Genomic DNA, 55,462 nt, shown 5'->3' with positions numbered 1-55,462 from the left:
TACGGCGGGAGGGCGGGTACGGATGCCGGGGACGGGGATCCGCCCGTGCGCGCGAAGCGCTTCTGGTCCGCGCGGCGGGTGCCGGCCGGGATCGTCGCCCTGGTCGTCTTCGCCGTCAGCGGGCTGTTGCTGTACGACGTGGCGGCCGTGCGCTCGGGTCGGCCCGCCATGCGATGGCGGGAATGGCTCGCCGATCAACTCGCCGCGCGGCCGCTGGACGACCCGTGGATCATGAGCGGGGCCGCGCTGCTGGCCGCGCTGGGGGTGTGGATGGTGGTCCTGGCGCTGACGCCGGGGCTGCGTGGGCTGCTGCCGATGCGTTCGCCGGGTGCGGGTGCGGGTGCGGAGAAGGACGTGGAGGATGCGGAGTCCGGGGTCGCCGTGCGGGCCGGGATCGACCGGACCTCGGCGGGGCTGGTGCTGCGGGACCGGGCGATGGAGGTGCCCGGTGTGCGGTCGGCCCGGGTCGACGTCGGCCGTCGGCGGATCAGGGCCCGCGCGCTGGCCCACTTCCGCGACCTCGACGAGGTACGGGCGGATCTGGACACCGTCCTCCACGAGGGCATCCACCAACTGGGCCTGGCCCGGCGGCCCGCCCTGTCCGTCCGTGTCCGCCGGTCGGCGAAGTCGAAGGGGTGAGCACGCCATGCTGAGCATCGTCAACCGGGTGCTGCTGGGGGTCGTGGGTCTGGTGCTGGCCGGGGTGGGCGCGGTGGTCCTGGCCGGGTGGTCGCCGTTCGACGGGCGGAACGATGTGCTGCTCAGTCGGGCGGACCGGACGCGGTGGCGGGACACCGGTTGGTGGTGGCCGGCCGTCATCGCGGCGCTGGCGGTGCTGTTCGTGCTGGCGCTGTGCTGGTTCCTGGCCCAGCTGCGGCGGCGCCGGTTGCAGGAAGTGCTGGTGGAGACCGGCGACGGCGAGGGCGCCCTGCTGCGGGGGCGCGCGCTGGAGTCGGCGCTCCTGGCGGACGCGGAGTCACTGGACGGTGTGGAGCGCGCCCACGTCCTTCTACGGGGCCGACGGACCACGCCGGAGGCGCGAATGGGGCTGGTGCTGGAACCGCGCGCGGAACCGACGCGGATGCTGGACGCTGTGCGGGCGGAAGCGCTGGAGCGGGCCCGGAGCTCGGCGGGCCTGGAGCGGCTGCCGGCGGAGGTGCGGCTGAGGGTGGCGCGACATGGGGCGGAGCGGGCGCGGTAGGTCTGCGGTTGCGGGTGCTTGGGTGTGCGGGTGCGGGTGCGGGGCCTCCGGGGCGGGGCCCTGGACCGTATATTTACGGCACCGATGAACGATGATCGTTGCGTTGGCCGGGAGTTGGCGCCACACATACGCCCCTGGCCTTCGGCATGGGGAACCCCGAGCGTCCAGGACCCCACCCCGCCGACCCCGCCCCCTCCCGTCTCGTCGGCGACCGCCCCCCGGCGGCACAACGCCTGTCCGGCCCGCGTTCGGCCGGGGGTGTCCTCCAGCCCCTCCGGCGTTTGAGGAGCGGGGTCCGGGGCGGAGCCCCGGCGGGGTGACGGGGCGGAGCCCCGTCTTTCGGGAAGGGGCGGGGTGGGGATTGCCCGCCGGAGGCGCCCATGCTCAGAGGTTGTGCAGCGCCCCGCCGTCCACCGGAAGCATCACGCCCGTGAGATACGACGCCGCCGGGGACAGCAAGAACGCCGCGGCCTTGCCGAATTCCTCGGGCGTCCCATACCGCCCCAGCGGAATCGCCGCCGCGTTCCGCTCCCGCGCGGCCTCCGCGTCGCCCGAGAGGCCGTCGAGCTCGCGGATGCGGTCGGTGTCGATGCGGGACGGGAGGAGGCCAACGACGCGGATGCCGCGGGGGCCGACCTCGAGGGAGAGGGATTTGGCGAAGCCGGCGAGGCCGGGCCGCAGGCCGTTGGAGATGGTGAGGCCGGGGATCGGCTCGCGGACGGAGCCGGAGAGGACGAAGCCGATCACGCCGCCGGAGGCGAGTTGGTCCGCGGCGGTGCGGGCGAGGCGGACGGCGCCGAGGAAGACGGAGTCGAAGGCGGCCTGCCACTGGGCGTCGGTGATGTCGGCGGTCAGCCCGGCCGGGGGGCCGCCGACGCTGATGAGGACGCCGTCGAAGCGGCCGAAGTGCTCGCGGGCGGTGGCGATGAGGCGGCCCGCGGCCTCGGGGTCGGCGTTGTCGGCGGCGGCGCCGACGGCGTTGGGCCCGAAGTCGGCGGCGACGGCGGCCGCCGTATCGGCGTCGCGGCCGGTGATGACGGCCTTCGCACCGTCGGCGATCAGCTCACGGGCGGTCGCGAGCCCGAGCCCGCGGGTGGCTCCGGTGACGATGTACACCCGGTCTTTGAGTCCAAGATCCATGGGTTCAGTCTGCCTTGGCCCCCTCCGCGAGGGTGAGGGCGGTCCCCACCAGCCCGATGTGGCTGAACGCCTGCGGGAAGTTGCCGAGCTGGCGGCCGGTCGCGGGGTCGTACTCCTCGGCGAGCAGCCCGACGTCGTTGCGGAGCGCGAGGAGGCGTTCGAAGAGCGCCGTGGCGTCCTTGTGGCGGCCGACCAGCTGGAGGGCGTCGGCGAGCCAGAAGGAGCAGGCGAGGAAGGCGCCCTCGGTGCCGGGGAAGCCGTCCACGTCGCCGTCGGCGGTGTAACGGCGGATCAGGCCGTCCTCGCTGAGCTCGCGGCGGACGGCGTCGATGGTGCCGATGACGCGCGGGTCGGTGGCGGGGAGGAAGCCGACGCGGGGGATGAGCAGGGTCGCGGCGTCCAGTTCGGCGGAGCCGTAGGACTGGGTGAAGGTGGACCGCACCGGGTCGTAGCCCTTCTCGCAGACCTCGCGGTGGACGGCGTCGCGCATGGCGCGCCAGCGGCTCGCGTCGCCGCCCAGCTCGGGGTGGGACTCGATGGCGCGGACGGCGCGGTCGGCGGCGACCCAGGCCATGATCTTGGAGTGGACGAAGTGGCGGCGGGGTCCGCGCACCTCCCACAGCCCCTCGTCGGGGTCGCGCCAGGCGGACTCCAGGAAGTCCATGAGCGCGGTCTGGATCTTCCAGACGTGGGGTTCGGTGGACAGTCCGGAGGAGCGGGCGACGTGGAGGGTGTCGAGCACCTCGCCGTAGACGTCGAGCTGGCGCTGGTCGACGGCGTCGTTGCCGACTCGGACGGGGGTGGAGCGCTCGTACCCCTCCAGCCAGGTCAGCTCGTGTTCATGGATCCGGCGCTCGCCCTGCAGGCCGTACATGATCTGGAGCTCGGCCGGGTCGCCGGCGATCGCGCGCAGCAGCCAGTCGCGCCAGTGGGCGGCCTCCTGGCGGTAGCCGGCGCGGAGCAGGGCGTTCAGGGTGAGGGTGGAGTCGCGCAGCCAGCAGTAGCGGTAGTCCCAGTTGCGGACGCCGCCGAGCCGCTCGGGCAGCGAGGTGGTGGGGGCCGCGACGATGCCGCCGCTCGGGGCGTAGGTGAGCGCCTTGAGGGTGATCAGGGAGCGTATGACGGCGTCCCGGTAGGGGCCCTCGTAGCGGCAGCGGGCGGCCCAGCCGCGCCAGTCCGCCAGGCTGGAGCGGAGGGAGTCGTACGGGTCGATGAGCCGGGGGCGGGGCTCGTGGGAGGGGTGCCAGGTGAGCACGAAGGCCACCCGGTCCCCGGCCGAGACGGTGAACTCGGAGCGGGTGCTGAAGTCCTCGCCGTAGGTGTGGACCTCGGGCTCCGAGCGCAGCCATACCGAGTCCGGCCCGGCGACCGCGATCCGGTGGCCGTCGGTGCGGCGCATCCAGGGGATGACCCGGCCGTAGTCGAAGCGGAGCCGGAGGACGCCGAGCATGTCGACGCGGCCGGAGACGCCCTCGACGATGCGGACGACATCGGGGGCGCGGTCGCGCTGCGGCATGAAGTCGATGACCTTGACCGTGCCCGTCTCCGTCTCCCAGACCGACTCCAGGACGAGGGAGTCGTCGAGGTAGCCGCGGCGGGTGCAGGCGCCCGCGCCCTTGGGGGCGAGCCGCCAGTGGCCGTTGTCGCGGTCGCCGAGGAGGGCGGCGAAACAGGCCGGTGAGTCGAAGCGGGGCAGACACAGCCAGTCGATGGAGCCACGGCGGCTGACCAGGGCCACCGTCTGGTGGTCACCGATGAGGGCGTAGTCGTCGATGTGCTGTGCCATATCCGGGCGCCTTCCCCGGGGAACGGCTTCCTACCCCCGCCGACCAGGCGACTAGTCGGCCCCGGCCGCGGCGGGGATCTTTTCGGGGGTGGCCGCCGCCTTCGCGGCCTCGGCGGCGCGGTCGCGGCGCTCGCGGCGGGCCAGCACGATCCAGCCGATGGGCACACCGGCGGAGAACAGCCACCACTGGACGGCGTAGGCCATATGCGGGCCGATGTCGCTGTGGTTGGGCGCGGCTACCGGCTGGGGCTGCTTGCCGCCCTTGGGGGAGGACGCGGTGAGCTCCACGTAGCCGCCGAGGACGGGGCGGGAGAGCGCCTTCGCCTGCTGCTCGCTGTTGATCAGCGAGACCTGGCGGGGCGGCAGCCCCTGCTTGTCCTTGATGCCGCTGTTGCCGGTGGTCTCGTCGGCCTTGAGCCGGCCGGTGACGGTGACCTTGCCGGAAGGGGCGGCGGGGACCTCGGGGAATTTGGTGAGGTCTGTGCCGGCCGGGATCCAGCCCCGGTTGACCAGGACCGCGCGCTCGTCCGGGAGCAGCAGCGGGGTGAGCACGAAATAGCCGATGGACTGCTCGTCGGAGCCGGTGCGCTGGCGGACGACGACCTCATGGGCGATGTCATAGGTGCCGGTGGCGGTCACCGTGCGCCAGGTATCGTCGCGGGGGACCGTACGGCCGGGGGCGGTGAGCTTCTCGACGGCCACGGCCGGTGCGCCGAGGTTGTCCCCGATCAGCTGGTTCTGGGCGACCCGGTGCTCATGGCGGTGCAGCTGCCAGAAACCCAGCCTGATCATCGTCGGGATCAGGGCCAGGGCCACGAGTGTGAGGATCACCCACTGCCGGGTCAACAGGAAGCGGTACACGTCCCTGACATTACTCGGCGTGGATTGTCCCTCGGCCGGTGGGGGCGTCCCAGGACAATCCACGCAGGTGGCCGGGTTCACACATGGTCGACGATGCCCACCTTCCCTTCCGCCCGCGCGCAGTGCGCACAGCAGTAGAACTGGCCGTCCGCCTCCACGCCCTGCCCGATGATCTGGGCGCGGCAGTGTTCGCAGATGGGCGCCATGCGGTGGATGGCGCACTGGAAGCAGTCGAAGACGTGCACATTGCCCTGCGCGTGCACCTCGAATGTCATCCGGTAGTCGTTTCCGCAGACCTCACAACGTGCCATGCGCCTCAGCGTGCGGGCCCGCGCGGTGGTGGGCGAGCGGCGGGCGGGCGCGTCGCGCCGACTTCACCTGTTTGTCGGCGGCGCGGGGGTGACGTCCAGGAGGAGCTGCATGAAGGCGGCCTCGTCGATGATGGGCGTGCCGAAGGAGCGGGCCTTGGTGGTCTTGGACGTGGGCGACTCGGGGTCATTGGTGACCAGCACGCTGGTGAGCCGGGAGACGCTGGAGGCCACATGCAGCCCGACCTCGATCGTCCGGTCCTCCAGCAGCTCGCGGTCGACGGAGGTGTCCCCGGAGAACGCCACCCGCATGCCCTGGACCAGCTGCCCGCCCGGCTCGTAGCGCCCGGGGTTGGGGTAGGGGCAGGCGGGGAGCTTGCGGCTGGGGCGCCAGCTCTGCCGGTACGACCGCTGGCGGCCGATCGCCGGGCCTTCGGACCACTCGGTGAGCGGCTGGCAGGCCAGCAGCGGCAGGCGCAGCCCGGTCTCGGCGGCCCGGTGGAGGCTGGGCCGGAAGGTCTCGGCGAGCACTCGGGCGTCGTCCAGGGCGTGGTGGGCGCGCCGCTGGACCACTCCGTAGTGCGCGGCGAGGGTCTCCAGCTTGTGGTTGGGCAGCGGCAGGCCCAGCTCCTTGGAGAGGGCGATGGTGCACAGCCGCTGCCGCACCGGCGCGGCGGTCCTGGTGCGGGCGTACTCGCGGGCGAGCATCGACCAGTCGAAGGCGGCGTTGTGCGCGACCAGGACGCGGTCGGCCAGCCGCTCGGAGAGCTCCCCGGCGATCTCGGCGAAGCGCGGGGCGCCCGCGAGCACCTCCTCGGTGAGGCCGTGGATCCACACCGGGCCCGGATCGCGCTGCGGATCGACCAGGGTGTACCAGTGGTCCTGCACCGTGCCCCGGGCGTCGAGCTGATAGACCGCCGCGGAGACGATCCGGTCGTCGCGGGCGAGGCCGGTGGTCTCCACGTCGACGACCGCGTACCCCTGCGGATAGGTGGCCGGCCAGGAGGACGGCGGTACGGGGTGCGGTGCGGTTGCCGTGGGGTCTTCGAGCATGGTCCATGAGGATACGGGCCGTCACCGACAGCTCTGACGGGTGGGCCGGTCGGGGCGGGCGCCGCTTCGGGGTTGACGGGGCGTCGGGTCCGTACGCGGGTCAGTCGGGCCAGTACGGCGGGTCAGAGGTCGGACAGTGCCAGCTGGAGATCGACGTCGCTGGTGAGGAGGCGGCCGGCGCGTTTGTCGCCCGCGCGGTCGGGCACCGTCACCTTCACCCCGGGCGAATCCCCGGTGAGAACCGTCACCTTGGCGCCGTCGTAGCGCGGGGCCCGCCGGTCGATGACTGATTTCAGACGGTCGGTGGCGCGCTCGGCGGTCCGTTTGCCGTCGGTGAGGGCGCAGATGACCCCTGATGTCTCGTTCGCGGACTTCGCGAGCTGTCCGGTGGCCGAAAGGCGCACGGAGTCCTTGGCGTTCTTCCCGCCGAAATCGGCGCGGTAGATATCGCCCAGGCAGTCGCCCAGCGCCCGGTAATCCGGGTCGTCCGCCACGGACTTGCCCTTGGCCGGGCGCACCGCCGACAGGTCCTTGCCGGAGTAGCCGAAGGAGATCTCGTCCTTGGCGACCTGGAGGGTCACCCCCTCCTTCGTCCAGACCGTCTCGCCGTGCCAGGTGTGCCGGGCGAATCCGCCCGCCTTGAGTTTGGCGGTGACGCGGCCGGCGTCGAAGGAGCCCTGCCAGTGCCCGGCGGTCCCATTGGTCACATCGGTGTCGATCATGGCCGGATCGAGTCCGTAGCCATGGGCGTTGAAGCGGTAGCCCGTCATCAGCGGACTGCCCGCCTGGCCCACGGTGCGGAACCGCTGGGAGCCGCCCTTCTCCAGGGAGCGCACCCGGGCGGCGTCGAGATAGGAGACCTGGGTCCCCTTCGCGCCCGCGATCGAGACGTGCCGCACCGTGGCCATCAGATCCGAGGGGGAGTCATCGCCGCCCGACCCGGAGGAGCACCCCGTGGTGAGCGCCGACAGCATGCAGACGAGGGCTATGCCGCCGGTTCGGAACCGTTCTCTGGCTCTGCGCACAGGCGGGGATCCTAATCGGCCGTGCGGCCGTGGGCGACCCCCGTTATTGACATGTCATCTACCATACTTGTTGGTAACTACCCCTGGCGGCGCCCTTATGGGCGGTTCTATGTTGCGGACATGCCGCACCTGCCGAATGCCGTGCTGTGGTCGATACCGGCCTTTGTCCTGCTCACCGTCGTGGAGATGGTGAGCTACCGCCTCCACCCGGACGAGGACAGCGAAGGGTACGCGGCGAAGGACGCCGCCACCAGCGTCACCATGGGACTCGGCAGTCTCGTCTTCGACCTGGTGTGGAAGATCCCGATTGTGGCGATCTACGCCGCCGTCTATGAACTCACCCCGCTACGGGTCCCGGTGGAGTGGTGGACGCTGCCGCTGATGCTGCTCGCCCAGGACTTCTTCTACTACTGGTCGCACCGCGGGCACCATGTCATCCGCATCCTGTGGGCGTGCCATGTGGTGCACCACTCCAGCAGGAAGTTCAACCTCACCACCGCGCTGCGGCAGCCGTGGACCACCTGGACCGTCTGGCCGTTCTACGTGCCGGTGATCGCGCTCGGGGTGCACCCGGCGGCGGTGGCGTTCTGCTCCTCGGTGAACCTCGTCTACCAGTTCTGGATCCACACCGAGCGGATCGGCACCCTGCCGCGCCCCGTCGAGTTCCTCTTCAACACCCCCTCGCACCACCGCGTCCACCACGCCTCCCAAGGCGGCTACCTGGACCGCAACTTCGGGGGCATCCTCATCGTCTGGGACCGGCTCTTCGGATCGTTCGTCCCCGAGACCGAGCGGCCCGTCTACGGACTGACGAAGAACATCGGCACCTACAACCCGCTGCGCGTGGCCACACACGAGTACGCGGCCATCGCCCGCGACCTCGCCGCGGCGCGGGACTGGCGCGAGCGGGCGGGCCGGGTCTTCATGGGGCCGGGCTGGCAGCCCGCGCCGCCCCCGGAGGCCGGGCGGCCGGAGCCGGTCGGCGAGAGCGTGCGGTGACGGCCGCCGCCGGGCGCGCGACGAGGGCCCTGGCCGCCCTCTTCGCGCTGCTGACCGCCGTCCAGCTGACCGCGCTGCTCGTGGACGCCACCACCGTCGTCCACCTCACCAAGCCCGCCCTGATGCCCGTCCTCGCCGGATGGGCCCTGGTGCGCGGCGGGCCGTGGCCGCTGCCCGCCGCGCTGCTGTGCGGGTGCGGGGGCGATGTGCTGCTCCAGATCGGCGGCGAGACCGCGTTCCTGGCCGGAATGGGGTGCTTCGCGGCCGGACACCTCTGCTATCTGGCCCTGTTCGCCCGCGCCGGGCGGGGCCGCGCGGCGGCCCGTGCGGAGCCCCGTACGGCGGCCTGGGTGGCCGCCGGGTACGGGGCCGCGTGGCTGGGCACGGTGGCGCTGCTGTGGCCCGGCCTCGCCGCGCATCTGCGGCTTCCCGTCGCGGGCTACAGCCTGCTGCTGACGGCCATGGCGCTGGCCGCGCTCGGGGCGGGCCCGTGGACCGGGCTCGGCGGGGCGCTGTTCATGCTCTCCGACACCCTGATCGCGGCCGGGCTCGCCGACTGGCCACGGCCGCCGCTGCCCCAGTTCTGGATCATGGCCACCTATGTCGCCGCCCAGTGGCTGCTGATGACGGGAGCGACGCTCGACGCGGCCCCGCGCCCCGGGCCGGAACGGGCGCTCGTCGGTCCGTGACGCCTGTAAGGCCGTCACGCGGTGGTGCCTGTATGGCCGTGGCACCCGTAAGGCTGTGACGCGGTGGTGCCTGTATGGCCGTGGTGCCCGTAAGGCTGTGACGCCGTGACGTTCGTATGGCCGTGGCACCCGTAAGGCTGTGACGCGGTGGTGCCCGTAAGGCCGTGGCGCCCGTAAGACCGTCACGCCCTGACGTCCGTAAGGCCGTGACCCCGTCAGGCCGCGACCGGCAGCCGCCGGAGCCGGACCATGCGCAGTGGGTCCGAGGGGTGGTCATGGCTCAGCTCCCAGCCCTGGGCGCGCGCCGCCTCGACGACATAGCCCGCGCCCACACCGCGGTACGCGCGCACGGGGATGTCGTGCGGGCCCGGCGGCGGGGCCTTCTTCGCCTTCTGGGCGGCCAGCTCCTTGCTGGTCCAGGAGGCGATGCGCTGGTCCACCCGGGCCCGGTAGAAGGCCGCGTCGCCCTCGTGCCGCAGCTCCGGGAGCGTCACGCACCAGGCGGGCCACACCGCCACGTTGTCGCCGAACTTGTCGATCAGGCTGAGGAAGCCCTTCTCGAAGCCGGGGATGATCGTAAAGATCTCGGCCACGAGCGCGAAGGCGATGAAGCAGAGGAAGAGCACCACGAGCAGCGCCCACCACAGCGGCAGGAGCAGCACGGTGAGCACGAACCGGATCAGCAGCGAGAAGGCCGGCCGTGGGGGCAGTGGCCCCCAGGAGTCGTCGTGATGCACGGGAACGTGGTCCTCTCGCGGCTTCATCAGGGGGCCTACGGGCCGCCGGGCGGCTGCTCCGCCCCGGCGGCCCGTGCATTGTGCCAGCCGGTCACTTCTCGACGGCGTCCAGGGCGTCCGCGAGCCCGGCGCCGTAGAAGCCGTTGTACCGCTTGCCGCCCTCGCACACCGCGTCGACCGTGCCGTCGCCGTCGATGTCGTACGGCGTCGGGCAGGCGATGTCATCGGCCTCGGCCTTCAGCAGCGCCTTCACCCGCCACGGGGAGGCGTGCGGATGGGTGCTCTTGATGAGCGCCGCGACACCGGCGACATGCGGCGAGGCCATCGAAGTGCCCGCCATGTAGCCGTACTGCCCGCCCGGCAGAGTGTTGTAGATCAGGCCGCTGGTGGCCGGGGGCTCCGGCTTCTGGTAGGCGGTGCTGTCGCCGCCGGGGGCCGCGATGTCGATGATCCCGAGGCCGTAGTTGGAGAACGAGGACTTGAGCCCCTTGGCGCCGGTCGAGGCGACCGTGACCACGCCCGGCAGCTGGGTCGGGATGTCCAGGCAGACGCTCGGGTCCACGTCCCGGTCGCCGGGGGTGGTGTCGTTGGGGCTGGAGGGGTCGGTGATGGTGTCCGAGGTCAGGTCGTAGTTCTCGTTGCCCGCCGCGGCCACATTGACCACGCCCTTGCGCTCCGCGTACGACGAGGCCCGGCGCACCGCCTCGACCAGCGCCTTCTGGTCCGGGTCGGTGGTGCAGTTGAAGTACCACGGGTCGGTGTAATAGCTGTTGTTGGTGACGTCCACGCCGTGTTCGGCGGCCCAGATGAAGCCGCAGACGACCGCCTCGGTGTAGAAGAACCCGGCGGTCGTGGACACCTTGATACCGGAGACCTTGACGCCCGGGGCCACACCGGTGACGCCGATGCCGTTCTTCGCGGCGGCGATCTCACCCGCGACATGCGTACCGTGCGGGGACTCCTCGGCGGTCGGCCGCCAGGCGCCGTCGGCGGTGTCCGGCTTGCCCGTCACACAGTTGACGGACGCCTTACGGTCGAAGTTCGGCGCCAGATCGGGGTGGGTGTCGTCCACTCCGGTGTCGATGACCCCGACGGTGACGTTCCGGCTGCCCAGGCTCTTCTCATGCGCCTTGTCCGCCTTGATCGCCGGCAGATCCCACTGGAGCGGCGCCAGCGGGTCCTGCCCGGCCCCGGCCTTGGCCGCCACCGCCTGCCGCTCCTTCTCGCTCAGCAGCTTCGGGGCGTCGACGTCGTCGGTGGACTGGGCGGGCAGCGGGGCGGTGCGGGTGTTCCCGGCGGAGGCCACGCCGCGGACCTTACGGACGGTCTCGGCGAAGTCCGGGTTGGCGGAGTGGGCCACGATGACGCCGATCCGGTCGTAGGACACGACGACCGTGCCGCCGGCCTGGGCGATGGCCTTGCGGATCCGGGACGCGTCCTGCCCCGGGCGGGTGTTGACGACATAGCTCAGGGACGGGCCGTCGGCCGTGGTGGCCGTGGCGGCGTGGCCGTCGTGTCCCAGAGCGGTGGCGGTGGTGGGCAGGAAAGCCAGCGCGGTGGTGAGCGCCATGGCGGCGGGTATCGCGGCGGTGCGCAGCGGCAGGGAGGTGCGGCGCGGCGTCATGGGTACTCCGGTTCTCTCGATGTGCTCGATGTGGGTGAGAAGGCTCTGGGCGGACGGCCGGGCTGGACCGACAGCGTTCCGGACCGGGGGCGCGGACGCGCGCTCAGCGCGCCACTCGGGGGACGCGGAGCCCCCGGGCGCGGGCGGCGGTCCGGCGGGCCGTGTCAACGGCCGTGGTCCGGCCGGGGTCATCCGCACAAGCGAATGCGCGCGCCCTCATGGCGCGGATCCCGCACGCCGCCTCGATGCCCCGGGACGCCGCGGGACCGGGACAGAGGCGGCGGGGAGTGGCGAAGGGGTGGTGCGAAGCCGACGGACCGTCAAAAGTCCGCCGTCCGGGTCTTGGAGGGGCCGATCTCAGATGAGCCATGGGATCTCCACTTCATCCGTACGGGCCGCCCGGACGCTTCCGCGTCTGGGCGGGTACATGACGAAGGAAGCTATCGCTGATCAAGGTCGAACATCAATGCATTCCGGAAGAAAACCCGCCACAGTACCCGGAGCCGATCCCTCCCCCGAATTCTTATCCGTCTTTCAATCAACCGGCCCCTGTCGTACAGGTCCACGTCGCCCTACCATGCGTGATCTGGATCACCCTCGCCGCCGTATTCATCCCCGTGACCCACTCACCAGGAGAGACCGTGGATACCGCACCGGCCAACGATCGCCCCGACGATCAACGGCAACTTGACCGTTCCTCCTACGCCGAGGTGCAAGCGAGCGCGGAGTTCGGCGAACTGCGCGGTGCCCACCGCTCGTTCGCCTTCCCGCTCACCATCGCGTTCGTCAGCTGGTACCTGCTCTATGTGCTGCTGTCCAACTACGCGGACGGCTTCATGGGCACCAAGGTCGTGGGCCACATCAACGTGGCCCTGGTGTTCGGTCTCGCCCAGTTCCTGACCACCTTCCTCATCGCCTGGTGGTACTCCCGGCACGCCGCCACCAAGCTGGACCCCCGTGCCCAGGCGATCAAGTCCCGTCTGGAGGAGCGTTCATGAGCCCCTCTCTGCTCGCGGCCGAGAGCGCATCGGACAACCGGCCGCTGATCGTCACGCTCTTCGCGGTCTTCGTCCTGGCCACCCTCGCCATCACCGTATGGGCGGGCCGGCAGACCAAGGACGCCACCGACTTCTACGCCGGCGGCCGCCAGTTCTCCGGCTTCCAGAACGGCCTCGCCATCTCCGGCGACTACATGTCCGCGGCGTCCTTCCTCGGCATCGCCGGCGCCATCGCGCTCTCCGGCTACGACGGCTTCCTGTACTCGATCGGCTTCCTCGTCGCCTGGCTGGTCGCCCTGCTGCTGGTCGCCGAGCCGCTGCGCAACTCCGGCCGCTACACGATGGGAGACGTCCTCGCCTACCGGATGCGCCAGCGCCCGGTGCGCACCGCCGCGGGCGTCTCCACCATCGTCGTCTCGATCTTCTATCTGCTGGCACAGATGGCGGGCGCGGGTGTGCTGGTCTCCCTGCTGCTGGGCATCACCAGCGAGGCCGGGAAGATCCTCATCGTCGTCCTGGTCGGCGTCGTGATGATTCTCTACGTCACCATCGGCGGTATGAAGGGCACCACCTGGGTGCAGATGGTCAAGGCCGTGCTGCTGATCGCGGGCACGCTGCTGATCACCTTCCTGGTGCTGCTGAAGTTCGACTTCAACATCTCCGACCTACTGGGCGAGGCGGCCAAGAACAGCGGCATGGGAGAGTCCTTCCTGGAGCCGGGGCTGAAGTACGGGATCAACTCCACCACCAAGCTGGACTTCATCTCGCTCGGTATCGCCCTGGTCCTGGGCACCGCGGGACTGCCGCACATCCTCATCCGCTTCTACACCGTGCCCACCGCCCGGGCCGCCCGTAACTCGGTCAACTGGGCCATCGGCATCATCGGCCTCTTCTACCTGATGACCATCGCGCTGGGCTTCGGAGCCGCCGCGCTGCTGGGGCACGACGACATCATCGCCTCCAACAAATCGGGCAACACCGCGGCCCCGCTGCTCGCCGAGGAGATCGGCGGCGGACCGGACTCCACCGGCGGTGCCATCCTGCTCGCGGTGATCTCCGCGGTGGCGTTCGCGACGATCCTGGCCGTGGTCGCCGGACTCACCCTCGCCTCCTCGTCCTCCTTCGCCCATGACCTGTACGCCAACGTGATCCGCAAGGGCGAGGCGACACAGAAGGAGGAGATCTCGGCGGCGCGCTGGGCCACCGTCGGCATCGGCACCGTCGCCGTCGTCCTCGGGGTGTTCGCACGAGATCTCAACGTGGCCGGACTCGTGGCGCTCGCCTTCGCGGTCGCCGCCTCGGCAAACCTGCCGACGATCCTCTACAGCCTGTTCTGGAAACGGTTCACCACCCAGGGCGCGCTGTGGTCGATCTACGGCGGACTGATCTCCTCGGTCTTCCTGGTGCTCTTCTCGCCCGTCGTCTCGGGCAAGGAGACCTCGATGTTCCCCGACGTGGACTTCCACTGGTTCCCGCTGGAGAACCCCGGACTGATCTCCATCCCGCTGGGCTTCCTGCTCGGCTGGCTGGGCACCATCGTCTCGAAGGAGCAGCCCGACAAGGAGAAGTACGCCGAGCTCGAGGTCCGCTCGCTCACCGGACACGGCGCCCACTGACCGGTCCCACCCACCCGTGCGGCCCCTCCATGTCACACCTGTCACGTACGCTGCGAGACAATTGAGCAGTGCATCGCACACCAACCGTGGAGGGGCCGCCACCATGCTGATCGACACCTATGGTCGCGTAGCCACCGACCTGCGTGTCTCCCTGACCGATCGCTGCAATCTGCGCTGCACCTATTGCATGCCGGAAGAGGGCCTTCAATGGCTCGCCAAACCGGATCTGCTCACCGACGACGAGATAGTGCGGCTGATCCGGATCGCCGTCACCGAGCTCGGCGTCACCGAGGTGCGCTTCACCGGCGGTGAGCCACTGCTGCGCCCCGGTCTGGTCGGCATCGTGGAGCGCTGCGCGGCTCTCGCCCCGCGCCCCCAGATGTCGCTGACCACCAACGGCATCGGGCTGGCGCGCACCGCCTCGGCCCTGCGCGACGCGGGCCTGGACCGGGTCAATGTCTCGCTGGACACCTTGCGTCCCGAGGTCTTCCAGGCCCTGACCCGGCGCAAGCGCCATGACGATGTGCTGCGCGGCCTCGACGCGGCGCGCACCGCCGGGCTGACCCCGGTGAAGGTCAACGCGGTGCTGATGCCCGGGCTCAACGACGACGAGGCGCCCGATCTGCTCGCCTGGGCCGTGGAGAACGACTATGAGCTGCGCTTCATCGAGCAGATGCCGCTCGACGCCCAGCACGGCTGGAAGCGCGACGGCATGATCACCGCCGGAGACATCCTGACCAGCCTGCGCACCCGCTTCACCCTCACCGCCGAAGACGGGGGGGAGCGCGGCTCCGCGCCCGCCGAGCGCTGGCTGGTCGACGGCGGCCCGGCCCGGGTCGGCGTCATCGCCTCGGTCACTCGCCCGTTCTGCCGTGCCTGCGACCGCACCCGGCTGACCGCCGACGGACAGGTGCGCACCTGTCTGTTCGCGCGCGAGGAGTCCGATCTGCGCGGAGCGCTGCGCTCCGGCGCCCCGGACGAGGAGATCGCCCGGCTGTGGCGGCTGGCGATGTGGGGCAAGAAGGCCGGATCGGGGCTCGATGACCCGTCGTTCCTCCAGCCGGACCGGCCGATGTCGGCGATCGGCGGCTGATGGCGCCCGGGGCGGGTGGCCGGTGGCTGACGCCCCCGGTCGGGCGGCCGGTGGCCTTCGGGTCAGTGGTCGGCGGCCGACCACTCCTCCAGCGTCACCACCTCCTTGAGGAAGCCCCGCACTCCGAGGAACTCCGACAGATACTCGCGGTGTTCCTCGCAGGCGAGCCAGGTCTTGCGCCGCTCCGGGGTGTGAATCTTGGGGTTGTTCCAGGCCAGCACCCATACGGCGGGGGCGTGGCAGCTCTTGGCGGAGCAGATCACGGTGTCGGTCTCGTCGGCGGTTTCGCGGGTGTTCACACCGCAGACTGTACGGAAGGCGCCCCGGACATGGCGACGCCGGGCAGCCACGGGGGGAGCCGCCCGGCGTCGGTCCGTCGCTCCGACGGGGGATGCGGAGCGCGTACGCAGTATGTCACGAGGGATAGGGCCCGGTGCACCGGTACTGCACTATTGATCTGAGGTTTTCTTGAGCTTATGGAATCGTGGCAGGTCAGCCGCGCTCGCCGCGTCCAGGTTCGCTGATATGTCCGACGTCCTCCGGGACGGATTCCGCCCCGTGGGGGTCCGTCGGCTCCTCTCCGCGCCCGGCGATCAGCATCGGACGGGGCGGGGCCGGGACGAAGGTGGTGGGCAGCGAAGTGACGTTCTCCCGGCCCGCGTTGGCGACCACGACCGCGATGTAGGGCAGCACCACGCCCAGCACCAGAGCCACGATGGCCACATGGCGCTCCACGTTCCACAACACCGCCGCCAGCACAACCGCGATGGTCCGCACCGACATCGAGATCACATAGCGCCGCTGCCGGCCGCGTACGTCATCGGCCAGCCCCTGACGCGCTCCGGTGATCCGGAAGACTTCCGCATCGCCGTGCTTCCGCATCACGTTCCACCACCCGATCGCCGAGCGGGCTTCCCCCGCTCTGGGACGTACTCAACGTTACGCCGCGTCTGCTGTCGGTTCGAGACCGGGGCACCCTGATGGGTGCCGTCTCCCGCTGCGCCAGAAGGCGTACCGGCCCTCCGGCGTGCGCCGTACCCGAAGTGGTCAAACACTGGAAGGGATGTGCATCCCCTCGCCGTGTGTCAGGGAGGCGACATGAACTGGCTGTGGGCGATCGTCGTGGGCCTGATCCTCGGTGTGATCGCCAGAGCGATCCTCCCCGGCAAACAGGCCATTCCCCTCTGGCTGACCTGCGTCTACGGCATCCTCGGCGGAATACTGGGCAACGCCGTGTCGGGGTGGATCGGGGTCCGGCACACCGGCGGCTTCGACTGGATCCGGCATCTGCTCCAGCTCGCGGGGGCCGTGTTGATCGTCGCCCTGGGCACTCCGCTGTGGCAGACCATCCGCGGCGGCCGACGCAGACGTGGTGCGACCAGGACCTGAGCCAGGGCGGCGGACGGTGCGCATGGTGGACGCGCACCGGCCGCCGACCCGTGGTGTGACAAGGGCGGGCTACACCCCGCGCACCTGGGCGATCTTCCGCCCGGCCTTGAGGTAGACCGTGCCGGAGCCCGGCGCCGCCCCGGTGCCCGCCAGCGTCTCCGCGACCACCTCGGCCAGCGGGCGCACCGCCTGGGCCTCGGGAAGCACCACCGACTCCTGGCCGCCCTCGGTCTCGATCACCAGCCGCAGCCCGTTCTGCTTGGCGACCCGGCGGGCGGCCGAGGCGCTGGGCTGAAACGCCAGCACCTTGCTCAGCACGGTCGCGATGGACTCGGCACCGTGCTCCCCGGCGTCGACCACCGGTGTCTCGACATCGGTGAAGCTCTTCTTGGAGAACTGGGCGACGAAGCCCGCACGGGCCGCCATCGCCTTCTCGACGCCGTACAGCGCCGCCACCACCTCACCGGCCAGGACCTTCTTCAGATCCATCGGGTGCAGCGAGCGGTCCCCCACCCGGGCGACCGCGGCGGCGATCTCCGCGTCCGTCCACTCGGTCCATGCCTCCAGGTACGGCTTCATCAGCCGGTCCGGAATCGACATGATCTTGCCGAAGACATCGTCGGCGGTCGCGGACAGCGCGACATAGTTGCCCTTGGACTTGGACATCTTGGCGCCGGTGCCGTCCGTGCCCTCGATCAGCGGCATCGTGACCACCAGCTGCGGACGCTGCCCGCGCAGCTCCATCAGCTTGCGGCCCATCTGGAGGTTGAGCAGCTGATCCGCGCCGCCCAGCTCCACATCGCACTCCAGGGCCACGGAGTCGAGGGCCTGCGCGATCGGGTAGAGCAGCTCGGACATGGTCAGACCGGAGCCGGCGGCCAGCCGGTTGCGGAAGTCCTCGCGCTGGAGCAGCTGGGAGACCGGCACCTGGGAGAGCAGCCCCAGCAGCTCGGGGAAGGTGAACGGCGCCAGCCACTCGCTGTTCTGCCGCAGGCTGACCCGCTCGAAGTCGAAGAAGGGCCGGACCTGGTCCTGGTAGCCCGCGAGGTTCCGGGCGATGTCCTCGTCGGTCAGCGGCGGGCGCTCCGCCGTACGGCCCGACGGGTCGCCGATCTTGGCCGTGAAGTCGCCGATCAGCAGCGTGACGTCATGCCCCATGCGCTGGAAGCGGCTGAGGATGATCATCGGCACCACATGGCCGAGGTGCACATCGGCGGCCGTCGGGTCGATGCCCAGCTTGATGGCCAGGCCCCGGCCCGCGCCGCGGCGCTCCTCGATCCGCTTGGCCAGCTCCTCCGTACCGGGCAGGATCTCGACCGTACGGGACGCGATCAGCTCGGCCTGCTCCGTCGGCGACAGGTCCGTCAGATCGAGATAGCGCCGCGAGCCCGTCTCCTCGAGCAGCCGCTCGACGGTCTTGTCGGAGGAGAGGTCCTGGGTGAGGAGCTCGCTGGCGCGGGCGACGGATTCGCCGAGGCGTGTCATGGCGTTCCTGGGGATAGAAGTGACGGATATCGATTCGTTCCGGATGGGCGTGGACCAGTCTATTCGGCTCCTTCACACCCCCTTGCTGACCGAGCTCATATTGAAGTCCGGGATGCGCAGCGGCGGCACCGCGGCGCGGTTGAAGTAGTCGCTCCACTCCCGTGCCAGCGTCCGCTCGGTGCGGCCCGCCTCGGTGGCGCGGGCCAGCAGATCCACCGGCGACTCGTTGAACCGGAAGTTGTTCACCTCGCCGACCACCTCGCCGTTCTCCACGAGATAGACCCCGTCCCGGGTCAGCCCGGTCAGCAGCAGCGTCGCCGGGTCGACCTCGCGGATGTACCACAGGGAGGTGAGCAGCAGCCCCCGCTCGGTGGACGCGACCATCTCCTCCAGCGAGCGGGTGCCGCCCGCGTCCACGATCAGATTGTCGACCGTGGGGGCGAGGGGCAGCCCGGTGAGGGCGGCCGTGTGCCGGCTGGTGATCAGCTGCTGGAGCACCCCGTCGCGGATCCAGTCGGTGGCGGTCAGCGGCAGACCGTTGTCGAAGACCGACACATCGTCCCCGGACGTGTGCGCGATCACGAACGGCGCCGCCTCCAGCCCCGGCTCCGCCGGGTCGCTGCGCAGCGTGAGCGGCAGCTCGGACAGCTTCTCGCCGACCCGGGTGCCACCGCCCGGCTTGCTGAAGACCGTACGGCCCTCGGCCGCGTCCCGGGCCGAGGAGGACCACAGCTGGTCGATCAGCAGATCGGCCACGGCGGTCGGGGGCAGCAGCGTCTCGTAGCGGCCGGCCGGCAGCTCGATCCTCCGCTCGGCCCAGGCGAGCCGCCGGGCGAGCTCGGCGTCGATCGCGGCCGGGTCCACATCGGTGAAGTCGCGGGTGGCCCGCCCGGCCCAGGCCGAACGGGGTGCGGCCGTGCCGGAACCAGCGGATTTGGCGTTGACCTCGAGCGTGCCGGTGGGCTGGTCATGGCGCAGCCGCAGCCCGGTGGAGGTGCCCAGATAGCTGGAGACCAGCTGATGGTGGGCGAATCCGTACAGCTCCCGGCCGCCCGCGCGGGCGGCGGCGAAGGACTCGCCGAGGGCGGGGGCGAAGCCGGCGAACACCTCGGGGGAGGTCGTGGCGGGGGCGTCGGTGAAGCCGGGGGAGACCGCCGCACCCGGATCCCGCTCCACCAGCGGCTGGGCGTCCTCGGCCGGCTCCGACTCCCGCGCGGCCGCCTCGGCGGCCCGGACCAGCGGCTCCAGCTCCTCGGCCGTGACCGCGGACCGGGACACCACACCCGAGGCGGTGCCCCGCCCGCCGTTCACGGTGGCCACGACGGTCAGGGTGCGGCCGCGGGTGACGCCGTTGGTCGTCAGAGCGTTGCCCGCCCAGCGCAGATTGGCGGTCGAGGTCTCGTTCGCGATCACCACACAGCCATCCGCACGGGACAGCTCCAGGGCGCGCTCGACGATCTCATGGGGCTTCACACTCATCGTCCGGCCTCCTGGGTGGTGTTGAGGATGTTGACGCCGCGGAACAGCGCCGACGGGCAGCCGTGCGAAACCGCCGCGATCTGCCCCGGCTGGGCCTTTCCACAGTTGAAGGCGCCGCCCAGGACATATGTCCGCGGGCCGCCGACGGCCGTCATCGAACCCCAGAAGTCGGTGGTGGTGGCCTGGTAGGCGAAGTCGCGCACCTGCCCGGCGAGAGCGCCGTTTCTGATGCGGTACGCCCTTTGGGCCGTGAATTGAAAGTTGTACCGCTGCATATCGATCGACCAGGAGCGGTCGCCGACCAGATACAGACCGTTCTCGACGTCCCCGATCAGCTCCTCCGTCGAGGGGCCGCCGGGGGCGGGCTGGAGCGATACGTTCGCCATCCGCTGCACCGGCACATGGCCCGGCGAATCGGCGAAGGCGCAGCCGTTCGACCGTTCGAAACCGGTCAGCCGGGCGATCCGGCGGTCCAGCTGATAGCCGACGAGCGTGCCGTCCTTCACCAGATCCCAGGACTGGGCGGCCACGCCCTCGTCGTCATAGCCGATGGTGGCCAGCCCGTGCTCGGCGGTCCGGTCCCCGGTCACATTCATCACCGAGGAGCCGTACTTCAACTTCCCCAGCTGGTCGAAGGTGGCGAAGGAGGTGCCCGCGTACGCCGCCTCGTAGCCGAGCGCGCGGTCCAGCTCGGTGGCGTGGCCGATCGACTCATGGATCGTCAGCCACAGATTGGACGGGTCCACCACCAGGTCGTACGACCCGGCCTCCACGGATGGCGCGCGCATCTTCTCGGCGAGCAGCTCCGGGATCTCCGCCAGCTCGGTGTCCCAGTCCCAGCCGCCGCCCGCGCCGGGGTCCCCGGTCAGATACTCCCAGCCGCGCCCGACCGGCGGGGCCAGGGTGCGCATCGAGTCGAACTCCCCGCTGGCCGGGTCCACGGCCACGGCGGTGAGCTGCGGATGGAGCCGCACCCGCTGCTGGGTGGTCACGGTGCCCGCCGTATCCGCGTAGAACTTGTTCTCCTGCACGGTCAGCAGCGACGCGTCCGCATGCGCCACCCCATCGGCCGCCAGCAGCCGCTCGCTCCACTCGCCGAGCAGCCCGGTCTTGTCGGAGTCGGGCACGTCGAAGGGGTTGATCTCATAGGCGGAGATCCACGTCTTCTCGGCGTGCACCGGCTCCGCCGCGAGCTCCACGCGCTCATCGGACCCGGCCGCCTCGATCACCTTGGCCGACAGCTTCGCCATCGCCACCGCCTGCGAGGCGACCCGCGCGGCGGCGTCCATGCTCAGGTCCACGCCGGACGCGAACCCCCACGCCCCGCCGTGCACCACCCGTACGGCATACCCCAGGTCGGTGGTATCGGCGGCGCCCGAGGGCCTGCCATCCCGCAACCGCCAGCCGGCACTGCGCACCCGCTCGAACCGGAAGTCGGCATGCGCGGCCCCCAGCGCACGAGCCCGAGCGAGAGCCGCATCGGCAAGCGCCCTCAGGGGCAACGCGAGGAAGGACGGATCAATCTCGTGCGGCACGGGCGGCTCCTCTTCGTCGCGTACGTGGCGTGGTGCCCGTCGGCAGTGAACCATGTGGCTGGGGCCTGGGGCGCGGCAATTGCCGCTGCGGCGTCGGGCCTGCGCACCCAGCCCTGGGCCTTCGTTCGCACCGCCCTGGGCCCCTCAGTCCGGGCCGCCCGCCGCTCCGGTCCGGCAGCGGCGCGCACGGACCGGCGAACAACGGCCGCCCCGGTTGCCCCGGGGCGGCCGAATGGAATGGTTACGCGTCGAACTCCTCAGCCGTGAGACGGCCGATGAACGCGTCCCACTGGCGTATGGAGAAGGCGAGTTGTGCTCCGTGGCGGTCCTTGGAGTCCCGTACGTGGACGGTGCCGGGCGTGGCGGCCACCTCGACGCACATGCCGCCTTCGCTACTGCTGTAACTGCTCTTGAACCAGGACAGGTTGACGTGCTTGTCGCTCATATTTCTCCCCGCAGCTTCTCGATGAGCTCCAACGACTCACGTGGCCTGAGAGCCTGTGCTCTGATGATGCCGTAGCGCTGCTCGATTTCTCGGACTGATTTCCGGTCCGTGAGCAGCCTGCTGATGCTCTGGGCCTCGACGTAGGCCATCGTCTGCCGCCCTTTCGGCTCCAGCAAGGCCAAGGGACCGGCGGTTCCGGCGTGATCGTCCACGTTGGTCGGCATGACTTGAAGTTCCACGTTCCGCATCTGGCCAACGTGCAGCAGGCGTTCCAACTGCCCGCGCAGCACCGTCGCACCGCCGTAAGGGCGGCGCAGTACCGCCTCCTCGGTGACGAAGCTCATGAGCGGGGCCGGTTGCCGGGAGAGGAGTTCCTGCCGGGCCAGCCTCGCGGACACCAGCCGCTCTATGGCCTCCTCCTCCAGTAACGGCCGCTGCATATTGAGCACCGCACGGGCGTAGTCCTCGGTCTGGAGCAACCCGTTGACCACCAGGCATTCGTACGCGTGGAACTCGACCGCCTGTGCCTCCAGCCGTGCCGCGCCCCGGAAGAACGCCGGGAGCTGTACGTTGGCGACTTCCTCCCTGGCCGCCCGCAGCACCCCGAACGCCCCCAGCGCCTCGTCCGCCGCGTCCAGGAAGTCCGGCTGCGGCACCCGGCGTCCCTGCTCGACCGAGGAGACCTGCTCCTCGCTGTACCCGATCGCCTCCCCCAACTGTGCCTGCGTGAGCCCAGCCCGTTCGCGGAAGAGCTTCACCTGCCTGCCGATGCACTTGACGATGTCACCCGCCATGGCCCACCCACCTCCTTGCGCGAGAACGCGCCCCTTTCCCTCGGCGTCACGGCGGTCCTCCCGTACGGACACCCACCGTGCCCGTACCGCGACCCCGCGTACCCGCCGCCCGTCTGGTCAGGCTAGGCACGCTTCGCCACGCTCGGTGACGTGAATGGCGAAAATCCCCCTGGCGGTACGTTCGAGATGTTCTTCACCTCTTCCCGGCGCGGTGCACGGCTCGCCCGGCGCCTGGTCGTCCGCAGACTGGAGGAGTGGGGCATCCCCCGGGACAGCGGAGCCTCGCAGAGCCTCGCGCTGATCGCGGGCGAACTCGCGGCGAACGCCGTGAGTCATGGGCACGTGCCCGGCCGCCGCTTCCATCTGCGGCTCAGCGTGCAGCCGCCGCCCGACCGGGAGGGCCATCGCGCCCCCGCCTCGGCCCGGATCGAGGTGTCCGACGCCCGTGACGAGCAGCGCCCGGTGCTCCGGGACCGGGACGACGAGGCGGAGTGCGGGCGCGGGCTGCTGCTCGTGGACGCGCTCGCGTCGAAGTGGGGGGTGGCGGAGCGGGGCATCGGCAAGACGGTCTGGTGCGAATATGCTCTCGCGTCCGAGGAGTGCCGGTCGCGGCAGGTCGCGGGAGACACGGGAGCCGGCGATGCGGGATGATGGAGGCACAGACGAGCAGGTTCACCGTGGTGAAGGAGCGTCGGCCGTGGAGTACGGGCGTCTACGGGAAATCGCGGAGCGGCTCGCCGAGCACGCCCCGGACCCGTTCCGGGGCTATGAGATCAGTGGTGACGAGATCGTCATGATGATGTCGCCCTCGCGTCCGCACGAGTTCATCGCTCTGCGTATCCGCCAGCAGCTTGACCAGCAAATCCCATCTTTTCTGGTCGCTCACACGGGCGGTGAGGTGGAAGACGCCTCTCTTGGGAAACTTCGTCGCCCTGATCTGATCGTCGTTCCAGACGCGGTGTTCGCCGAGAATACGATGGCGCCGTTCCACCCTCGAGATGTCGCCCTGGTCGCCGAGGTCGTCTCGCCGTCGAATCACTCCACCGACTACGTCGAGAAGATGCACGACTACCCGGCGATGGGTATCCCTCTCTATCTTCTCGTCGATCCACGGAAGGGCACCATCGCGGCCCTGTCCGATCCGGGCCCCGGGCTCGGCGGGGAGGGCCCCCGTTACCGCACCCGCAGTGATTACGCCTTCGGCGACGAGGTGACCATCGGTGACTGGACCCTCGCCACCACGGACCTGCGGACCTATCCCGAGGACCGCTGATCGCCGTCGGCGGCCAGCAGCCGCCCGCCCCACTCGGCGATCAGCCGGGTCTTGTGGGAGTCGGCCGCATCAAGGGGATTGACCTCGTCTGGGTCCGTCGGCAGTGAATCATGCGGCTGCGGGGTCGGAATCCCCCTGGGGCGGGGCCGCAAGATGCCGCCTGCGGTCGGCGGCGCGCGGGGAGCTCACGGTAGCCCGCGCGGGTCAGCTAACCCACGATCATTCGATCTCGATGTGTGATGCTGTTGACTGATCGAAGTACGAGACGCGCCAGGTCTCGTCGAGTTCATCGCGCAGCCGACGAGCCAACCTATTCCCTCGTTCGACGAAGTCTTGCCCAGCTGCCTCTGAAGCGAATCCGGAGGTTATCGGGTCATCTCGGTTGTACGTCGCCTCGTACTCGTCCCCCCAGCGATCCAGACCCTCGATGAGTCGTTTGCTGAGCGGAAGCGAGTCAGGGGCTACGTTTTCCAGCCGATGTTCAGTGATTACCCATACCGGATAACACTCATAATCTGCTGAGAGACGCACTGTGCGCAGCGCCCCCGCCGCGCCGGAATTCCGTCATTCGAACACAATGAAATCTTCCAGAGCTGCTCGCAGCCAGTCTGCGAAGCCCTCAAAACTTCCCCGCTCTTCATGGCCCGGAGATGAAAAGTCGTGAACGATGCACACCTTGCCGTTTTCCAGATCCCAGCACGCAACATCGTCGTTGTCTTCCCGGCGCGCAAAAGGGACGAGGGCTCTGTCTGGGAAACGCTCTTTTAGGCCCGAATTCCTTGCGCGTAGGTTCTGTCCCTCCAGCAACCACCACGGCTCGAGGCTCGTCAATCCTGACTCTGCGGCTCGGATGAAAATATCCGGGTAGGTGAATCCATTTGGTAGTTCTGTGGGTGAGAGGATATCTAGCATTCTAATCTCCTTGCCATCCCGTTACATCTGATCCCGATGGATAAGTGTTTCTGTACCCAGAGTTCTGCTTTCCGATTCTGGCGTCGATTGCTTCCCCCCATGTGTCAGGTGTGGCTTTCCGGGTATGGAATCGGCCGCTCTCCCGAATTTCATCCGGGAGGGGAGCGTCGTAATCGTGTATACGAGCTTGAATCGGGGTGTCAGTGTATCGTGCCGCCAGTACTCGAGTGTTATCTATGCTGGTGAGGCCGCCGTCAGGCATGCGAATAACATCTATCGGGCCACCCTGCCAGCCATTGTTGGCCATGCTCTTTATTATCTCATCCGCCCCGGTTACGGAGCTCTGGCTAAAACGGACCGACGTTGCTGAGACCTGTTGCACACATTCATCAGGTGCAAGTCCGAGGGGATCGGCCCCAACGTGCGGGGTGGGCACGTAAGTATTGGGGTTAGGGGCCGGTATGAGCCCAAGAGGGTCCGGTGAGGCGTAGCGCGCCGTCTCCGGGTCGTAGTGGCGGAAGTAGTTGTAGTGGAGGCCGGTTTCCGGGTCGGCGTATTGGCCGGGGAAGCGGAGGGGGCAGTCGGCCGAGCCGGGTGGGGCGGGGAGCGGGGTGCCCCACAGGGTGGTGCGGTGCTGCCAGGCGAGGGTGCCGTCGGGGGTGACCAACTCCGTGGGGGTGCCGACCAGGTCCGTGATGATGGCGTGGAAGCGGGCGTCGGTCTCGTCGTGCTCGGTCTGGGTCAGGGGGCGGTGGGTGTCCGGGGCGTAGTCCCACGTCAACGTCGTGCCGTCGGCCGCCGCCGTCTGCTCCGCCAGGCGGGTGCCGTCCCAGGTGAAGTCGATTCGGTCGGCGGCCGTGCCGTCCTCCGCCAGCCGCTGCTTGGCCGTGCGGCGGCCCAGGGGGTCATACGCGTAGTGCCAGCGGTCGCCGTCCGGAGTTGTCGCGTCCGTCAGGCGGTCTTCCGCGTTCCAGGTGTAGGTCCAGGCACGGGTCTGGCCGTTGAGGAGTTTACGGGTGCGGCGGATCAGGCGGCCCTGGGCGTCGTGTTCGTACGACGTGCGGCCCGCGCGGTGGATCACCGTGCCGGTGAACTCCCGGTCGCCGGACGACTCATGACCCGGGGCCGTGGCATGCGTCAGGTTGCCCGCCGGGTCGTAGGCGTAGGTCTCGGTCCAGCCGTGGGCGTGCACCGCCGTCACTCGGCCGACCGGGTCGAGGTCGAAGCGCCGGGTGCCGGACGTCAGCTCGCGGATCTCGGTGAGGTGGTCGTCCGGGCGGTAGGCGTACGCCCGGTGTTGCAGCAGCCGCGCCGCGCCGGATGCGTGGGTCAGGGCCTGGGTCGTCAGGCGGTCCAGGGCGTCCCACGCCTGGGTCAGGGTCACATCGGCGCCGAAGGTGCGTGTCGTCTCGCGGCCCGCCGCGTCGTAGGCGAAGTGCAGGGAGTTGTCCGCCGTGGTGAGGGACGTGGGGCGGCCGGCCGCGTCGTACGTCCACGCCGACCGCAGGCCGCTCGGGGTGATCCGCTCGGTGCGGTTGCCCGCCGCGTCATACGCGTACGACGTCGTACGACCGCCCACCGTCTCGGTCAGAACGCGCCCCCGCGCGTCATACGTACGGCTCAGCTCCGTGTCCGGGTTCGCTGCCCGTGTCAGACGGCCCGCCGCGTCGTACGCGAACGTCGTCTCCGTGCCGTCGGCCTGGCCGACGATGCGCGTGGCGACCGTGCGGCCCAGCGCGTCACGCGTGTAGGCCAGGGCTTCGCCCGCGCCGTTCGCCCGGGATATCAGGCGGCCCGCCGCATCGTGCTCGTACGACAGCGTGCGGCCGTTGAAGTCGGTTTCGGAGGTGAGCCGCCCGGCCCCGTCATAGGCGTAGGTCCAGCTCAGGCCCTGCGGATTGGTCACCGCCGTCAGCCGCAGCTCGGTGTCGTACGCGAAGGCGTACCTCGCCCCGTCCGGGTCGGTCCGCGTCGCCGGGAGGTCGAAGTGGGTGTGGGTGTGGCGGGTGGTGTTGCCCGCCGGGTCGGTGTGTTCGGTGAGGTTGCCCTCGGCGTCCCAGGCCCAGGTCTCGCGGGTGCCGTCGGGCCGGGTGCGCCAGGCGGGCTTGCCCTCGATGGTCCAGCCCTGGCGGGTGATATGGCCCAGGGGGTCGGTGACGCGGGTGATCCGGCCGTGGGTACCCCGGCGGACGGTGGTCGTGTTGCCCAGGGCGTCGGTGACCTCCACCGGCAGGCCCGCCGCGTCGCATACGACATGAGTGGTGTGGCCCAGCGCGTCGGTGACCGAGGTCGGGTTCCCCGACTCGTCGTACGTGTAGTGGGTCTCGGCGCCCGCGGGGTCCGTCGTCCGGACGCGGTTGCCCCGTTCGCCGTAGGCGTGGCGCCACACGGCGCCGTCCGGCTCGCGGACCTCCAGCGGCAGGCCGTACGCGTCGTACATGGCCGTGGCCGCCGTGCCGTCCGGGCGGTCGACGCGGATCAGATGGCCGGAGTCGTCGTACGTGTAACGCGTGGTGTGGCCCAGCGGGTCGGTCACCGAGAGCGGTCGACGGGCCGGCCCCGGATCCCATTCGGTGCGGGTGGTGTGCCCCAGGGCGTCGGTGCGGGCCACCGCCCGGTACGCCTCGTCGAAGACATACGTGACGCGGTGGCCGAGCGAGTCGGTGTAGACGGTGGTGCGGGACGCCTCGTCGTAGTGGAAGCGGCCGGTCATCATGTCGTCCGAGCCGATGGTGCGCAGCACCCGGCCCCGGTGGTCATAGACGTACCCGAAGCTGGTGCCGTTGCGGTCGGTCCATGAGGTGACGCGGTGCTGGTCGTCGTAGGTGAACCGCATCGGCTCGGCGGCGGAGTTGAAGACCTCGGTCAGGTCGCCCGCGGCGTTGTAGCCGAAGGAGACCAGCGTGGTGCCCTCCCCGCCGCCGACGCCCAGCAGCCGCAGCCCCGTGATGCGCGACAGCTCCGGATCGGTGTCGATCGCGATGCGATACCCACCGGAGTGGGCCACCTCGCGCGGGGTGCCGTCCTCGTCATACGTGAAGGTGATGGACCGGCCGTTGCGGTCCTCGACCGTCTCCAGGGGCAGCTCATTGCCACCCAGGACAGCCAGCGGAGCGAAGCGCAGCGTGCGGCCCTGCTCGGGCACCTCGATCCGCATCGTGCCGCCCGCCGTGCCGTCCCAGCGCAGCGGCCAGCGCGGGCCCCGCGCGGGGTACACGTCCTCCCCGGGCGTCGGCACCCCGTAGCGCAGCACCATCCCGTCGGCCGTGACGAATACGATCCCGTCCGCGTCCAGCTCCAGCCGCTGGTCGAGCGTGGCGGCCCAGGTGCGGCCGAACCAGCCGCCGCAGGTGTGCCCGGAGACGAAGGTGCGCTCCAGGACCAGGGGGAGCGCCCCGGGCAGGGTCACGTCCGTGGCGGGCAGGACCATCTCGCCGGTGGCGACGTCGACCGGGTCGTCCTCGCAGTCCCGGTCGTGGGTGTGGCGGTCGTGGGTGCCCTCGCTGTCCGCGCGGCGGGACGCCTCGCCGTCCCGGCCCAGGGCCTGCTTACGGACCGCCAGCCGCTGGGCGGCGGTCCTGCCGGTCTGGAGCCCCTTGCGCAGGGCGCTCGCGCCGCCCGTGGCCAGGGCGAGCAGCAGCGACGGGGTGATCTCGCCCGCCGCGCGCAGCGGGTCCTTGGACCACATGTCCCAGTTGGTGACCGCCTTCGCGAACTCCTTGGGGTGCTGGGCCGCGTACGCCGCGCCGTCCGCCATACCGGCCAGCTGCATCGCGAAGCCCTTGGCGTCGCCCTTGAGGAGCGAGGCGGGGAGCTCGGCCGCGCCCAGGATGCCGTGGTGGACCTTCCACAGCCCGTCCTTGAGGCCGTCCCCGACCTTCTGCCAGTTGCTCGGCTTGTCGGGGGCCTTCTCCGCCGCCTTGTCGATCTTCTTCTTCGACGCGTCGACGACCAGCTGCAACTCCTCGATCAGCTTGTCCAGCCGACCGATACACCCCTCCATCGAGGAGATGCCAGGATCGGTCTCCGAAGGCTTCTCCGGCAGCTGCTCATCGCCGCGCGTCACCGCGTCGTTGTACGCCTCGACCTTCTTGTTGTGCGCCTTGGACGCCGCCCGTGCCGCGTCCGCGTCCTCGATGATCGGCTCACAGCGCTTCTGCACCGACCGCAGCTTGGTGGCGTACGCCGCCAGCGCACTGGCCGCATGGGTGAACTGGTCATGGCCGGAGGTGAGTTCCTTCGGCAGCCGGTCGACCGACTTCCGGAACTCGCTCGCGCCCTTGCCCGACCAGTCCGCCAGGTCCAGCGGTCTCAGCTTGTCCTTGCCGTCCTGGAAGGCGCCCGCGTACGCGCGCAGCTCCACCACCAGGTCGTCGATGTCGTCCGGGTTGCCGGGGATCAGGTCCTTGGGCTTGGCGTCGACCGGTATCCGTATCTGCGGGGCCCGCCCCGCGTCCGGATCGCCCATCAGGACTCGTCCTCGTATTCACTCAGCCACTTGCGGGTCATCTTCGACAACGCCGAATCCTCCGGGCGCTTCTCCATCTCCGGCGCGCCCACGTGCTCCCAGGACCACTTGGCCGCCCCGCCCGAGGGCAGCTTGGCCATGTTCTCGTCCGAGGGCCAGAAGTCCTTCACCCGCAGCAGATCAGCCAGCATGTATCCGGCTATCGCCTCGTACAGCCGCTCCACCACCACATCCGCGTGATCCGCCAGCTCGCCCATGCCGAAGCCCCACGCCTCGATGAACCCCTTGCCGGACTGGAGGAGTTCGGGCGCGCCGCAGTGCTGGAGATAGGCGGTCAGCTTCTCCTGGCCGTTCTTCACCGACCGGGCCCCGACCACCGACTCCTCCAGCGGGCTGATCAAGCCCTGCACGGAGGCGATCTCGATCTTGTAACCGTCGGCGCCCTCATTGCCGCCGTATTTGCCGTCTTCGCCGCCCTCGCTGGGGGCGCGGTTCGCATTCCAGGCGTCAGGATCCGCCACCGTCGGCCCTCTCCTCGGGGTCTTCCGCTTCCTGGCCTCGCGCTTGCCGGTGCTCCGTTCCGGGGTCCTCCGTTCCGGGGTGCTCCGCGCCGGGGCCCTCCGCGTCGCGCAGCGTCCGCGCGTCCAGCAGGAAGGGGCGCTCACCCAGGGGATCCACCAACGCCCGTACGCCCTCGGGCAGCAGACCCACCAGGTCCTCGGCCGTCGTGGACGCCCAGCCGCACGCCCCCGCGAAGCGCGCGAGCCCTTCGAGCGAGGTGAAGACCGGCACGAACGGGCCGTCTTCGGCGGTCTCCGAGACCAGGAAGCCCGGGTCCTCGGGCCGCTGGAAGTACAGCCGCGCTCCCCGGAGGGCCGCCCATTTCTCCGGCTCCGACATCCGCGCGGCGGTCTCCTGGCGGACGAGGTCCGCCAGCGTTGTCCTGCCGCCCTGACCAGGCGGCCTGCCGCCCCCTCCGCCAAACATGAGGGCTATCTTCACACAGTTGGCCGACACCACGGGTGACCGGCACGCGGCTCGGTGTGATGAGACGACAGGGCCGCCCCGGTTGTCCGGGACGGCCCCTGGAGAGCGTTCCGCGCGGGGTCAGATCCGCGCGGTCCACCGGCCGGAAGTCACCCGGCGCCGCCGAGCCACTTCAGCCCGTCGAGCAGGAACCGGTTCTGCGTCGCGCTGTCGAAGGTGGACGACAGGGGGGTGTTGTGCTCGTAGTCCATCGCGTTGTGCCCGAAGTTCGCGTACAGCATCTTGTACTTGCTGTTCGTCCACAGGATCGGGTAGTAGCCGTCGTACCAGGTCTGGTTGGGGTCGGTGCCGAGCGGGAAGCTGCTCGGGTCGACGGAGGCCAGGATCTTGATGTCCGGGTTCTGCCGGAGGTCCTTCGACCAGCTGTACCACTCGCTGACCGACGAGGTGAAGGTGGCGGGCAGCGCCTTGGTGGACGGGTGGGTGCGGTCCTCGACCCGCAGGGTGGCCGTGGTCGGCCCCCAGGTGTTGGACTTGAAGTTGCCGCTGCCGAGGAACTGATCGTGGTACCAGGGCCAGTTCTGCGCCTCGGTGGTGAAGGCCGCCACATGGAACCCCATCCAGGCGCCGCCCGCACGCATATAGCGCTCGAACCCTGACCGCTGGGCGGCGGTCTGCGGCAGGTCGTCCAGGAACAGCACTACCTTGTAGCCGTCGACCCTGCCGTCGGCGAGCTGGTTCCAGTCGTTGCTCGCCGTATAGGTGAAGCCGTTCTGGGCCGCCTGCTGGGGGAACCAGTCGTTCGCCTCATGGACGAAGTTGATGTGCGCGGCGTCCCAGGTCCCGTTGTAGAGGGCCAACACCTTGAACGGCGCTGCCGCGCCGCGCGCCGTCGCGTGGACGGGCGCCACCGCCAGCCCCAGCAGCGTGGCCAACAGCACCAGCAGCCGGATGGCCACGGATGGCGTCCTGAACGATCTGATGTCTCCGCTTTTCCGCATGCGTGCTCCTCGCTGTAACGGATGATGCCGCTGTCACGGGTGGGGGAACTGGACACTGACGGCCCATGCCGACACGGCTGCGGAGCGGGTTGTTCACCACCGCAGAGTCACGGCTTTCGCAGCTGGGCGATGCGTGAACTTAAAGGTCTGAACCAGACTCGTCAAGAGTTAAGGCAAGAGTTGAAACAAGGGGTGAAGCAAGGGGCGCCGCCCGGTGTGGGATCCGGTGGGGCGGCTCGGGGTGCCGGAGCGGCCGTGCCCGGCCTCAGGCGTTGCGTTCGGCGGCGCGGGCGAGGCTCTGTTCGATGCGCTCCAGGACGTCGATGGCCTCGGTCTGCTGATCCGGGGTCAGATCGTCGGTGACGCCGCGTTCGAGCTCCGCCCAGATCTGTTCCACCTCGTGGCGCAGGGCGAGGCTGGCGGTGGTGGGTTCGATGATGGTGACGCGCTTGTCGTCGGCGCAGGGGCAGCGGCGGACGAAGCCGGCGTGCTCCAGGCGGCGGATGGTGCGGGTCATGGTGGCGGCGTCGGAGCCGAGCAGGCGGACCAGGTCGGTCTGACGCTGGGGGCCGCGGTCCCAGAGCTGCATCATGACCAGTTCCTGGCCGGTGTGGAGGCCGACGCGGCGCAGCAGCTGCCCGGCGAGCATGCGGTGCAGACGGGCCACCCGGAAGATCGCGTGACTCATGGCGCCGGCCCGGACGGAGGCCGGCATCGGCGCCCCGGCCGCCGCTGTCGCGGCCTCGGCCGGCTCGTTCCCGGCCATGTGTCTCGGCTCGCTCATACGCCCTTCGCCGTCTCTCGCCGCGGTTTGTAGCTGCTCGAACAGGGACCAGCCTAGCGCGGCTCCTTGTGGACCGGATGGAGGCGGGTGTTCGGATGTCACCGCCCCAAGTGCGCTCGTGGTGACGCGGCTCACAGTCGCCCGGGAATGAGTTGCCATCACTTATTTGTTCGGGCAGGTAATTGGTCCCCGCGCCGTGCGGCGGCCTCCGTTGGACAAGGAAAGTGATCATGGCGACGGCATTCGACCCGTACGACCTGAGCGGCACCCGCCTGACCAACCGCATCGCGATGGCCCCGATGACCCGCAGCCGCGCCCACGGCCCGGGAGCGAGCCCGACGGATCTGATGGCGACCTACTACGCGCAGCGGGCGAGCGCCGGGCTCGTCGTCACCGAGGGCATCCAGCCCTCGGTGGTCGGGCAGGGCTACCCCGACACCCCCGGTCTGCACTCGGCCGACCAGGTCGCGGCCTGGCGGAAGGTGACCGAAGCCGTGCACCGCGAGGGCGGGGTGATCTTCGCGCAGCTGATGCACACCGGCCGCATCGGCCACCCCACCCTGCTGCCGGACGGCCTGGTGCCGGTCGCCCCGTCCGCGGTGGCGCCGCGGGGGCAGGTGTTCACCCATGAGGGCCCCAAGGACTTCATCACCCCCAGGGAGCTGACCGAGGCCGAGATCGTCCGGACCGTCGAGGACTTCGCGGCCGCGGCGCGCAACGCGGTCGCCGCCGGGTTCGACGGGGTGGAGATCCACGGGGCGAACGGCTATCTGGTCCACCAGTTCCTCGCCTCCAACGCCAACCGGCGCACCGACGCCTGGGGCGGCTCGGCCGACGGCCGGATCCGCTTCGCGGTCGAGGTGGCGACCGCGGTGGCCGAGGCCATCGGCGGGGACAAGGTGGGCTTCCGCCTCTCACCGGGCAACCCCTTCAACGACATCGCCGAGGAGGGACTTCAGGAGACCTACGGCGCCCTGGTGGCGCGGCTGGCCCCGCTGGGCCTGGCCTATCTGCACCAGATGGAGGCGCCGGGCGTACGCGACCTGACCGTACGCCTGCGCAAGGAGTGGCCCGGCACCTTCATCCTCAACCCGTTCACCGGCAGCGAGCCCACCGGGCCCGGTGAGCTGAAGCTGGTGGAGGACGGCACGGCCGACCTGATCGCCTTCGGCGCGCTGTTCCTGGCCAACCCCGACCTTCCGGCCCGCCTCGCCGCCGGCGGCCCGTACAACACCCCCGACCCCACCGCCTTTTACGGTGGCGATCACCGCGGCTACACCGACTACCCGGCCCTCGGCTGAATCCGCTGATCCGCGTCCGCGCGAGTGAATCCGCGCCTGCGTGAGGCGAAACGGCGTGCTGCCCGGCCGGTCGTCCCCGGACCGGCCGGGCGGCTCGGCTCACCACCCGCTCCCGTCGCCGCCCCCCCCCGATACTGGGCCGGACAGGCACCGGGTTTCTGTAGGAACTCGACAGGGAGTGCCACCCGCCCCTGTGGGTGCCCGATTCCTCCTCGACGGCCTCGGACCGATAGTTTGCGGGGGTAGGGGACGGCACGCGCTGTGACGTCCTGCACGACTTCGACACAACGTCGACGTCGACACAGAGACATCGACGCAGATCGACAAGAGAAGGTGGTCCCTTGAGCCGCTCGGTTCTCGTCACCGGAGGCAACCGCGGCATCGGCCTCGCCATCGCCCGTGCCTTCGCCGACGCTGGCGACAAGGTCGCCATCACCTACCGGTCCGGTGAGCCGCCGGCCGGCTTCCTCGCCGTCCAGTGCGACATCACCGAGCCGGAGCAGGTCGAGCAGGCGTACAAGGAGATCGAGGAGAAGCACGGCACGGTCGAGGTCCTGGTGGCCAACGCCGGGGTCACCCGTGACCAGCTGCTGATGCGGATGACCGAGGAGGACTTCGCCGCCGTCCTCGAAACCAACCTCACCGGTACGTTCCGCGTGGTCAAGCGGGCCAACCGGGGGATGCTGCGGGCCCGTAAGGGGCGCGTGGTGCTGATCTCGTCGGTCGTCGGGCTGATGGGTTCGGCCGGTCAGGCGAACTACGCCGCGTCCAAGGCCGGCCTGGTGGGCTTCGCCCGCTCCCTCGCCCGTGAGCTGGGCTCGCGCAACATCACCGTCAATGTGGTCGCGCCCGGTTTCGTCGACACGGACATGACGCGCGCGCTCAGCGACGATCAGCGCGAGAACATTGTGAAGCAGGTACCGCTCGCGCGTTACGCGCAGCCCGAGGAGATCGCCGCCTCGGTCCGCTTCCTGGCCTCCGACGAGGCCGCGTACATCACCGGAGCCGTCATCCCTGTCGACGGCGGATTGGGCATGGGTCACTGAACGTCATGAGTGGAATTCTCGCCGGTAAGCGCATCCTGGTCACGGGCGTCATCACCGAGTCGTCCATCGCCTTCCACGCCGCCAAGCTGGCCCAGGAGGAGGGCGCCGAGGTCATCCTCACCGGCTTCGGCCGGGTCTCCCTCGTGGAGCGGATCGCCAAGCGGCTGCCCAAGCCCGCCCCGGTCATCGAGCTGGATGTGCAGAACCAGGAGCAGCTGGACGGCCTGGCCGACAAGGTGCGCGAGCACCTGGGCGAGGGTGTCGGCCTCGACGGCGTGGTGCACTCCATCGCCTTCGGCCCGCAGGGCGCGTTCAACTTCCTCGGGGGCACCTGGGAGGACGTCGGCACGGCCGTGCATGTCTCGGCCTACTCCCTCAAGGCGCTCACCATGGCGTGCCTGCCGGTGATGCCGCGCGGCGGCTCGATCGTCGGCCTGACCTTCGACGCCCAGTTCGCCTGGCCGAAGTACGACTGGATGGGCGTGGCCAAGGCCGCGCTGGAGTCCACCAGCCGCTACCTCGCCCGTGACCTCGGCGAGAAGAACGTGCGCTGCAACCTGGTCTCCGCCGGGCCCATCAAGTCCATGGCCGCGAAGTCCATCCCCGGCTTCGAGGAGCTCGCGGACGTGTGGAACCACCGGGCCCCGATCGGCTGGGACCTCACCGACCCGGAGCCGGCCGGCCGCGGTGTCGTGGCCCTGCTCTCCGACTGGTTCCCGCGCACCACGGGCGAGATCGTGCATGTCGACGGCGGTGTGCACATGATGGGCGCCTGAGCCCACGGCGTTTCCGCGCGACGGCCGCCGTCCCACCCCGCGAACCGCGGGTCCGGGGCGGCGGCCGTTCCGCGTGCGCGTTCACCCGTACGGGGGAGCAGGACGCGCGTATGGGTGGCGGATCCACGCACTGTGGAGACACGACGACGAACCGACTCACCGACCGGAGCGCCAGCGCCAGCGCCAGCGGCACGGCCGAGGAGGTCCCGCATGCGTACGACCCGCCGTGTCGCGGCCGCGCTGCTGCTCGTCGCCACGGTGGGTCTGGTCATCGCCGCCTCCAGCTCCGCCGCACAGGAACGGCCCCGGCCGCGCGAGGCCGCGTGCAGCACCTCGGTACGCGGCTCGCACGCCACCACCGACTGCTTCAATCCCAATCCCGGCGCCGACCGGGTGCAGCTGCACGTCGAATGCGCCCGTTGGTGGGACCCCGACATGGACACCCGCCCGGTGGAGGTCGGTCCGGCCGAGCATGTGCGGCTCGCCGAGCGCTGCTGGAAGGAGATACGGAAAGCCTGGGTGAGTCATCACCGCTGAGCGCCGGGTCCCACCTGAGCGCCACCCGCTTCCGGCCGCCCCCGGTCGCTCAGCAGCCGCGGAAGCGACAGCCGAACGGATGGGTGCTGGCCTCGGCCGCCGCCTGCTCCCCGTCCCCCTCCCGGATCGCCTCCACCAGCCGTCCGTGGTCCACATACGCGTCGGGGACCATCCCGCCGCCCACGTCCGCGCGCAGGAAGTCCCGTACGACCGCGCCCAGGTCCGCGTACAGCTCCTCCAGCACATCGTTGTGCGACGCGGCCACGACCGCCATGTGCAAGGTGGCGTCCGCCTCGACGAAGGCGTCCGGATCGCCCCCCTCCCACGCCCGCTCGCGCCGGTCCAGCTGTGCGTCCAGCTGCTTGAGGTCCTGCTCGGTGCGGCGCTCCGCGGCCAGCCGGGCCGCCTTGGTCTCCAGGGCGCTGCGCAGCTCGGCCACATGGCGGGGGTCGGCGGCGGCGAAGCGGCGGTGCATCACCCCGGCCAGTTCACTGGTCGCCAGCACATAGGTGCCCGAGCCCTGGCGGATGTCCAGCAGCCCGTTGTGCGCGAGGGCGCGCACGGCCTCCCGTACGGTGTTGCGCGCCACCCCCAGCTGCTCGACCAGCTCGGGCTCGGTGGGAATCCGCGAGCCCACCGGCCATTCGCCCGAGGTGATCTGGGCGCGCAGCTGGGCGATCACCTGGTCGGCGAGGGCGGAGCGCCGGGGCGAGGTCAGCGGCATGACTCTCCTGTGCGTACGACTGTGCGTGCGGCGGACACGGCCCGAAGTGGGCGAACGGGCCTTTCCATCATGATGCCGTCCGGGTGTCACCGGGTGGTCGTTCGCCACTGGACGAGCTTTCATCCCATGATTCTATGATGGTCGGCATGCATACGTCCCCGTCTGACGATCTCGCGACGCTCGACACCGCCGCCTCCGCGCCCAGCCCGGCGGAACCGGGAGGACCGCGCCGCGCGGCCTCGCCATGGCGAGGCCGCGTCATGGCGGCGGGGCTCTTGCTCGCCGCGCTCAATCTCCGCCCCGCGGTCACCAGCCTCGGCCCACTGCTCGAGGAGGTCCGGGACGGCCTCGGGATGAGCGGCACCGTCGCCGGAGTGCTCACCTCCGTGCCCCCGGCGTGCTTCGCGCTCTTCGGGTTCACCGCGCCCCGGCTGGCCCGGCGCTGGGGGCCGGGCGCCGTCGTGTGCGCCGGGCTCGCCGCCATCGCCGCCGGTCTGCTGCTGCGCCCCTTCGCCGGCGGGACCGTGGTCTTCCTGGCGGCCAGCGCGCTGGCCCTGGCCGGGATCGCGGTGAGCAACGTCCTGATGCCGGTGATCGTCAAGCGCTGGTTCCCGGACCGGGTCGGCGCGATGACCGGGCTGTACTCGATGGGGCTGTCGCTGGGCACGGCCGTGGCCGCGGCGGCCACGGTGCCGATGACCGACGCGCTGGGCGGCTCCTGGCGGGCCGGGCTCGGGGTGTGGGCGCTGCTCGCCGCCGTGGCGCTGGTGCCCTGGCTGTTCCTCGCCCGAGACCGTACGAGCGGCGCGGAGAGTGGCCTGGAGGCAAACGGCCCGGGGGCGAACGGTCCGGTGGCGAGCGCCTCGGTGGCGAGCGCCTCGGAGGCGGGCGGCTCCGAGACAGGCGGCGGTACGGGCACGCGCACGGGCACGGATACCGATACGGACGCCCCGGCCGCGGTCGCCGAGACCGCCGCCGCCCCGGCCGACGGGCCCGCGATCCGCATCGCCCGCTCCCCGCTGGCCTGGGCGATGGCCGTCTTCTTCGGCTTCCAGGCCACCGCCGCGTACATCTCCATGGGCTGGATGCCGCAGATCTTCCGGGACGCCGGGGTCTCCGCCTCCACCTCCGGTCTGCTGCTGGCCGTGATGATGGCGATGGGCGTGCCGCTCGCCTTCGTCCTGCCGCGGATCGCCGCCCGGCTGCGGCACCAGGGCGTCCTGGTCGTCATCCTCGGCGTCCTCGGCCTCATCGGTTATGGCGGGCTGTGGCTGGCCCCGGCGGAGGGCGCCTGGCTGTGGGCCCTGCTGCTCGGCGTCGCCAACTGCGCCTTCCCGCTGGCCCTCACCATGATCGGCATGCGGACGAGGACCCACGCGGGCGTGGTCCGGCTGTCGGCCTTCGCGCAGAGCGTCGGCTATCTGCTGTCCATCCCGGGCCCGCTGCTGGTCGGCGTGCTCTACCAGCACAGCGGCGGCTGGGGGCAGCCCCTCGCGCTGATGGCCGGGTTCATGGTGCCGCAGATCGTCGCGGGCGTACTGGCCGGACGCGACCGCACCCTCGAGGACGAGGGCTGATCGGTGCCGCGTACCGGGGGTGGGACACTGGTGCCATGCCAGTGCTCGATGAGAACCCCCCGAACGGCCAGAAGAAGCTCCTCATCATCTTCGGCGTGATGCTGGGCATCACCGCGATCATCGCCGTGATCGCCACCCTCGCCTCGCCCTGACCTGGTGCGGAGGAGCGGATGGTGGGGCTGGCCCCACCATCCCTTAGGGGGCTGGGCTCAGGGGTAACTGGGTGGCTCACCGGATGGGAGCGGCGCCGCCCGCTCCGTACCGTCGAACCAACGACACGTTCGGCGATCCGGAGGCGATTCCATGTCCGCCCGCACGCGTACCCGGTCCGTACACCCGGCGGTCAGCGGCGTGGACGCCCGGCTGCCGTGGTGGGCCGTCGCTCTGCCGGCGGTGGCCTTCGGGGCGCTGCTGCTTCTGCTCACCGGGCCCACCGCCGCCCATGCCGAGAGCGGCGGCTCCGGGCCGGTCTCGCAGGTCGTGGAGTTGGTGCACCGGGCCTTCGGGGACGCGGTGGGGTGACCACCGTAGGCGGTGGTGATCAGCCGTGTCCGCCGGTATCGCGGGTGTGCTCACGTTTGACGAGGTCGTTCCAACACCCTGCGCCTCCTGCACCGATTCATGCGAAGCTGGGACGCATGAGCGTCGATGTGCCCCGCAGGATTGTCCTCCTTCGACACGCCAAGGCCGACTGGCCCCAGGTGGCCGACCATGAGCGCCCGCTCGCGGAGCGCGGCCGCAAGGACGCCCCGATCGCCGGGCGCCGGATCGCGGAGGCCGGTCTCACCCCCGAACTCACCCTCTGCTCCACCGCGCTGCGCACCCGCGAGACCTGGAAGCTGGTGGTCCATGAGCTGCCGCGGCGCCCCAAGACCGTCTACGAGGAGCGGCTGTACGACGCCCCGGTCGGTCAGCTCATCGAGGTGATCAACGAGACCGCCGACGACATCACCGACCTGATGGTCCTCGGCCACAACCCCGGGATGCACGGCCTCGCCGACGCGCTGGCGGGCGAGGCCGACGAGGGTGCCAAGGAGCGCATGGACCGCGGTGCCTTCCCCACCTCCGCGTTCGCGGTCGTGACCTTCAGCGGTTCGTGGAAGTCGGTCGAGATCGGCTGCGGACGTCTCACCAGCTTCTGGGCGCCCCACGAGTGATCCCCGGGTGATGCCCCGGGCGTGATCCCAGCACACCGGCCCCCGCTCCGCCGTCGTACGTCGTACGGGGAGCCGGGGGCCGGTGTGCGTCGGGGCTGGTGCGCGTTGCGGGCGCGTTCAAGCCCTCGTGGGTCAGTCCTCGTGTGCGTCCGCCGCCTCGACCTCGTCGCGGGTCACGCCCAGCAGATACAGCACGGTGTCGAGGAACGGCACGTTCACGGCGGTGTGCGCGGCCTCCCGGACCACCGGCTTGGCGTTGAAGGCGACGCCCAGCCCGGCCGCGTTCAGCATGTCCAGGTCGTTGGCCCCGTCGCCGATCGCGACCGTCTGCACCAGCGGAACCCCCGCCTCGGCGGCGAAGCGCCGCAGCAGCCGGGCCTTGCCCGCCCGGTCCACCACCTCGCCGATCACCCGGCCGGTCAGCTTGCCGTCCACGATCTCCAGGGTGTTGGCGGAGGCGAAGTCCAGCCCAAGACGCTCCTTGAGATCGTCGGTGACTTGCGTAAAGCCACCGGAGACCACGCCCACCTGATAGCCGAGGCGCTTGAGGGTGCGGATCAGCGTACGGGCGCCGGGCGTGAGCCGGACCTCGGCGCGCACCTTCTCCACCACGGACTCGTCGATGCCGGCCAGCAGCGCGACCCGTGCGTGCAGCGACTGCTCGAAGTCCAGCTCACCGCGCATCGCCCGGGCCGTGACCTCGGCGACCTCGGCCTGACAGCCCGCATGCGCGGCGAAGAGCTCGATCACCTCGTCCTGGATCAGGGTGGAGTCCACGTCCATGACCACCAGCCGCTGGGCCCGGCGCTGGAGCCCCGACGCCACCACGGCCACATCGACGCCGATGTCGGCGGCCTCGATGGCCAGCGCGGTGCGCAGCGGTTCCGTTTCGGCGCCGGACACCTCGAACTCCACGGCCGTCACCGGATACTTCGCCAGTCGGAAGATGCGGTCGATGTTGCCGCCGGTGCCGGTGATCCGGGAGGCGATGGCGGCCGTCGACTCGGCGGTCAGCGGATTGCCCAGCACGGTGACGTGCGAGCGGCCCGTGCCACGCGGCCGGTTGTCGCCCCGGCCGGAGATGATCTCGGCCTGGAGCCGCATCGACTCCGCCCAGCTGTGCACGGTGGCCCGCAGATCGCCCTCCGCCCCATCGGCCTTGGGGGCCGTGACCAGGACGCACAGCACGATACGGCCCCGGGTGACGACCTGCTCTATGTCGACTATGTGCACGCCGTAGGCGGCCAGGGTGTCGCAGAGCCCGGCGGTGATACCGGGACGGTCCTTGCCGAAGATCTTGACAAGGAGGGTGGGGACATCATCGTCCGGGACGGCGGTGACAGGGGGGATCCGCGATGCGCTCATGGTCCTCCCACCGTATCCGGCTGTTCGCGCGCCGCGCGCGGCAGCCCGCACCGTGGACGGCAAGCCGAGGCGGAACGTTCATGTCCCGGTCGCCGTGAGGTCACCCCTCGCATGATCGGCGAGGTCATGGGCCGCGCCCGCCGTCGTGGCCCTCGCCCTCCCCGCCCTCCTCCCCTTTCGCCCCTGCCTCTCCGTCCTGCCGCCGTGTGGCGGCCGCGGCGGCCACCACGTCCTCGCGCGCGAGCGCCGCGGCCCGGCGGCCCGCCGCGCCCGTGGCCCAGGCCGCGAACGCTCCGGCGGCCCCCGCCGCCGCGCCCCACCCCGCACCCAGGGCCAGTGCGAGCGGAGCGTTCCCGTGCAGCTCGAGCCCGGCCCCGAAGGCGTCGAAGCCGAGCACGGACAGGCTCGCCCCCGCCGAGACCCCGGTCAGCCCCACCAGCAGCGGCAGCGCGACCGCGGTCACCACGCCCAGCCGCAGCGCACACCACCCCGCGAAGGCGAACGGCCGCGGGCTCCCCACGGGCGTACGGGCCGCGGTGAGCACCCCGGCGGTGAGCATCAGCAGCACGCTCGCGGCAACGAGCAGCCAGACCCGCCCGTCGAGCTCGGCCAGCCGCCCCACCGTGATCCGCTCCCCGCCCGGCCCGGCGAGCAGACCGTCCACGGGATCGGGCAGCACATGCCTCAGCGCGCCGCTCGCCCTGCCGTACCAGGGGACGAACAGCCCCAGCGGTACGCCGATCCACACCCCGCCCGGCGCGCCGAGCAGCGCCGACCCGAGCACCAGCCCTGGACGGTCGTCCCCGACCGCCGCGTAGATCCCGGCCACCAGGCCCGCGCCGACCGCGAGCACCAGCGCCCCGCACATCGCCGACACCGCCGGCCGGACCGTGCGGTGCAGCGCCCGCGCGCCCGGCGGCAGCGGTGTACGGCGCGAGGCCAGCAGCGCGAGCAGCAGGACGGCGACGACCCACACCGCGCCGCCCAGCACCGAACGGCCCGGCGCCACGGTGAAGCCGACGGACGCCTTGGCGTCGACGAGCTCGGCCAGCCGGTCCGGCAGCAGCCCGCCGCCGATCTCCGCGATATCGCCCAGCTGCTCGGGGAGCCGGCTCAGCAGATCCTGCTCGGTGGCCCGTCTGTCCAGGCCGCGGAGGACGAGCGTGGCGCCGTCGATCGTGACCGTATCGTTGCCCACCCAGGTCAGCCCGGCGAGCAGCAGCAGGAAGAGCACGGCCACCAGGCCCGCGCGCACGGCGAGTTCGGCCCGGCCGATCACCGCGCCCGCGGCCCGTAACGACCGTACGAACAGCCATCCCAGCAGCAGCGCACCGACCAGGCTCACCCCGAGCGGCGCGATATCGATGGCGGCGTGGGCCTGGGCGCCCCCCAGCCCGAAGGCGGACACATCGCCATAAGGAGTGACGGAACCGCCGACCGCCAGCACCGTCGCCGCGGCGGTCATCGGCCCGAGCGCGCCCGCGCCATCGGCGCCGATCAGATGCAGACCGAGCGCGGCGATCCCGGCCATGGCCAGAAACGCCCAGCTCACCGTCGCGATCGCGGAGAGGAGGGCGGGCCCCCAGGGCACTCGTCCGCCACCGCTCGCGCTCATATCGCCGACTCCCCGATCATCGCGAGTTGCCCGGATAAACCATGATCCGCACTATCCGTCAGCCATTACCACTTTCCGAGGGCCTTTCGGATGAGTCAACGACGCCCGAGATGCGCTCTTGTCAAAGCCCGACTTCCGATGAAGGGACTGAGCCTGAAATAGTTCCTCACGATGTTCGCCATCCCTAGACTCCCTGTGTCAGGGGGGAACTCGGGGGACAACTAGTGGGGCATGGAGTGCCGGAACTCGTACTGGAATTGAACGGACAGACCTGGACACTTGATCCGTCGAGGTCGTACAGCCTGGGGCGTGACCCGCAGGGCGACATGGTGCTGGACGACGCCAGGGTCTCCTGGCGACATGCCACGGTGCGCTGGGGCGGGCGCAGTTGGATCATCGAGGATCAGGGTTCCACCAACGGCACCTATGTACAGGGCCAGAGAATTCAACAGGTGGAAATCGGCCCTGGTTCGGCCGTCCATCTCGGCAATGCCACCGACGGCCCCCGGCTCAGCGTCTCCGGCAGCGGTGCCTCGATGGGCGCCGCGGGCGCTTACGGCCAGCAGGCGGCGATGGGCATGCCCCAGCAGGCCCAGCAGCCTCAGCAGCCCGCCGCCCAGCAGCCGCCGCAGCAGCCCGGCCCCGGCGGCTGGCCGCAGCCGGGCGGGCAGCCGCCCCAGGCGCAGCCCCAAGGCTGGCAGCAGCAGCCTCAGCAGCCCCAGGCGTTCATCCCGCAGCAGCAGGCGCCCCATCAGCAGCCGCAGCAGGCGCCCCCGCAGCAGCAGCCCCAGGCCCCGCAGGGCAATCTCGCGCAGAACGTCCCCGGCGCCGGTCCCTCCGGCTCCTCCGGCCCGGCCGGCGCCGCGCCCGGCCAGGGCGACCGCAGCCCGACCACCTTCCACCAGCTGGCCGCCGGCCGGGTGATGCGCATCGGCCGTGCGCTGGAGAACGACCTGGTCGTCTCCGATCTCCAGGTCTCGCGCCACCACGCCGAGTTCCAGGCGCTGCCCGACGGCCGCTTCGAGATACGTGACCTCGGCAGCCACAACGGCACCTATGTCAACGGTCAGCCGGTCCGGCAGCAGATCATCGGCCCGTCCGACACCGTCGGCGTCGGTCACTCCACCTTCCGGCTGGTCGGCGACCGTCTCGAGGAGTTCGTCGACACCGGTGAGGTCTCCTTCTCGGCCCGCCATCTGACGGTGACGGTCGACGGCGGCAAGCAGATCCTCAAGGACGTCTCCTTCGGCGTCCCGGAGAAGTCCCTCGTCGCTGTCATCGGCCCGTCCGGCTCCGGCAAGTCCACCCTGCTGAAGGCGCTCACCGGCTACCGCCCGGCCAACCAGGGCGATGTCCTCTACGACAACCGGAACCTCTACAAGCAGTTCGCCGAGCTGCGCCAGCGCATCGGTCTGGTGCCCCAGGACGACATCCTCCACAAGGAGCTGACCGTCCAGAAGGCCCTGCGCTACGCCGCCAAGCTCCGGTTCCCCGGTGACACCGCCGAGGCCGAGCGCGAGGCCCGGATCGACGAGGTGCTGCGCGAGCTCAAGCTGGACATCCACCGGGAGAAGAAGGTCACCGCGCTCTCCGGCGGTCAGCGCAAGCGGGTCTCGGTCGCGCTGGAGCTGCTCACCAAGCCGTCGCTGATCTTCCTGGACGAGCCGACCTCGGGTCTCGACCCGGGCATGGACCGCGATGTGATGCAGCTGCTGCGCGGTCTCGCCGACGACGGCCGCACCGTGCTGGTGGTCACCCACTCGGTCGCCGAGCTGGCGCTGTGCGACAAGCTCCTGGTGATGGCGCCGGGCGGCTCGGTGGCCTACTTCGGCCCGCCGGACGAGGCGCTCAACTTCTTCGGCTACGACAGCTGGGCGGATGTCTTCTCGGCGTTCGAGAACTACCGCGACTACGACTGGGCGGGCCGCTGGCGCGGTTCGCAGCACTACCAGATGTACGCGGCGGACCTCGACTCCGTGGCCCCGCAGTCGGTCCATGTCCAGGCCCCGCCGACCCGGATGCAGAAGCCGCAGAGCTGGGGCTCGCAGCTGTGGACGCTGATCCGCCGCTATCTGTCGGTGATCGGCTCCGACCGGGGCTTCATGGGGCTCATGGTGATCCTGCCCGCCGTGCTGGGGGCGGTGAGCGTCGTCATCCCGGCGAAGTTCGGCCTCCAGTTCGCGCCGAAGGGCTCGTTCAACCAGGCCGCCGGGACGATCCTGCTGATCCTCGTGGTGGGTATGTGTTTCACCGGAGCGGCCAACTCCGTACGAGAACTGATCAAGGAGCGGGTCATCTACGAACGGGAACGGGCCGTCGGCCTCTCCCGCTCGGCGTATCTGATGTCCAAGGTGATCGTGCTCGGCGTGATCACCGCCCTCCAGGGCGTCATCATCTGCGCGATCGGCCTCTCCACGCGGAAGCTGCCCGAGGAGGGGCTGCTGATGCCGCCGGCCGCCGAGCTGTGCCTGGCCGTGATCGCGATCGGCTTCACCTCGATGATGTTCGGCCTGGTCATCTCCTCGCTGGTGAAGACCGCCGAGAAGACGATGCCGCTGCTGGTGATGTTCGCCATCGTGCAGGTGGTCTTCACCGGTGTGCTGTTCAAGATCTTCGGATCGCCGGGTGTGGAGCAGTTCGCCTGGCTGATGCCGTCCCGCTGGGCGGTCGGCGCGGCCGGTGCCACGCTGGACCTGGGTCCGGGCTCCGGCCACATGATGGCGCCGTGGGACGGCAAGCAGCCCCTGGACACCGACCCGCTGTGGGAGCACACCACGACCCAGTGGGGCATCGACATGGTCGCGCTGGTCGTCCTGGGCATCGTGTGCGGCTTCGTGGTCGCACGGCTGCTGCGCCGCCATGAGCCGGAGGTCATGCGCAAGTAGCCGCCACCACCGTCGGGGACAAGGGCGACGGCACCCCTCGCACACAGGGGGTGCCGTCGCCCTTCGGCGTCGTAACGCCGGGTTCCGCACAGGCCGTTGAGGCTCGGTACCAGCGGTACGGGGTTCAGTACGGGCCGTTCACGTTGTCCATCGAGCCGTATCGCGCGGCCGCGTAGTTGCAGGCGGCGGTGATGTTCGCGACCGGGTCGTAGGGGTCCCAGGAGGTGCCCTCGACGTGGTACGTCTTGAAGGTCGGGGCTATTACCTGGAGCAGGCCCTTGGAGGGCACGCCGTTGCGGGCGTTGATGTCCCAGAGGTTGATGGCGCGCGGGTTGCCGCCGGACTCGCGGATGATGTTGCGGTGGATTCCCTGGTAGCTACCGGGAATGCCCTTCGCCTTCATGATGTCGAGGGATTCGCGGATCCAGCCGTCGAGGTTGTCCGGGTAGGTCTTCTTCGTGTCGGCGACCGTCTCGATACGAGCGGCGGAGCGGCTCGCGGCCTGCTTGGCGGCGCGCTCCTTGGCGGCCTTCGCCTCAGCGGCCTTGGCCGCGGCGGCCTCTTCCGCCGCCTTCTTCTTGGCCGCCTCCGCCGCGGCCTTCTTCTTCGCGGCCTCCGCCGCGGCCTTCTTCTCCGCGGCTTCTTCCTTGGCCTGCTTGTCGGCGAGGGCGGACTGCTTGACCAGGGCCTCGTGGTGGGCCTGGGCGTCGGCCTTCTGAGAGGTGAGGGCGACCGGCTTGTTCGGCAGGTCCTGGGCCGTGGTCTTGGCGCCGGCGTCACCACCGGGGACGACCGCGAAGGCTATGGCGGCCGCACCGGCGGCCGCGATACCGGCGGCGGAGTACTTGTGCGTCTTGGTGAGACGGTTGTAACCGGGGATGCTGGGCAGGGGCATGGCGGAGTAGACCTCTTCCAATCGCTTGTGTCGCAGGCCAAATCGGCGCGCAGAGCGCCGTTTCATGGATCTACGGCGCCGTGCGACTGGGGGAAATTCTTAGCTGCCGCAAAAAGTTGTCGCAAAGGCGTGACATACGATGCTGCTTAGTGGATAAGTAGGCCGCTCGTGCCCGTGCGGACGGCCGTCATCCCCGCTCAGTCGCCTATGAAACGTCCACTAAGTACGTTCGTAAGTGATTTAAGTCGTGTGTCAGGGCTCACATCGCGGAGCTTCTCATATTGCGCGCTGTGCCCGCGCAAATGCTCAGGGTGTTTGTTTTTTCCACCCTTGTAACAGCCCCTTTGGGGGTCCCGTGTGCGCCGTTCGACCTAGGGCTCAGGTCTTATCAGGTGGCCGCCGACCGGCCGATATGCCCTCCGGATGGCGGTCGGTAACGTAATGCTCATGACGAAAGGACGGGCCGACGGACCCGAGGCCGGGCTGAGTCGGGTGAGCGGTGCGCTGCTCGCCATGAGCCGACATCTGGAAGTCCGTGATGTCCTAAAGACCATCGTTGTGTCCGCCCGTGAGCTGCTCGATGCGGAGTATGCCGCTCTGGGGGTTCCGGACGACCACGGAGGTTTCGCCCAGTTCGTAGTAGATGGGGTGAGTGAGGAGCAGTGGAAGGCCATCGGACCGCTGCCCCGCCAGCACGGCATTCTCGCCGCGATGCTCAAGGACGCCACCCCGCAGCGACTCGCCGATGTGCGACTGGATGCCCGTTTTGAGGGATGGCCATCAGCTCATCCTGTTATGTCTGATTTCTTGGGTCTTCCTATTGCCGACGGCGATGAAGTTCTCGGCGCGGTATTCCTCGCCAACAAGCGATGTCCCAAGCCCGAGGGCGGCTGCGGATTCACCGCCGAGGACGAGGAGCTGCTGTCCATCCTGGCCCAGCACGCCGCCATCGCCCTGACCAACGCCCGGCTCTACGAGCGCAGCCGCGAGCTCACCATCGCCGGGGAGCGGGCCAGGCTCGCCCATGAGTTGCACGACGCGGTCTCCCAGAAGCTCTTCTCGCTGCGGCTGACCGCCCAGGCGGCCGCGGCTCTGGTGGACCGCGACCCCGCCCGCGCCAAGGAGGAGCTCCAGCAGATCGCCCTGCTCGCCGCCGAGGCCGCCGACGAACTGCGCTCCGCCGTCGTGGAGCTGCGCCCCGCCGCCCTCGACGAGGACGGCCTCGTGGCGACGCTGAGGACGCAGGTGCAGGTGCTCGACCGGGCCCACTCCGCCCATGTCACCTTCGCCTCCCGCGGCGTACGGGCGCTGCCCGCGGCCCAGGAGGAAGCGGTGCTGCGGGTGGCCCAGGAGGCCCTGCACAACGCGCTGCGCCACGCCGGCGCGCGGCAGGTCGACGTCACCCTCGCCCGGCGCGGCCAGGGCGCCCGGCTCCTGGTCGCCGACGACGGCAGGGGATTCGACCCCTCGGCCGTACGGCGCGCCGGACGCCACCTCGGGCTGGTGTCGATGCGGGACCGGGCCGGCGGTGTCGGCGGCGGTCTGACCGTGGAGTCGGCGCCCGGCAAGGGCACCGTGATCGAGATGGAGGTGCCCGGTGGCTGACCCGGGACGGATTCGGGTGCTGCTCGTCGACGACCACCAGGTGGTGCGGCGCGGCCTGCGGACCTTCCTTCAGGTCCAGGACGACATCGAGGTGGTCGGCGAGGCGGCGGACGGCGAGGAGGGTGTCGCCCGCGCCGAGGAGCTGCGCCCCGATGTCGTCCTGATGGATGTGAAGATGCCCGGCCTGGACGGTATCGAGGCGCTGCGCACCCTGCGCGACCTCGACAACCCCGCCCGGGTGCTGGTCGTGACCAGCTTCACCGAGAAGCGCACCGTGGTCCCCGCCCTGCGCGCGGGCGCCGCGGGCTATGTCTACAAGGACGTGGACCCCGAGGCGCTCGCCCGCGCCATCCGGTCCGTCCACTCCGGGCATGTGCTGCTCCAGCCCGAGGTGGCCCTCGCGCTGCTCTCCCAGGAGGAGGGCGGCGGTCAGGGGCGCGGCTCGCTCACCGAGCGCGAACGCGAGGTGCTCGCGCTGATCGCGGACGGCCGGTCCAACCGGGAGATCGCCCGCGCGCTGGTGCTGTCCGAAAAGACCGTGAAAACCCATGTGTCCAACATTCTGATGAAGTTGGACCTCTCCGACCGCACCCAGGCCGCGCTATGGGCGGTACGGCATGGAATCGGGGCATGAACAGCCTTTCTCCGTGAAATCACACCAACGTGTGGGGAGCACTCGAACAGCGCAACTCGCCATCTCCCGTGCCGTTCTTCACGGCGTACCGCGGTGGACCGCCGCGGTGACGCGCTGATGAATGAAGGGTCTTGAGAAGTGAAGAACATCAAGAGGTTCGCTGCCATCACGATCGCGGCCGGCGGACTCGCCGTCGCCGGTGCCGGTGTCGCCTCCGCCCAGGGTCCCCAGGCCGACGGTGGGGCCACGATGTCCCCGGGTGTGGTCGCTGGCAACAACATTCAGGCGCCCATCCATGTGCCCGTGAACTTTTGCAGCAACACGATTTCGGTCATCGGGTCCATGAACCCGGCGTTCGGCGTCCCCTGCGGCCGCTGACCGGCCCCGCCCCGGCGGAATACCCGACTCACCACCGACCGGCCCCGGAGGCACCCGCCTCCGGGGCCGGCTCCATGACGGGGCCCGGTTCCATGACGGGGTCGACCCCGGGACGGGCCCGGTTCCAGGAGGGCCGGCTCCAGGACAGGGCCGGTTTCACGGCGGGGTCGGCCCCATGACACCCCCGGTGCCCCGGAAGGCTCAGAGACCGCCCCGCTCCCGCTCCTCCACATACGCGTTGTACGCCGCCACCTGCGCCCGCCGCGAGGTGCGCTCCACCGGCCGCAGCGCCTCGGCGCGTGCCGTGATCTCCGACGCGCTCACCGCGCCGCCGTGCTCCCGGCCGTCCCCGCCCGCCGTATACGCGATGTCCACCAGCGCACCCACCCGCTGCGCCAGCTCCAGCACCCGTAGGGCCCGCGGCGGATAGCCCGGCGCCAGCACCTCACGGCCCCGCTCTGCCCGCGCCCGATACGCGTCCAGAGCCGCCTGGGCCACCGGGCCCGATCCGGCCACGTTCAGCCGCGAGAGCACCTCCGTGGCCTCCCGCAGGGCCTCGGTCAGCTCCCGCTCGGCCTCGCTCAGCGACGGCACATCCGCGGGCGGCGCCTCCCGCACCCCCTGGCATCGCCACACCACCTCGACGTGCTGATCACCCTCGGGGCCGACCGCGGACACCTCGGGCACCAGACCCAGCGCCGCCCCCGTAGCGATCACCGCCTCACCCGCGTCGAGCGCCTGGGCGTTGAACTCCGGCGGGCCGCTCAGCCCCAGCGGATGCCCCGCTATGGGCAGCGCCACCCGCAGCCCCTTGGCCCCGAGCGCCCGCAGCCGCCCCAGCGCCAGCGTGAGCCCCACCGGCCCGGACTCCCCCGGAAGCCCCGCCACCCGGTGCGACGCGTCCTCGTCCGCGATGCGATGCGCCGCCTCATCGGGGGAGACAAGTCCGGCGAGAAGGGCATTTCCCCAAGCCGCGAGGCGCCCTGAACGTGGTTCATCGAGCATGGCACCAGCCTAAGGACTGCCACCGACAGCGTGTGGCGTAGGTTTTCCTCAGGGGGCTGCGCCCACAGGCGCACGCACGACTCGAGACTGCAATGGGAGACAACGCGCTCATGAGCGAGGTTCTGGAGCTGCTGGACGTATCGGTGGTCCGCGATGGGCGGGCTCTGGTGGACGAGGTCTCCTGGTCGATCAAAGAGGGAGAGCGCTGGGTCATCCTCGGCCCCAACGGCGCCGGCAAGACCACCCTCCTCAACCTCGCCTCCAGCTATCTCTTCCCGAGCGCCGGAAGCGCCCGCATCCTCGGCGAGCATCTCGGCCGCGTCGACGTCTTCGAGCTGCGCCCCCGGATCGGCATGGCGGGCATCGCCATGGCCGAGAAGCTGCCGCGCAGCCAGACCGTCCTTCAGACCGTCCTCACCGCCGCGTACGGCATGACGGCCCACTGGCAGGAGGACTACGACGCGGTCGACGAGACCCGCGCCCGCGCCTTCCTCGACCGCCTCGGCATGACCGAATACCTCAACCGGAAGTTCGGCACCCTATCCGAGGGCGAGCGCAAGCGCACCCTCATCGCCCGCGCCATGATGACCGACCCCGAGCTGCTGCTCCTCGACGAGCCCGCGGCAGGACTCGACCTCGGCGGCCGCGAGGACCTCGTCCGCCGCCTCGGACGGCTCGCCCGCGACCCGCTCGCGCCATCGATGATCATGGTGACACATCATGTCGAGGAAATCCCCCCTGGCTTCACCCATGTTCTGATGATCCGCCAGGGAAAGGTGCTCACCGCGGGCCCCGTAGAGACCGAGCTGACCTCCCGCAACCTCTCCCGCTGCTTCGGACTCCCGCTGGTCGTCGAGCGCAACGGCGACCGCTGGACCGCCCAGGGACTGCCGCTGACCTGATTTCCGCCGGCCCGATGTCCGCCCTCCGCGCCCTCCGCCCCATCGGCGGGTGATCCGCGCACTGTCCCCGACGACCGGCGCCAACTACCATGACCATGTGGATCCGTGGGTGTGGTGGCTGATCGCCGCCGTAGGACTGGGCATTCCGCTCGTTTTGACCGCGATGCCCGAATTCGGGATGGTCGCGGTCGGCGCGGTGGCCGGTGCCATCACCGACGCGCTCGGGGGCGGCATCGTGCTCCAAGTCGTCGTCTTCTGTGTCGTCTCGGTCGCGCTGGTCGCCGTCGTGCGCCCGATGGCGGTCCGCAGCCGCCGTCAGCAACCCGAGCTGCGCAGTGGCATCGAGGCGCTGAAGGGACGCCAGGCCGTCGTCCTCGAGCGCGTCGACCACGGCGGTGGCGGCCGCATCAAGCTCGCGGGCGAGATCTGGTCCGCGCGCTCCCTCGACCCCGGCCAGAGCTACGAACCCGGGCAGCAGGTCGACGTAGTGGAGATCGACGGTGCGACGGCCGTCGTCATGTAGACGCCGTACCCGGGGTGTCCTATCAAGAGTTGAGGACGCCCCGGTTGAGCTGCGGAGTCGACCATGAATCTGACAGACTCCACCCTCGGGAACCGCCAGACCTGATCATCCCGACCATCCGAATCACCGCATGAAGGGCACGGGGAGCCGCTGTGGAACCGATCATCATCGTCCTGATCATCCTGGTGGTGCTGGTCTTCATCGCACTGATCAAGACGATCCAGGTCATCCCGCAGGCCAGTGCCGCCATCGTGGAGCGCTTCGGACGCTACACACGCACTCTCAACGCGGGCCTCAACATCGTCGTCCCGTTCATCGACTCGATCCGCAACCGCGTCGACCTCCGTGAACAGGTCGTGCCCTTCCCCCCGCAGCCGGTGATCACCCAGGACAACCTGGTCGTGAACATCGACACCGTCATCTACTACCAGGTAACCGACGCCCGCGCCGCCACCTATGAAGTCGCCAGCTACATCCAGGCGATCGAGCAGCTGACCGTCACCACCCTGCGGAACATCATCGGTGGCATGGACCTCGAGCGCACCCTGACCTCCCGCGAGGAGATCAACGCGGCGCTGCGCGGCGTCCTCGACGAGGCCACCGGCAAGTGGGGCATCCGCGTCAACCGCGTCGAGCTCAAGGCCATCGAGCCGCCCACCTCCATCCAGGACTCGATGGAGAAGCAGATGCGCGCCGACCGTGACAAGCGCGCCGCGATCCTCCAGGCCGAAGGTGTCCGGCAGTCCGAGATCCTGCGCGCCGAGGGTGAGAAGCAGTCCGCGATCCTGCGGGCCGAGGGTGAGTCCAAGGCCGCCGCGCTGCGCGCCGAGGGCGAGGCCCAGGCGATCCGTACGGTCTTCGAGTCCATCCACGCCGGAGACCCGGACCAGAAACTGCTCTCCTACCAGTACCTCCAGATGCTGCCGAAGATCGCCGAGGGCGACGCCAACAAGCTCTGGATCGTGCCCAGCGAGATCGGCGACGCCCTCAAGGGCCTCGGCGGGGCCATGGGCAACTTCGGCCCGCTGACCGGCGGCGGCAACGGCGGCGGCACCCCCGCCGCCACCGGTAAGGAGCCCGCCCCGCGCCGCGAACAGCCCAGGATCGACTGAACCTGAACGAACCTGAACGGACGGGCGTCGGGGCGGCCTCCCGGACGGGGCGGCCTCCCGGGCCCCAGGAGGGCCCCCGGTCCGTCAGGAGGGCCCTAAGCAGGTCAGAGGAAGTCCGCGCCGGTTCGGGCAGCGCCCCGAAGGGGCGCGGGGAACTGCGCGACCAGCCACGACGGTGCCGCAGTCGGCCGACAACACATCGCGGCACTTCCAGCGGAGCGCTTAGGCCGGTAGCGCCAGCCACTCCGGCAGCCCGTCCCGCTCCGCCGCCCCCAGCGCCAGCACCAGCGCATCCGAGGGCGTGGGCTCGAACGGCGCCTTGAGCAGCCGCATCCCCGCCTGCTCCGGAGTCCGGTCCGCCTTGCGGTGGTTGTCCTCGGCACAGGAGGCCACCGTGTTCAGCCAGGTGTCCCCGCCCCCGCGCGACCGCGGCACCACATGGTCCACGGTCGTCGCCCGGCGGCCGCAGTACGCGCACCGGTGCTGGTCCCGGACCAGCACCCCGCGCCGCGACCACGGCGCCCGTCTTCGGAACGGCACCCGTACGTAACGGCACAGCCGGATCACCCGCGGCAGCGGCAGATCGACGTCCGCGGCCCGCACCCGCAGCCCCGGGTGGGCGTGTTCGACGACGGCCTTGTCCTGGAGGACCAGCACCACGGCACGCCGCAGCGTCACCGTCGCCAGCGGCTCGAAGCTCGCGTTCAGAACCAGCGTCTCGCGCATCCCGACCACCCCCGCATCCCGTGTCCCGGTCCCGCGCCTGACATGGGCGGGACCGGGATCAACTCTGGCCGGGAGCCTGGCCGAGAACAACGCAATTTCGCCGAGTCAGCCCGCGGCCGGCGCCTCGTACTCCCCGATCAACTGGGCACGTCCCAGCGTGTGGAAGCGCAGATTGAAGCCGACCACCGCGGGCGAGGCGTCCGCGTCCGGCCCCAGCTTCTCGCTGTCCACCGCGTAGACGGTGAACACATAGCGGTGCGAACCGTCCCCGGGCGGCGGCGCGGCCCCGCCGAAGTCACGCGTCCCGTAGTCGTTGCGCGCCTGTACGGCCCCGTCGGGCAGGCCCGTGAAGCTGCCGCTGCCCGCACCCGCCGGAAGCTCGGTGACCGTGGCCGGGATGTCGAACAACACCCAGTGCCAGAAACCGCTGCCGGTCGGCGCGTCCGGGTCGTAGCAGGTGACGGCGAAACTCTTCGTACCCTCCGGGAACCCCTCCCAGCGCAGCTGCGGAGAGGTGTTCCCCTCCGCGTACACCTGGGCGGAGTTGAGCGTGCCGCCCGGTTCCACATCGTCGCTCACCACCGTGAACGACGGCACCGGCGGATGGAAGTCATGGGGGAGTGGGGGCCGGTTCTGCTCGGACACCTCAAGAACCTCCTCAGGTCGCAGTGGATCATCTCCGCGGCCAGCCTAACGAGACCGCCGCTCGCCGGGCTGGCACCATGTCGCCCATGACCGGCCCCACCCTCGCCCTCCACCTGCGCCTCGACGGCGTGACGGACAAGGACGGCTTCCTCGACCGCTGCGCCCGGGACCTGCGCTTTCCCCACTGGTACGGGCGCAATTGGGATGCCCTCGCCGACTGCGTCACCGATCTGTCCTGGTGGGCCGAGGGCCGCGAGCCCAGCGGCTGTCTGCTGGACATCCAGGGCTGGCCGGCCTTCCGCGACGCGGACCCCGACGCCGCCGCGATCGCGGCGGACATCCTGGCCGACGCGGAGGCGTACTGGGCCACGCAGGGACGCCCCCTGGTGGTGCGCTACGACGACGGCCCTTGAACTACGGCCCTTGAACTACGGCCCTGACGTATGGCCCTGACGTACGGCGACGGCCTACGGCACCCGGCAACGCGTCCTGACACACGGCGCGGGGCGCGCACCGAGATGGTTTCGGTGCGCGCCCCGCGCGGAAGTCAGGGTCCGGAGAGGGAGAGCTCAGAACCAGTTGCGCTTGCCGCCGACCTGGGCGAGCCACTGGTTCAGATACGCGGCCCAGTCGGTGTCCTGGAAGGACGCCAGGTTCATCGTGAAGGACCGGTAGGTGTCACTGCCCTCGGTGAACAGCCCCGGCTTCTTGTCCATCTCCAGCACCACGTCGATCTCACGGTCGTCCGCGACGAAGGACAACTCCACCTGGTTCAGGCCCCGGTACTGCTCCGGCGCGTAGAACTCGATCTCCTGGTAGAAGGGCAGCCGCTGCCGGGTCCCGCGGATGTGGCCACGCTCCAGGTCGGCGCTCTTGAACCGGAAGCCGAGGGTGCCGAAGGCGTCCAGGATGGCCTGCTGGGCGGGGAGCGGATGCACATGGACCGGGTCCAGATCGCCCGAGTCCACCGCGCGCGCGATGGCCAGCTCCGTGGTCACCCCCACGTTCATACCGCTCAGATGCCGGCCCAGGAACATGGTGATCGGGGTCTCCCACGGAATCTCCAGGCCGAACTGCACCGCGTGCACCGCACCCGGCTGCACCTCGAACGCACCGCCCAGCTGCTGCCGGGTGAACTCCACGTCCTGCTTGTACTCCTGGTCGTTGCCCTCCACCTCGACCCGCGCCTGCAAGCCGACCGAGAGGCCCTCGATCCGCTGCGCGACCGAACCGCCCTGGATGCGGACCTCGCCCTGCACAATGCCGCCCGGGACGACGTTCTCCTCGGTCAGCACCGTCTCCACCGAAGCGCCACCGGCACCCAGACTCGCGAGCAGCTTCTTGAAGCCCATGTTCTCCCTCTCAAGGACGCGACTGCGTCTTGACTCGATCGCGCTCGATCACTGTTGACACGTAGGAACGCGAAACAGCCGTGGACGGTTCCGCGGCTCATACCCTTCCAGCGGACCGGTGCCGCCTCCAACCACCGGTTGATATCTGTTCCACTACGCTCGGGGCGCGTGACAGCAGGACCTGACCGTGAGCCCCTCGACCGCTCCTTCTTCGACCGACCCGTCCTCGAGGTCGCGCCCGACCTCCTGGGCCGCGTCCTGGTCCGGAGCACCCCGGACGGACCGATCGAATTGCGCCTGACCGAGGTCGAGGCGTACGCGGGCCTGGCGGACCCCGGCTCGCACGCCTACCGCGGCCGCACCGAGCGCAACGCCGTGATGTTCGGCCCCCCGGGCCATGCGTATGTCTACTTCACCTACGGCATGTGGCACTGCCTCAATCTGGTCTGTGGACCGGAGGGCCATCCCAGCGGGGTGCTGCTGCGCGCGGGCGAGGTGCTGCACGGCCATGCGTGGGCCCATCAGCGCAGGCCGAAGGCGCGTAACGACCATGAGCTGGCCAAGGGCCCGGCCCGGCTGGCCACGGCCCTGGGCGTGGACCGCAGGCTAGACGGCACCGATGTCTGCGCGGGTCCCGACGCCGCGCTTGCCATACTCACCGGCTACCCCGCCCGGCCTGCCCAGGTGCTCAGCGGTCCGCGTACCGGTGTGGGCGGGGAGGGCGCAACTCATCCCTGGCGCTTCTGGATCGATGGCGAGCCCTCGGTCAGCCCCTACCGGGCGCACACCCCGCGTCGCCGGAATTCGACGCGCCGTCAGGTCGGAACTTGACTCTGCTGGACAGGGCGCCTAACGTAGCCCGAGCCGCTTGAGACGGGCAGTGCTGTCGGCGCGATCCCACGATCGAGTCACAGTGGCTCCAGAGCGGCCAACCACTAGACGACATCTCCCGAACAGGGTCCTATTTCGCTGCGCGAAATCAAGACCCGGGGCTCCGATTAGGAGCTGAGAGGGAAATTA

General features: G+C 70.3%; 56 protein-coding genes and 1 pseudogene (1 of these 57 cut by a window edge). 27 read left to right on the top strand and 30 right to left on the bottom strand.

Going from position 1 to position 55,462, the window contains the following annotated elements:
* Positions 1–639, top strand: the 3' portion of a protein-coding gene (locus NQU54_RS21075; protein WP_257632405.1) for a DUF6286 domain-containing protein. Its footprint begins 45 nt before the window's first position; 639 of the gene's 684 nt are visible here — the last part of the coding sequence; the start codon falls outside the window, past its left edge; its stop codon occupies positions 637–639.
* A gap of 7 nt (positions 640–646) precedes the next feature.
* On the top strand, positions 647–1,201 hold the full coding sequence (gene amaP / locus NQU54_RS21070) for an alkaline shock response membrane anchor protein AmaP (protein ID WP_257632404.1): 555 nt from the start codon (positions 647–649) through the stop codon (positions 1,199–1,201).
* 384 nt (positions 1,202–1,585) lie between these two features.
* Here amaP and NQU54_RS21065 read toward each other — a convergent pair whose 3' ends face one another.
* From NQU54_RS21065 to NQU54_RS21040, 6 genes are all read right to left on the bottom strand, one after another.
* Complete coding sequence (locus tag NQU54_RS21065) at positions 1,586–2,341, bottom strand: SDR family oxidoreductase (protein ID WP_257632403.1); 756 nt, start codon at positions 2,339–2,341, stop codon at positions 1,586–1,588.
* Positions 2,342–2,345: 4 nt separating this feature from the next.
* Positions 2,346–4,127 carry a glycoside hydrolase family 15 protein gene (locus NQU54_RS21060; RefSeq protein WP_257632402.1) on the bottom strand — a complete coding sequence of 594 codons (1,782 nt, stop codon included), beginning with the start codon at positions 4,125–4,127 and terminating at the stop codon, positions 2,346–2,348.
* A 51-nt stretch (positions 4,128–4,178) separates the two neighbouring features.
* The gene (locus tag NQU54_RS21055) at positions 4,179–4,988 is read right to left on the bottom strand and encodes an SURF1 family cytochrome oxidase biogenesis protein (RefSeq protein ID WP_257632401.1); all 810 of its coding nucleotides are present in this window, start codon (positions 4,986–4,988) and stop codon (positions 4,179–4,181) included.
* A 77-nt stretch (positions 4,989–5,065) separates the two neighbouring features.
* On the bottom strand, positions 5,066–5,299 hold the full coding sequence (locus NQU54_RS21050) for a metallothionein (RefSeq protein ID WP_037949523.1): 234 nt from the start codon (positions 5,297–5,299) through the stop codon (positions 5,066–5,068).
* Between the two features lie 63 nt (positions 5,300–5,362).
* Positions 5,363–6,349: a DEDDh family exonuclease gene (locus NQU54_RS21045; RefSeq protein ID WP_257632400.1), complete on the bottom strand. Its 987-nt coding sequence runs from the start codon at positions 6,347–6,349 to the stop codon at positions 5,363–5,365.
* 122 nt (positions 6,350–6,471) lie between these two features.
* On the bottom strand, positions 6,472–7,374 hold the full coding sequence (locus NQU54_RS21040) for a hypothetical protein (RefSeq protein WP_257632399.1): 903 nt from the start codon (positions 7,372–7,374) through the stop codon (positions 6,472–6,474).
* Positions 7,375–7,494: 120 nt separating this feature from the next.
* Between NQU54_RS21040 and NQU54_RS21035 the strand changes: the two genes are divergently transcribed.
* Positions 7,495–8,373 (top strand): sterol desaturase family protein, encoded by an 879-nt coding sequence (locus tag NQU54_RS21035; protein ID WP_257632398.1) that lies wholly within the window; start codon positions 7,495–7,497, stop codon positions 8,371–8,373.
* Positions 8,370–9,062, top strand: coding sequence for a lysoplasmalogenase (locus tag NQU54_RS21030; RefSeq protein ID WP_257632397.1), 693 nt, complete (start codon positions 8,370–8,372; stop codon positions 9,060–9,062). The genes NQU54_RS21035 and NQU54_RS21030 overlap by 4 nt, the downstream gene beginning before the upstream one ends.
* 215 nt (positions 9,063–9,277) lie before the next feature.
* On the opposite strand, the gene NQU54_RS21025 is transcribed toward NQU54_RS21030, so the two are convergent.
* The gene (locus NQU54_RS21025) at positions 9,278–9,799 is read right to left on the bottom strand and encodes a hypothetical protein (RefSeq protein WP_257632396.1); all 522 of its coding nucleotides are present in this window, start codon (positions 9,797–9,799) and stop codon (positions 9,278–9,280) included.
* 91 nt (positions 9,800–9,890) lie between these two features.
* Positions 9,891–11,423 carry a S8 family peptidase gene (locus NQU54_RS21020; protein ID WP_257632395.1) on the bottom strand — a complete coding sequence of 511 codons (1,533 nt, stop codon included), beginning with the start codon at positions 11,421–11,423 and terminating at the stop codon, positions 9,891–9,893.
* 641 nt (positions 11,424–12,064) lie between these two features.
* Here NQU54_RS21020 and NQU54_RS21015 point away from each other — a divergent pair.
* The 3 genes from NQU54_RS21015 (at position 12,065) to moaA (ending at position 15,130) form a co-directional block, all read left to right on the top strand.
* Positions 12,065–12,421, top strand: coding sequence for a DUF485 domain-containing protein (locus NQU54_RS21015; RefSeq protein ID WP_069874613.1), 357 nt, complete (start codon positions 12,065–12,067; stop codon positions 12,419–12,421).
* The gene (locus NQU54_RS21010) at positions 12,418–14,037 is read left to right on the top strand and encodes a monocarboxylic acid transporter (RefSeq protein WP_257632394.1); all 1,620 of its coding nucleotides are present in this window, start codon (positions 12,418–12,420) and stop codon (positions 14,035–14,037) included. The genes NQU54_RS21015 and NQU54_RS21010 overlap by 4 nt, the downstream gene beginning before the upstream one ends.
* A 103-nt stretch (positions 14,038–14,140) precedes the next feature.
* On the top strand, positions 14,141–15,130 hold the full coding sequence (gene moaA, locus NQU54_RS21005) for a GTP 3',8-cyclase MoaA (protein ID WP_257632453.1): 990 nt from the start codon (positions 14,141–14,143) through the stop codon (positions 15,128–15,130).
* A 62-nt stretch (positions 15,131–15,192) separates the two neighbouring features.
* Here moaA and NQU54_RS21000 read toward each other — a convergent pair whose 3' ends face one another.
* Entirely contained in the window at positions 15,193–15,429 is a 237-nt protein-coding gene (locus NQU54_RS21000) for a hypothetical protein (RefSeq protein ID WP_257632393.1), read from the bottom strand.
* 193 nt (positions 15,430–15,622) lie between these two features.
* Positions 15,623–16,012, bottom strand: coding sequence for a DUF3099 domain-containing protein (locus tag NQU54_RS20995; RefSeq protein WP_069874623.1), 390 nt, complete (start codon positions 16,010–16,012; stop codon positions 15,623–15,625).
* A 216-nt stretch (positions 16,013–16,228) separates the two neighbouring features.
* On the opposite strand from NQU54_RS20995, the gene NQU54_RS20990 reads away from it, so the two are divergent.
* Positions 16,229–16,519 (top strand): GlsB/YeaQ/YmgE family stress response membrane protein, encoded by a 291-nt coding sequence (locus NQU54_RS20990; protein ID WP_257632392.1) that lies wholly within the window; start codon positions 16,229–16,231, stop codon positions 16,517–16,519.
* A 69-nt stretch (positions 16,520–16,588) separates the two neighbouring features.
* On the opposite strand, the gene tyrS is transcribed toward NQU54_RS20990, so the two are convergent.
* The 5 genes from tyrS to NQU54_RS20965 form a co-directional block, all read right to left on the bottom strand.
* Complete coding sequence (gene tyrS, locus NQU54_RS20985; RefSeq protein WP_257632391.1) at positions 16,589–18,004, bottom strand: tyrosine--tRNA ligase; 1,416 nt, start codon at positions 18,002–18,004, stop codon at positions 16,589–16,591.
* A gap of 72 nt (positions 18,005–18,076) precedes the next feature.
* Positions 18,077–19,483 carry a TldD/PmbA family protein gene (locus tag NQU54_RS20980; RefSeq protein WP_257632390.1) on the bottom strand — a complete coding sequence of 469 codons (1,407 nt, stop codon included), beginning with the start codon at positions 19,481–19,483 and terminating at the stop codon, positions 18,077–18,079.
* The gene (locus NQU54_RS20975; protein ID WP_206332029.1) at positions 19,480–21,018 is read right to left on the bottom strand and encodes a TldD/PmbA family protein; all 1,539 of its coding nucleotides are present in this window, start codon (positions 21,016–21,018) and stop codon (positions 19,480–19,482) included. The genes NQU54_RS20980 and NQU54_RS20975 overlap by 4 nt, the downstream gene beginning before the upstream one ends.
* Positions 21,019–21,259: 241 nt before the next feature.
* A complete protein-coding gene (locus tag NQU54_RS20970; RefSeq protein WP_257632389.1) occupies positions 21,260–21,463 on the bottom strand; it encodes a DUF397 domain-containing protein in 204 nt (67 codons plus the stop codon).
* Positions 21,460–22,257, bottom strand: coding sequence for a helix-turn-helix domain-containing protein (locus NQU54_RS20965; RefSeq protein ID WP_099013327.1), 798 nt, complete (start codon positions 22,255–22,257; stop codon positions 21,460–21,462). The genes NQU54_RS20970 and NQU54_RS20965 overlap by 4 nt, the downstream gene beginning before the upstream one ends.
* A gap of 150 nt (positions 22,258–22,407) precedes the next feature.
* Here NQU54_RS20965 and NQU54_RS20960 point away from each other — a divergent pair, with 150 nt between their 5' ends.
* Positions 22,408–22,908, top strand: a complete 501-nt coding sequence (locus NQU54_RS20960; RefSeq protein ID WP_308408499.1) for an ATP-binding protein — start codon at positions 22,408–22,410, stop codon at positions 22,906–22,908.
* A gap of 46 nt (positions 22,909–22,954) precedes the next feature.
* Positions 22,955–23,530: a Uma2 family endonuclease gene (locus tag NQU54_RS20955; RefSeq protein ID WP_093699813.1), complete on the top strand. Its 576-nt coding sequence runs from the start codon at positions 22,955–22,957 to the stop codon at positions 23,528–23,530.
* A 219-nt stretch (positions 23,531–23,749) separates the two neighbouring features.
* Here NQU54_RS20955 and NQU54_RS50650 read toward each other — a convergent pair whose 3' ends face one another.
* The 7 genes and pseudogenes from NQU54_RS50650 to NQU54_RS20925 form a co-directional block, all read right to left on the bottom strand.
* Positions 23,750–24,061: an immunity protein CdiI family protein gene (locus tag NQU54_RS50650; protein ID WP_502362204.1), complete on the bottom strand. Its 312-nt coding sequence runs from the start codon at positions 24,059–24,061 to the stop codon at positions 23,750–23,752.
* A gap of 33 nt (positions 24,062–24,094) precedes the next feature.
* Positions 24,095–24,442 carry a hypothetical protein gene (locus tag NQU54_RS20950; RefSeq protein WP_257632388.1) on the bottom strand — a complete coding sequence of 116 codons (348 nt, stop codon included), beginning with the start codon at positions 24,440–24,442 and terminating at the stop codon, positions 24,095–24,097.
* A gap of 1 nt (position 24,443) precedes the next feature.
* The gene (locus NQU54_RS20945) at positions 24,444–28,910 is read right to left on the bottom strand and encodes a putative T7SS-secreted protein (protein ID WP_257632387.1); all 4,467 of its coding nucleotides are present in this window, start codon (positions 28,908–28,910) and stop codon (positions 24,444–24,446) included.
* Positions 28,910–29,431, bottom strand: coding sequence for a hypothetical protein (locus NQU54_RS20940; RefSeq protein ID WP_257632386.1), 522 nt, complete (start codon positions 29,429–29,431; stop codon positions 28,910–28,912). Before NQU54_RS20940 ends, NQU54_RS20945 begins: the two co-directional genes overlap by 1 nt.
* Entirely contained in the window at positions 29,418–29,810 is a 393-nt protein-coding gene (locus NQU54_RS20935) for an SseB family protein (RefSeq protein ID WP_257632385.1), read from the bottom strand. Before NQU54_RS20935 ends, NQU54_RS20940 begins: the two co-directional genes overlap by 14 nt.
* A gap of 242 nt (positions 29,811–30,052) precedes the next feature.
* A pseudogene (locus NQU54_RS20930) lies at positions 30,053–30,898 on the bottom strand (ThuA domain-containing protein); the annotation flags it as partial.
* 265 nt (positions 30,899–31,163) lie between these two features.
* Positions 31,164–31,613, bottom strand: coding sequence for a MarR family winged helix-turn-helix transcriptional regulator (locus NQU54_RS20925; RefSeq protein ID WP_079153817.1), 450 nt, complete (start codon positions 31,611–31,613; stop codon positions 31,164–31,166).
* 299 nt (positions 31,614–31,912) lie between these two features.
* Between NQU54_RS20925 and NQU54_RS20920 the strand changes: the two genes are divergently transcribed.
* From NQU54_RS20920 to NQU54_RS20905, 4 genes are all read left to right on the top strand, one after another.
* Positions 31,913–32,983, top strand: coding sequence for an alkene reductase (locus NQU54_RS20920; protein ID WP_257632384.1), 1,071 nt, complete (start codon positions 31,913–31,915; stop codon positions 32,981–32,983).
* Between the two features lie 341 nt (positions 32,984–33,324).
* A complete protein-coding gene (gene fabG, locus NQU54_RS20915) occupies positions 33,325–34,029 on the top strand; it encodes a 3-oxoacyl-[acyl-carrier-protein] reductase (RefSeq protein WP_257632383.1) in 705 nt (234 codons plus the stop codon).
* Positions 34,030–34,034: 5 nt separating this feature from the next.
* A complete protein-coding gene (fabI, locus tag NQU54_RS20910; protein WP_257632382.1) occupies positions 34,035–34,805 on the top strand; it encodes an enoyl-ACP reductase FabI in 771 nt (256 codons plus the stop codon).
* A gap of 210 nt (positions 34,806–35,015) precedes the next feature.
* The gene (locus tag NQU54_RS20905) at positions 35,016–35,342 is read left to right on the top strand and encodes a hypothetical protein (RefSeq protein ID WP_069874657.1); all 327 of its coding nucleotides are present in this window, start codon (positions 35,016–35,018) and stop codon (positions 35,340–35,342) included.
* A gap of 49 nt (positions 35,343–35,391) precedes the next feature.
* On the opposite strand, the gene NQU54_RS20900 is transcribed toward NQU54_RS20905, so the two are convergent.
* On the bottom strand, positions 35,392–36,066 hold the full coding sequence (locus NQU54_RS20900; protein ID WP_257632381.1) for a FadR/GntR family transcriptional regulator: 675 nt from the start codon (positions 36,064–36,066) through the stop codon (positions 35,392–35,394).
* A gap of 146 nt (positions 36,067–36,212) precedes the next feature.
* On the opposite strand from NQU54_RS20900, the gene NQU54_RS20895 reads away from it, so the two are divergent.
* The 4 genes from NQU54_RS20895 (at position 36,213) to NQU54_RS20880 (ending at position 38,800) form a co-directional block, all read left to right on the top strand.
* Positions 36,213–37,643 (top strand): CynX/NimT family MFS transporter, encoded by a 1,431-nt coding sequence (locus NQU54_RS20895; protein ID WP_372505970.1) that lies wholly within the window; start codon positions 36,213–36,215, stop codon positions 37,641–37,643.
* 35 nt (positions 37,644–37,678) lie between these two features.
* Positions 37,679–37,795 carry an SGM_5486 family transporter-associated protein gene (locus tag NQU54_RS20890; RefSeq protein ID WP_252100358.1) on the top strand — a complete coding sequence of 39 codons (117 nt, stop codon included), beginning with the start codon at positions 37,679–37,681 and terminating at the stop codon, positions 37,793–37,795.
* A 151-nt stretch (positions 37,796–37,946) separates the two neighbouring features.
* Positions 37,947–38,165, top strand: a complete 219-nt coding sequence (locus tag NQU54_RS20885) for a hypothetical protein (RefSeq protein ID WP_167501041.1) — start codon at positions 37,947–37,949, stop codon at positions 38,163–38,165.
* A 116-nt stretch (positions 38,166–38,281) separates the two neighbouring features.
* Positions 38,282–38,800, top strand: coding sequence for a SixA phosphatase family protein (locus tag NQU54_RS20880; protein WP_257632379.1), 519 nt, complete (start codon positions 38,282–38,284; stop codon positions 38,798–38,800).
* Between the two features lie 132 nt (positions 38,801–38,932).
* Here NQU54_RS20880 and serB read toward each other — a convergent pair whose 3' ends face one another.
* Together serB and NQU54_RS20870 are read right to left on the bottom strand one after the other, a co-directional pair.
* Positions 38,933–40,165, bottom strand: a complete 1,233-nt coding sequence (serB, locus tag NQU54_RS20875) for a phosphoserine phosphatase SerB (protein ID WP_102934203.1) — start codon at positions 40,163–40,165, stop codon at positions 38,933–38,935.
* Between the two features lie 124 nt (positions 40,166–40,289).
* Positions 40,290–41,780 carry a streptophobe family protein gene (locus NQU54_RS20870; RefSeq protein WP_306278915.1) on the bottom strand — a complete coding sequence of 497 codons (1,491 nt, stop codon included), beginning with the start codon at positions 41,778–41,780 and terminating at the stop codon, positions 40,290–40,292.
* A gap of 224 nt (positions 41,781–42,004) precedes the next feature.
* On the opposite strand from NQU54_RS20870, the gene NQU54_RS20865 reads away from it, so the two are divergent.
* Positions 42,005–44,665, top strand: coding sequence for an ABC transporter ATP-binding protein/permease (locus NQU54_RS20865; RefSeq protein ID WP_257632378.1), 2,661 nt, complete (start codon positions 42,005–42,007; stop codon positions 44,663–44,665).
* Between the two features lie 124 nt (positions 44,666–44,789).
* On the opposite strand, the gene NQU54_RS20860 is transcribed toward NQU54_RS20865, so the two are convergent.
* Entirely contained in the window at positions 44,790–45,560 is a 771-nt protein-coding gene (locus NQU54_RS20860) for a transglycosylase SLT domain-containing protein (RefSeq protein WP_257632377.1), read from the bottom strand.
* A gap of 447 nt (positions 45,561–46,007) precedes the next feature.
* Here NQU54_RS20860 and NQU54_RS20855 point away from each other — a divergent pair, with 447 nt between their 5' ends.
* The 3 genes from NQU54_RS20855 (at position 46,008) to NQU54_RS20845 (ending at position 48,177) form a co-directional block, all read left to right on the top strand.
* Positions 46,008–47,165, top strand: coding sequence for a GAF domain-containing sensor histidine kinase (locus tag NQU54_RS20855; protein WP_372505969.1), 1,158 nt, complete (start codon positions 46,008–46,010; stop codon positions 47,163–47,165).
* Positions 47,158–47,799 carry a response regulator gene (locus NQU54_RS20850; protein WP_069874680.1) on the top strand — a complete coding sequence of 214 codons (642 nt, stop codon included), beginning with the start codon at positions 47,158–47,160 and terminating at the stop codon, positions 47,797–47,799. Before NQU54_RS20855 ends, NQU54_RS20850 begins: the two co-directional genes overlap by 8 nt.
* A gap of 138 nt (positions 47,800–47,937) precedes the next feature.
* Positions 47,938–48,177: a chaplin gene (locus NQU54_RS20845; protein ID WP_033227481.1), complete on the top strand. Its 240-nt coding sequence runs from the start codon at positions 47,938–47,940 to the stop codon at positions 48,175–48,177.
* 201 nt (positions 48,178–48,378) lie between these two features.
* Here NQU54_RS20845 and NQU54_RS20840 read toward each other — a convergent pair whose 3' ends face one another.
* The gene (locus NQU54_RS20840) at positions 48,379–49,182 is read right to left on the bottom strand and encodes an Rv1486c family protein (protein WP_257632375.1); all 804 of its coding nucleotides are present in this window, start codon (positions 49,180–49,182) and stop codon (positions 48,379–48,381) included.
* A gap of 110 nt (positions 49,183–49,292) precedes the next feature.
* Between NQU54_RS20840 and NQU54_RS20835 the strand changes: the two genes are divergently transcribed.
* From NQU54_RS20835 to NQU54_RS20825, 3 genes are all read left to right on the top strand, one after another.
* Positions 49,293–50,084: an ABC transporter ATP-binding protein gene (locus tag NQU54_RS20835; protein WP_257632374.1), complete on the top strand. Its 792-nt coding sequence runs from the start codon at positions 49,293–49,295 to the stop codon at positions 50,082–50,084.
* Positions 50,085–50,133: 49 nt separating this feature from the next.
* Positions 50,134–50,607 (top strand): NfeD family protein, encoded by a 474-nt coding sequence (locus NQU54_RS20830; protein ID WP_069874685.1) that lies wholly within the window; start codon positions 50,134–50,136, stop codon positions 50,605–50,607.
* A 152-nt stretch (positions 50,608–50,759) separates the two neighbouring features.
* Positions 50,760–51,719 (top strand): SPFH domain-containing protein, encoded by a 960-nt coding sequence (locus NQU54_RS20825; protein WP_069874688.1) that lies wholly within the window; start codon positions 50,760–50,762, stop codon positions 51,717–51,719.
* 222 nt (positions 51,720–51,941) lie between these two features.
* Here the strand turns inward: NQU54_RS20825 and NQU54_RS20820 are convergent, their stop codons facing one another.
* Together NQU54_RS20820 and NQU54_RS20815 are read right to left on the bottom strand one after the other, a co-directional pair.
* Entirely contained in the window at positions 51,942–52,445 is a 504-nt protein-coding gene (locus tag NQU54_RS20820; protein WP_069874708.1) for an HNH endonuclease, read from the bottom strand.
* A gap of 105 nt (positions 52,446–52,550) precedes the next feature.
* Positions 52,551–53,090, bottom strand: a complete 540-nt coding sequence (locus NQU54_RS20815; RefSeq protein ID WP_257632373.1) for a YbhB/YbcL family Raf kinase inhibitor-like protein — start codon at positions 53,088–53,090, stop codon at positions 52,551–52,553.
* An 86-nt stretch (positions 53,091–53,176) separates the two neighbouring features.
* Here NQU54_RS20815 and NQU54_RS20810 point away from each other — a divergent pair, with 86 nt between their 5' ends.
* Positions 53,177–53,503 (top strand): barstar family protein, encoded by a 327-nt coding sequence (locus NQU54_RS20810; RefSeq protein ID WP_231981507.1) that lies wholly within the window; start codon positions 53,177–53,179, stop codon positions 53,501–53,503.
* 156 nt (positions 53,504–53,659) lie between these two features.
* Here NQU54_RS20810 and NQU54_RS20805 read toward each other — a convergent pair whose 3' ends face one another.
* Positions 53,660–54,442 carry a sporulation protein gene (locus NQU54_RS20805; RefSeq protein WP_257632372.1) on the bottom strand — a complete coding sequence of 261 codons (783 nt, stop codon included), beginning with the start codon at positions 54,440–54,442 and terminating at the stop codon, positions 53,660–53,662.
* 168 nt (positions 54,443–54,610) lie between these two features.
* Between NQU54_RS20805 and NQU54_RS20800 the strand changes: the two genes are divergently transcribed.
* On the top strand, positions 54,611–55,273 hold the full coding sequence (locus NQU54_RS20800) for a DNA-3-methyladenine glycosylase (protein ID WP_257632371.1): 663 nt from the start codon (positions 54,611–54,613) through the stop codon (positions 55,271–55,273).
* Positions 55,274–55,462: the final 189 nt, after the last annotated feature.

Source organism: Streptomyces malaysiensis subsp. samsunensis (genome assembly GCF_024519315.1).
Lineage (GTDB): Bacteria > Actinomycetota > Actinomycetes > Streptomycetales > Streptomycetaceae > Streptomyces > Streptomyces malaysiensis.
The sequence above is the reverse complement of the archived record's forward strand: the minus strand, read 5'-3'. Positions and strand labels throughout refer to the sequence as shown.

Coding starts and splice junctions, on each gene's coding strand:
- amaP (WP_257632404.1), top strand. CDS start 647: ATGCTGAGCATCGTCAACCGGGTGCTGCTGGGGGTCGTGGGTCTGGTG.
- NQU54_RS21065 (WP_257632403.1), bottom strand. CDS start 2,341: ATGGATCTTGGACTCAAAGACCGGGTGTACATCGTCACCGGAGCCACC.
- NQU54_RS21060 (WP_257632402.1), bottom strand. CDS start 4,127: ATGGCACAGCACATCGACGACTACGCCCTCATCGGTGACCACCAGACG.
- NQU54_RS21050 (WP_037949523.1), bottom strand. CDS start 5,299: ATGGCACGTTGTGAGGTCTGCGGAAACGACTACCGGATGACATTCGAG.
- NQU54_RS21045 (WP_257632400.1), bottom strand. CDS start 6,349: ATGCTCGAAGACCCCACGGCAACCGCACCGCACCCCGTACCGCCGTCC.
- NQU54_RS21035 (WP_257632398.1), top strand. CDS start 7,495: ATGCCGCACCTGCCGAATGCCGTGCTGTGGTCGATACCGGCCTTTGTC.
- NQU54_RS21020 (WP_257632395.1), bottom strand. CDS start 11,423: ATGACGCCGCGCCGCACCTCCCTGCCGCTGCGCACCGCCGCGATACCC.
- NQU54_RS21010 (WP_257632394.1), top strand. CDS start 12,418: ATGAGCCCCTCTCTGCTCGCGGCCGAGAGCGCATCGGACAACCGGCCG.
- moaA (WP_257632453.1), top strand. CDS start 14,141: ATGCTGATCGACACCTATGGTCGCGTAGCCACCGACCTGCGTGTCTCC.
- NQU54_RS20995 (WP_069874623.1), bottom strand. CDS start 16,012: ATGCGGAAGCACGGCGATGCGGAAGTCTTCCGGATCACCGGAGCGCGT.
- NQU54_RS20990 (WP_257632392.1), top strand. CDS start 16,229: ATGAACTGGCTGTGGGCGATCGTCGTGGGCCTGATCCTCGGTGTGATC.
- tyrS (WP_257632391.1), bottom strand. CDS start 18,004: ATGACACGCCTCGGCGAATCCGTCGCCCGCGCCAGCGAGCTCCTCACC.
- NQU54_RS20980 (WP_257632390.1), bottom strand. CDS start 19,483: ATGAGTGTGAAGCCCCATGAGATCGTCGAGCGCGCCCTGGAGCTGTCC.
- NQU54_RS20970 (WP_257632389.1), bottom strand. CDS start 21,463: ATGAGCGACAAGCACGTCAACCTGTCCTGGTTCAAGAGCAGTTACAGC.
- NQU54_RS20965 (WP_099013327.1), bottom strand. CDS start 22,257: ATGGCGGGTGACATCGTCAAGTGCATCGGCAGGCAGGTGAAGCTCTTC.
- NQU54_RS20950 (WP_257632388.1), bottom strand. CDS start 24,442: ATGCTAGATATCCTCTCACCCACAGAACTACCAAATGGATTCACCTAC.
- NQU54_RS20945 (WP_257632387.1), bottom strand. CDS start 28,910: ATGGGCGATCCGGACGCGGGGCGGGCCCCGCAGATACGGATACCGGTC.
- NQU54_RS20935 (WP_257632385.1), bottom strand. CDS start 29,810: ATGTCGGAGCCGGAGAAATGGGCGGCCCTCCGGGGAGCGCGGCTGTAC.
- NQU54_RS20925 (WP_079153817.1), bottom strand. CDS start 31,613: ATGCCGGCCTCCGTCCGGGCCGGCGCCATGAGTCACGCGATCTTCCGG.
- NQU54_RS20920 (WP_257632384.1), top strand. CDS start 31,913: ATGGCGACGGCATTCGACCCGTACGACCTGAGCGGCACCCGCCTGACC.
- fabI (WP_257632382.1), top strand. CDS start 34,035: ATGAGTGGAATTCTCGCCGGTAAGCGCATCCTGGTCACGGGCGTCATC.
- NQU54_RS20905 (WP_069874657.1), top strand. CDS start 35,016: ATGCGTACGACCCGCCGTGTCGCGGCCGCGCTGCTGCTCGTCGCCACG.
- NQU54_RS20900 (WP_257632381.1), bottom strand. CDS start 36,066: ATGCCGCTGACCTCGCCCCGGCGCTCCGCCCTCGCCGACCAGGTGATC.
- NQU54_RS20895 (WP_372505970.1), top strand. CDS start 36,213: ATGCATACGTCCCCGTCTGACGATCTCGCGACGCTCGACACCGCCGCC.
- NQU54_RS20890 (WP_252100358.1), top strand. CDS start 37,679: ATGCCAGTGCTCGATGAGAACCCCCCGAACGGCCAGAAGAAGCTCCTC.
- NQU54_RS20885 (WP_167501041.1), top strand. CDS start 37,947: ATGTCCGCCCGCACGCGTACCCGGTCCGTACACCCGGCGGTCAGCGGC.
- NQU54_RS20880 (WP_257632379.1), top strand. CDS start 38,282: ATGAGCGTCGATGTGCCCCGCAGGATTGTCCTCCTTCGACACGCCAAG.
- serB (WP_102934203.1), bottom strand. CDS start 40,165: ATGAGCGCATCGCGGATCCCCCCTGTCACCGCCGTCCCGGACGATGAT.
- NQU54_RS20870 (WP_306278915.1), bottom strand. CDS start 41,780: ATGAGCGCGAGCGGTGGCGGACGAGTGCCCTGGGGGCCCGCCCTCCTC.
- NQU54_RS20860 (WP_257632377.1), bottom strand. CDS start 45,560: ATGCCCCTGCCCAGCATCCCCGGTTACAACCGTCTCACCAAGACGCAC.
- NQU54_RS20855 (WP_372505969.1), top strand. CDS start 46,008: ATGACGAAAGGACGGGCCGACGGACCCGAGGCCGGGCTGAGTCGGGTG.
- NQU54_RS20840 (WP_257632375.1), bottom strand. CDS start 49,182: ATGCTCGATGAACCACGTTCAGGGCGCCTCGCGGCTTGGGGAAATGCC.
- NQU54_RS20835 (WP_257632374.1), top strand. CDS start 49,293: ATGAGCGAGGTTCTGGAGCTGCTGGACGTATCGGTGGTCCGCGATGGG.
- NQU54_RS20820 (WP_069874708.1), bottom strand. CDS start 52,445: ATGCGCGAGACGCTGGTTCTGAACGCGAGCTTCGAGCCGCTGGCGACG.
- NQU54_RS20810 (WP_231981507.1), top strand. CDS start 53,177: ATGACCGGCCCCACCCTCGCCCTCCACCTGCGCCTCGACGGCGTGACG.
- NQU54_RS20805 (WP_257632372.1), bottom strand. CDS start 54,442: ATGGGCTTCAAGAAGCTGCTCGCGAGTCTGGGTGCCGGTGGCGCTTCG.